General features: G+C 36.6%; 39 protein-coding genes, 1 other RNA gene and 2 pseudogenes. 31 read left to right on the forward strand and 11 right to left on the reverse strand.

Translation table 11 applies throughout. From position 1 onward, the window contains the following. Positions 1 to 45: 45 nt before the first annotated feature. Positions 46 to 708, reverse strand: a complete 663-nt coding sequence (locus tag B2008_RS02050; protein ID WP_281827909.1) for a M23 family metallopeptidase — start codon at positions 706 to 708, stop codon at positions 46 to 48. After that, a complete protein-coding gene (locus B2008_RS02055) occupies positions 708 to 1,148 on the reverse strand; it encodes an 8-oxo-dGTP diphosphatase (protein ID WP_281827910.1) in 441 nt (146 codons plus the stop codon). The genes B2008_RS02050 and B2008_RS02055 overlap by 1 nt, the downstream gene beginning before the upstream one ends. Before the next feature lie 141 nt (positions 1,149 to 1,289). On the opposite strand from B2008_RS02055, the gene B2008_RS02060 reads away from it, so the two are divergent. The 9 genes from B2008_RS02060 to B2008_RS02100 all read left to right on the forward strand — a co-directional run bounded on the left by B2008_RS02060 (position 1,290) and on the right by B2008_RS02100 (position 8,790). Continuing rightward, positions 1,290 to 1,973, forward strand: a complete 684-nt coding sequence (locus B2008_RS02060) for a tRNA (adenine(22)-N(1))-methyltransferase (protein ID WP_281827912.1) — start codon at positions 1,290 to 1,292, stop codon at positions 1,971 to 1,973. Then, the gene (locus B2008_RS02065; RefSeq protein ID WP_281827914.1) at positions 1,966 to 2,763 is read left to right on the forward strand and encodes a Nif3-like dinuclear metal center hexameric protein; all 798 of its coding nucleotides are present in this window, start codon (positions 1,966 to 1,968) and stop codon (positions 2,761 to 2,763) included. The genes B2008_RS02060 and B2008_RS02065 overlap by 8 nt, the downstream gene beginning before the upstream one ends. Before the next feature lie 12 nt (positions 2,764 to 2,775). Further along, the gene (gene pepT / locus B2008_RS02070) at positions 2,776 to 4,017 is read left to right on the forward strand and encodes a peptidase T (RefSeq protein WP_281827916.1); all 1,242 of its coding nucleotides are present in this window, start codon (positions 2,776 to 2,778) and stop codon (positions 4,015 to 4,017) included. A 305-nt stretch (positions 4,018 to 4,322) separates the two neighbouring features. Then, positions 4,323 to 4,706 carry a GntR family transcriptional regulator gene (locus B2008_RS02075; RefSeq protein WP_281827918.1) on the forward strand — a complete coding sequence of 128 codons (384 nt, stop codon included), beginning with the start codon at positions 4,323 to 4,325 and terminating at the stop codon, positions 4,704 to 4,706. Then, positions 4,684 to 5,388 carry an ATP-binding cassette domain-containing protein gene (locus tag B2008_RS02080; protein WP_281827920.1) on the forward strand — a complete coding sequence of 235 codons (705 nt, stop codon included), beginning with the start codon at positions 4,684 to 4,686 and terminating at the stop codon, positions 5,386 to 5,388. Before B2008_RS02075 ends, B2008_RS02080 begins: the two co-directional genes overlap by 23 nt. A gap of 2 nt (positions 5,389 to 5,390) precedes the next feature. Then, positions 5,391 to 6,239 (forward strand): hypothetical protein, encoded by an 849-nt coding sequence (locus tag B2008_RS02085; protein ID WP_006351183.1) that lies wholly within the window; start codon positions 5,391 to 5,393, stop codon positions 6,237 to 6,239. Between the two features lie 18 nt (positions 6,240 to 6,257). Next, positions 6,258 to 6,767 carry a hypothetical protein gene (locus B2008_RS02090; protein ID WP_281827923.1) on the forward strand — a complete coding sequence of 170 codons (510 nt, stop codon included), beginning with the start codon at positions 6,258 to 6,260 and terminating at the stop codon, positions 6,765 to 6,767. A gap of 2 nt (positions 6,768 to 6,769) precedes the next feature. Next, positions 6,770 to 7,111 (forward strand): hypothetical protein, encoded by a 342-nt coding sequence (locus B2008_RS02095; protein WP_281827925.1) that lies wholly within the window; start codon positions 6,770 to 6,772, stop codon positions 7,109 to 7,111. Between the two features lie 77 nt (positions 7,112 to 7,188). Next, entirely contained in the window at positions 7,189 to 8,790 is a 1,602-nt protein-coding gene (locus tag B2008_RS02100) for an Nramp family divalent metal transporter (RefSeq protein ID WP_281827971.1), read from the forward strand. A 43-nt stretch (positions 8,791 to 8,833) separates the two neighbouring features. On the opposite strand, the gene B2008_RS02105 is transcribed toward B2008_RS02100, so the two are convergent. Next, on the reverse strand, positions 8,834 to 9,022 hold the full coding sequence (locus B2008_RS02105; RefSeq protein WP_281827927.1) for an LBP_cg2779 family protein: 189 nt from the start codon (positions 9,020 to 9,022) through the stop codon (positions 8,834 to 8,836). A gap of 60 nt (positions 9,023 to 9,082) precedes the next feature. After that, positions 9,083 to 9,661, reverse strand: a complete 579-nt coding sequence (gene lepB / locus B2008_RS02110) for a signal peptidase I (protein WP_281827929.1) — start codon at positions 9,659 to 9,661, stop codon at positions 9,083 to 9,085. An 84-nt stretch (positions 9,662 to 9,745) separates the two neighbouring features. Here lepB and B2008_RS02115 point away from each other — a divergent pair, with 84 nt between their 5' ends. The 4 genes and pseudogenes from B2008_RS02115 to B2008_RS02130 all read left to right on the forward strand — a co-directional run bounded on the left by B2008_RS02115 (position 9,746) and on the right by B2008_RS02130 (position 13,632). After that, complete coding sequence (locus tag B2008_RS02115) at positions 9,746 to 10,492, forward strand: SAM-dependent methyltransferase (protein WP_281827931.1); 747 nt, start codon at positions 9,746 to 9,748, stop codon at positions 10,490 to 10,492. A gap of 59 nt (positions 10,493 to 10,551) precedes the next feature. Continuing rightward, on the forward strand, positions 10,552 to 11,457 hold the full coding sequence (locus B2008_RS02120; protein ID WP_281827933.1) for a hypothetical protein: 906 nt from the start codon (positions 10,552 to 10,554) through the stop codon (positions 11,455 to 11,457). After that, a complete protein-coding gene (locus B2008_RS02125) occupies positions 11,450 to 12,844 on the forward strand; it encodes an RsmB/NOP family class I SAM-dependent RNA methyltransferase (RefSeq protein ID WP_281827935.1) in 1,395 nt (464 codons plus the stop codon). The genes B2008_RS02120 and B2008_RS02125 overlap by 8 nt, the downstream gene beginning before the upstream one ends. Before the next feature lies 1 nt (position 12,845). Further along, positions 12,846 to 13,632: pseudogene (locus tag B2008_RS02130) on the forward strand (Cof-type HAD-IIB family hydrolase). Positions 13,633 to 13,678: 46 nt separating this feature from the next. On the opposite strand, the gene fni reads toward B2008_RS02130, so the two are convergent. From fni to mvk, 4 genes are read right to left on the reverse strand one after another with little or no spacing between them, the layout of a single operon-like run. Beyond that, complete coding sequence (gene fni, locus B2008_RS02135; protein ID WP_281827937.1) at positions 13,679 to 14,695, reverse strand: type 2 isopentenyl-diphosphate Delta-isomerase; 1,017 nt, start codon at positions 14,693 to 14,695, stop codon at positions 13,679 to 13,681. 11 nt (positions 14,696 to 14,706) lie between these two features. Further along, complete coding sequence (locus B2008_RS02140) at positions 14,707 to 15,789, reverse strand: phosphomevalonate kinase (RefSeq protein WP_281827938.1); 1,083 nt, start codon at positions 15,787 to 15,789, stop codon at positions 14,707 to 14,709. Positions 15,790 to 15,832: 43 nt separating this feature from the next. Then, positions 15,833 to 16,795: a diphosphomevalonate decarboxylase gene (mvaD, locus tag B2008_RS02145; RefSeq protein WP_281827939.1), complete on the reverse strand. Its 963-nt coding sequence runs from the start codon at positions 16,793 to 16,795 to the stop codon at positions 15,833 to 15,835. 3 nt (positions 16,796 to 16,798) lie between these two features. Continuing rightward, the gene (gene mvk / locus B2008_RS02150) at positions 16,799 to 17,710 is read right to left on the reverse strand and encodes a mevalonate kinase (RefSeq protein WP_281827941.1); all 912 of its coding nucleotides are present in this window, start codon (positions 17,708 to 17,710) and stop codon (positions 16,799 to 16,801) included. A gap of 81 nt (positions 17,711 to 17,791) precedes the next feature. Here mvk and B2008_RS02155 point away from each other — a divergent pair, with 81 nt between their 5' ends. From B2008_RS02155 to nth, 7 genes are all read left to right on the forward strand, one after another. Continuing rightward, complete coding sequence (locus tag B2008_RS02155; protein WP_281827942.1) at positions 17,792 to 21,277, forward strand: PD-(D/E)XK nuclease family protein; 3,486 nt, start codon at positions 17,792 to 17,794, stop codon at positions 21,275 to 21,277. Beyond that, entirely contained in the window at positions 21,277 to 24,876 is a 3,600-nt protein-coding gene (addA, locus tag B2008_RS02160; RefSeq protein WP_281827944.1) for a helicase-exonuclease AddAB subunit AddA, read from the forward strand. The genes B2008_RS02155 and addA overlap by 1 nt, the downstream gene beginning before the upstream one ends. A 36-nt stretch (positions 24,877 to 24,912) precedes the next feature. After that, a complete protein-coding gene (locus tag B2008_RS02165) occupies positions 24,913 to 27,711 on the forward strand; it encodes a helicase C-terminal domain-containing protein (RefSeq protein ID WP_281827946.1) in 2,799 nt (932 codons plus the stop codon). Next, positions 27,692 to 28,189, forward strand: coding sequence for a hypothetical protein (locus B2008_RS02170; RefSeq protein ID WP_281827948.1), 498 nt, complete (start codon positions 27,692 to 27,694; stop codon positions 28,187 to 28,189). The genes B2008_RS02165 and B2008_RS02170 overlap by 20 nt, the downstream gene beginning before the upstream one ends. Before the next feature lie 51 nt (positions 28,190 to 28,240). Further along, positions 28,241 to 29,539, forward strand: coding sequence for an asparagine--tRNA ligase (gene asnS, locus B2008_RS02175; protein WP_281827950.1), 1,299 nt, complete (start codon positions 28,241 to 28,243; stop codon positions 29,537 to 29,539). Between the two features lie 71 nt (positions 29,540 to 29,610). Continuing rightward, positions 29,611 to 30,255, forward strand: a complete 645-nt coding sequence (locus tag B2008_RS02180) for a DnaD domain protein (RefSeq protein ID WP_006351164.1) — start codon at positions 29,611 to 29,613, stop codon at positions 30,253 to 30,255. After that, positions 30,256 to 30,888, forward strand: a complete 633-nt coding sequence (gene nth, locus B2008_RS02185) for an endonuclease III (RefSeq protein ID WP_281827952.1) — start codon at positions 30,256 to 30,258, stop codon at positions 30,886 to 30,888. A gap of 43 nt (positions 30,889 to 30,931) precedes the next feature. Here nth and B2008_RS02190 read toward each other — a convergent pair whose 3' ends face one another. Continuing rightward, positions 30,932 to 33,247 carry a PBP1A family penicillin-binding protein gene (locus B2008_RS02190; RefSeq protein WP_281827954.1) on the reverse strand — a complete coding sequence of 772 codons (2,316 nt, stop codon included), beginning with the start codon at positions 33,245 to 33,247 and terminating at the stop codon, positions 30,932 to 30,934. Next, a complete protein-coding gene (recU, locus tag B2008_RS02195; RefSeq protein ID WP_281827956.1) occupies positions 33,237 to 33,869 on the reverse strand; it encodes a Holliday junction resolvase RecU in 633 nt (210 codons plus the stop codon). Before recU ends, B2008_RS02190 begins: the two co-directional genes overlap by 11 nt. Positions 33,870 to 33,938: 69 nt before the next feature. Here recU and B2008_RS02200 point away from each other — a divergent pair, with 69 nt between their 5' ends. From B2008_RS02200 to B2008_RS02225, 6 genes are all read left to right on the forward strand, one after another. Further along, positions 33,939 to 34,508, forward strand: a complete 570-nt coding sequence (locus B2008_RS02200; RefSeq protein WP_281827957.1) for a DUF1273 domain-containing protein — start codon at positions 33,939 to 33,941, stop codon at positions 34,506 to 34,508. A gap of 90 nt (positions 34,509 to 34,598) precedes the next feature. Next, the gene (locus tag B2008_RS02205; protein WP_281827959.1) at positions 34,599 to 35,012 is read left to right on the forward strand and encodes a DivIVA domain-containing protein; all 414 of its coding nucleotides are present in this window, start codon (positions 34,599 to 34,601) and stop codon (positions 35,010 to 35,012) included. Between the two features lie 44 nt (positions 35,013 to 35,056). Further along, an RNA gene (gene rnpB / locus B2008_RS02210) (RNase P RNA component class B) lies at positions 35,057 to 35,419 on the forward strand. 76 nt (positions 35,420 to 35,495) lie between these two features. Further along, positions 35,496 to 36,629: a THUMP domain-containing class I SAM-dependent RNA methyltransferase gene (locus B2008_RS02215; protein WP_281827960.1), complete on the forward strand. Its 1,134-nt coding sequence runs from the start codon at positions 35,496 to 35,498 to the stop codon at positions 36,627 to 36,629. Further along, on the forward strand, positions 36,616 to 37,848 hold the full coding sequence (locus tag B2008_RS02220; protein ID WP_281827962.1) for a metallophosphoesterase: 1,233 nt from the start codon (positions 36,616 to 36,618) through the stop codon (positions 37,846 to 37,848). The genes B2008_RS02215 and B2008_RS02220 overlap by 14 nt, the downstream gene beginning before the upstream one ends. A 17-nt stretch (positions 37,849 to 37,865) precedes the next feature. Then, positions 37,866 to 38,210 (forward strand): acyltransferase, encoded by a 345-nt coding sequence (locus tag B2008_RS02225; protein WP_281827963.1) that lies wholly within the window; start codon positions 37,866 to 37,868, stop codon positions 38,208 to 38,210. A gap of 18 nt (positions 38,211 to 38,228) precedes the next feature. Here the strand turns inward: B2008_RS02225 and B2008_RS02230 are convergent, their stop codons facing one another. Continuing rightward, complete coding sequence (locus B2008_RS02230; RefSeq protein ID WP_281827965.1) at positions 38,229 to 39,152, reverse strand: DegV family protein; 924 nt, start codon at positions 39,150 to 39,152, stop codon at positions 38,229 to 38,231. Positions 39,153 to 39,337: 185 nt separating this feature from the next. Here B2008_RS02230 and B2008_RS02235 point away from each other — a divergent pair, with 185 nt between their 5' ends. The 5 genes and pseudogenes from B2008_RS02235 to B2008_RS02250 all read left to right on the forward strand — a co-directional run bounded on the left by B2008_RS02235 (position 39,338) and on the right by B2008_RS02250 (position 46,642). Beyond that, entirely contained in the window at positions 39,338 to 41,014 is a 1,677-nt protein-coding gene (locus B2008_RS02235) for a formate--tetrahydrofolate ligase (RefSeq protein ID WP_281827967.1), read from the forward strand. Positions 41,015 to 41,021: 7 nt separating this feature from the next. Then, positions 41,022 to 41,462 (forward strand): annotated as a pseudogene (gene lspA, locus B2008_RS08320) (signal peptidase II); the annotation flags it as partial. Positions 41,463 to 41,477: 15 nt separating this feature from the next. Further along, positions 41,478 to 42,386: an RluA family pseudouridine synthase gene (locus B2008_RS02240; protein ID WP_414671991.1), complete on the forward strand. Its 909-nt coding sequence runs from the start codon at positions 41,478 to 41,480 to the stop codon at positions 42,384 to 42,386. Between the two features lie 4 nt (positions 42,387 to 42,390). Next, positions 42,391 to 43,446, forward strand: coding sequence for a carbamoyl phosphate synthase small subunit (locus tag B2008_RS02245; protein ID WP_281827968.1), 1,056 nt, complete (start codon positions 42,391 to 42,393; stop codon positions 43,444 to 43,446). Positions 43,447 to 43,450: 4 nt separating this feature from the next. Then, positions 43,451 to 46,642 carry a carbamoyl phosphate synthase large subunit gene (locus B2008_RS02250; protein ID WP_281827970.1) on the forward strand — a complete coding sequence of 1,064 codons (3,192 nt, stop codon included), beginning with the start codon at positions 43,451 to 43,453 and terminating at the stop codon, positions 46,640 to 46,642. The last annotated feature ends 185 nt before the right edge of the window (positions 46,643 to 46,827 follow it).

A 46,827-nucleotide genomic window follows, 5' to 3' on the forward strand; every position in this document is an offset into this window, starting at 1 on the left:
ACTTTTAGGTCTCATTTCAGTTAAGGCATAGCTATGATGCTTTTCTTATTGATAATGTTTGCCCGCTTTAGCTAAATCATCGTTAATAATCTTCATTGGATTTAGCCAAGTGCCATTATTTTTCCACCAATTGCCACATGGATCTCCATGTTTATCAATGTAATGTTTATCAGTCTTAGTAATTCCTAAGTGAATATGCGATCCGGTAAGTTTGCCGATTTTTTGTCCTAATTTAACATGCTGACCTTTTTTGACGTAAATATCGTAGTTATTTAAGAAACCTTCCTGATAAATTTCTACATATCCATCTTTACTGATGATCCAAACGTAAAGTCCCATCCCTGCGCGATAATGAACGCGGTGAACAGTACCCGCATGTACCGCAAGAACAGCCTTATGTCCTACTTCAGAAAAACCAAAATCATAACCATCATGAAAATAGCTTTTTGGACTTGTTCGTCTTAAGACATCGGTTTCACCATATTTTTGTCCGCTCTTAAATTTGATTTTCTTTTCATATAAACGTTTAAAGGGATAACCCCAGGTTGGGACATATTTTTTCTTTTTCTTGGTTACACTTTTTTTCTTAACTTGGCTAGTATGATGGACCGGATTAAAGAAACTATTTGACCGCCACAGGGGCTGCGCAGCAAAAATAACGATTGCAATAATTCCAATTGCTAGCAAGATGCGCGAGATCTTTTCCATTAGAACAATTCATCTCGTTTTCCGTCAAGAATGTGTTCACTGATTTCAGAATCGAAGTAAACAGGCAAATCACGATCAAAATTATAAGCTAATTTGTGTTGCATCAATTCTTGCTTTGTCATCCATTTTAAGCTTCCTTCATTAGAAGCTTTTACTGTCCCTGAAAATTGATCACAAATATAGAAGAATACTAAATAACGGTGATCGTCATGATCGTAGAATTGCTTTACGCCAACCATTTTTGGATTTTTAATTGTTAAACCCGTTTCTTCTTTTAATTCTCGGACGACAGAATCATGAAAAGATTCATGGCTTTCAACATGACCGCCAGGAAAGGTGAGGCCTGGCCACACGGGATCATTGCGATCTAAAACTAATATTTTGTCTTTATTTTTAACCATACACATGTTGGTTAAAGTAACAGGTTCTGTTCTACTCATAATTACCAGCTTTCTGAATTAATTGTAACAAAAGCGCTTGGCAAATTTTAGCATTATTCTTATTTTTCTTATTAAAAGTGAGGCCGTGAAAATGATATAATTTGCATAAAACAAATAAAAATTAATTAAATTAGAGGAATTATGAATTTACGTCTAAAAAGCTTAGCGAACATGGTTGATCCTGGAAGCCGAGTGGCTGATATTGGGACGGATCATGCTTATTTACCAATTGAATTAGTTAAAACTGGAAAAATTAACTATGCCATTGCCAGTGACATTGGACAAGGACCAATAAAAAATGCCCAAGAGGATATTAGGAAAGCCGGTTTTGAAAATCAGATTGAAACTAGGCTGGGTAATGGGTTGGATACTGTTTCAGCAGCTGATCAAATTGATACAGTGGTAATTGCCGGGATGGGTGGCAAACTCATGACGGAGATATTAAATACTGCTTGGTTGCGCAATTTGAAGTTTCCAACATTGGTTCTTGAAGCTAATATTGGTGAACCTGAAGTCAGAGGCTGGGTTATGATTCACGGCTATCAAATTGTCCAAGAACGGCTAATAGCGGAAGCTGGTCATACTTATGAATTGATTAAAGCAAAAAAAATTAATCAAATTGTGCCATTAACCGAAAAAGAATTATTATTTGGTCCATTGATTTTAAAGGCGAAAGAACCAATTTTTAAGCAAAAATGGCAAAGACAATTATCATATTATCAGCAACTGCTGGTCAGTTTAAATAAAGCTAAAAACAAAAATGTTGAACGAATTAATCATATTAATCATTTAACTGAGTTAATTAAGGAGGAATTAGATGACTAAAGTTAAAGATATCGTTGCCCGCTTACGTCAAGATTTTCCCGAAGAGATAGCTAGTCAGGGTGATCCCGTCGGAATGCAGATTGGATCAATGGAGGCTCCTGTAACCAAAGTTATGACTACTTTAGATGTCCGGCCACAAGTGGTTGAAGAAGCAGCTGATAAAGGCGTTGATTTTATCGTCAGTCACCATCCAGTAATGTTTAGGCCAGCAAGAAATTTGGATTTTGCAGACCCTCAGAATGCAATGTATGGCAATATTATCAAGAACGGTATTACCGTTTATTCAATTCATACCAACTCCGATAAGGCGCAAGACGGATCTGCCGATTGGCAAGCTGAAGAACTCGGTTTAAAAAATATCGAACCATTTGCGCCTGATGAAGACGGAATCGCAATTGGACGTAAAGGTGAACTCCCTAAAGAAATGACAGCTAAGGAATTTGCTTATTATGTAAAGGAAAAAATGAATATCAAAATGGCTCGGCTCATTACTGCTAGTGATGATAAAAAGGTGAAAACAGTAGCCTTTATTTGTGGTGATGGCGGCAAATTTTGGCACCGTGCTGTTGATGAAGGCTTAGATGCCTTTATTACCGGGGATGTTTATTACCACGTTGGTCACGATATGATCTCTTCTGGTTTAACCGTAGTAGACCCAGGACATTACACCGAAAAACTGTTTAAATACAAGGTCTATGATCGTTTGAAAAAGTGGAATCAAGAGAACAACTGGCAGGTTGGCGTTGAACTTTCTGAAGTATCAACCAACCCGTTTGAAGATTTATTTTAAAAGGAGATAATTATGGAATATCCAAACTTGCTGCCAAGATTTTTAAAATATGTTAAGGTCAATTCACGCTCTGACGAACATGCTGATCGTTTTCCATCAACTGAAAGAGAAGAGAACTTTCAAAAGAATGTTGTGATGAAAGACCTTGAAAAATTAGGTTTAAGCGATATTCATTACAACCAGAAGGCTGGCTGCGTGATTGCAGAAATCCCATCAAATGTTGATTATGATGTGCCTGTTATGGGATTTTTAGCACACTGTGATACTGCTGATTTTGAATCAGAAAATGTCAAACCACAGATTCATGAAAACTATGATGGCGAAAGCAAAATTCAATTAGGCGATTCTGAATTTTACCTTGATCCAGAAGTCTTTCCAAATTTGAAGAAATACAAAGGACAAACAATTATTACTGCTTCAGGTGATACTTTGCTTGGTGGGGATGACAAATGTGGAATTTCTGAATTAATGACCTTCGCCGAATATTTAATGAAACATCCTGAAATTAAACACGGTAAGATTCGTTTGGCCTTCACACCGGATGAAGAAATCGGTACTGGAGCAGAACATTTTGATGTAAAGGACTTTGGTGCTGATTTTGCTTTCACGGTCGATGGTGAAGCACCGGGCAAACTTGATTGGGGCACATTCTCAGCTGCACAATTTAGTTTGGATATTCAAGGCGTTAACGTTCACCCAGCTGTAGCTAAGGGCCAGATGATCAATGCGGTTCAAGTAGCAATTGATTTTCATAACCAGCTTCCTGAACATGATCGTCCTGAAAACACCGAAGGCAGAGAAGGCTTTTATCACTTATTAGATTTAAAGGGCACTGTTGATAATGCGCATATGGATTACATCATCCGTGACTTTGAACGTGAAGGCCTTGAAAAGCGCAAGAATTTGGTCAAAGAAATCGTTAAAAAGATGAACGATGAATTTGGCACAGAACGCATCAAGCTAAAGATGAATGATCAGTATTACAATATGGCCGATGAGTTGAAAAAACATATGGATATCGTAGATTTGGCTCGTGATGCATACAAGGCTGAAGGATTGGAAATTAACGAAGATCCAGTACGTGGCGGTACAGATGGTTCACAGTTAACTTATATGGGTCTGACATGTCCAAATATTTTTGCAGGTGAAGAAAACATGCATGGTCGATATGAATACACTGTCTTGGAGTCAATGTACAAGACAGTTGATGTTATGCTGAAAATGGCTGAATTAAATGCTGAACGTGCAAAATAATGAAACATTTTTAGTGAAAAAGCAGCTTTTGCAAGCAATATTGCTTGTCAGCTGAAAAGACTATTATGTCAGGCTAAAACAGCTGATTTGAGTTTGCTTAAAAGTTATGCACTGAAATTGTAATAGTAAAATAAACCACCAACAAATACTTTAATAGCAGTGTTTGCTGGTGGCTTTTATTTTTGAATTATAAAAAATCACACTTGTGGAACATTTGGCTAAGCTTAAGGACTTGCAAAGACAAAATATTTTTTGTACTATAATAGTGTGATAGATATATAATACAGTAAGAAAGAGGTGAGAATATGGAATTTAAGGATAACATCCCAATTTACTTACAAATTGAACAGTATTTGTACCGCCAAATTGCAATGGAAAAACTTAAAGCCGGCGAAAAAATTCCATCAGTGCGAAAACTGGCCGTTGAGTTGACTGTCAATGTTAATACGGTTCAACGCGCTTTGCAGCAAATGAATGATCAAGGCATTCTTTATACGAAACGTGGTGAAGGAAATTTCGTCACGGAAGATACGGATTTATTGAAACAGACTAAGCAGTCACTGATAGATGGCCAGTTAGAACAATTCGTGCAAAACATGATGCGTTTAGGACTTAAAAAAGAGGAATTAGTACCAGCATTAAGTAAATACTTGGAGGGGGATAAAAATGAAAGACCTACTAACAATTAAGGATTTAAGTTATAAAAAGAATCAAAAATTAATTTTGCGAGATGTTAATTTAAGTTTAAAACCTGGAAAAATTGTGGCCCTGCTCGGAGAAAATGGGGCAGGCAAAACTACTTTGATGCGAATTATTGCCGGCGTAGCCAAGAATTATAAGGGAAGTGTTACCTTAAAAGACACTAATGATGTGGCAAAAAGAAAGTCATTTTTGTCATTTACCGATGGCTTGACTGGTTTCTCAGAATCAACCAAAATTGGCGATGTCGTAAACTTCTACGTTAATATCTTTAATGATTTTGAGGAGAACGAATTTGATGAACTGCGCAAATTTATGAAATTGGATCCTGATATGAAGTTAAGTCAATTATCGCGCGGGATGCGAGAGAAACTTATTATTGCTTTAAATTTTGCCAGGCAAGCAGACTTATATCTTTTGGATGAACCATTCGCAGGGATTGACCCAATGGCTCGTAAGCGAATCATCAACTCGATTATTCTTTGGAAGAGCGAACAGTCAACTATTTTAATTTCGGATCACTTTGTAGATCAAATCGCTGCCTTGCTTGATGAAGTTGTCGTAATCAAGAATAATACCGTTTTCGCTCATAAAACGGCTGATGAGATTCGTGAAGAACATAAGAGTATTGAGGAATACTATGAAGGTTTATACGAAGGCGAGGATGAGTAATTATGACTAAGTTTTGGACTTTATTCAGAGAATTATTTAAACAAAAGAGCAAGCCAGCCTATATAGTATTTTTAATTCAAGTTGCAGTGGCTTTAGTAACTTTGTTTATTACGGCAACTACGACGCCTAACTTTAAAAGTGCACAAATGTTTGGCAACAAAATTCCTTGGCTTCCAGCTTGGATTTTAATGTATATTGTGATTTTTCTGATGTACAGTTTCATAGCCGACTTTGCTTACTTGCTTTTAACTGCTTGGAAAAATGAAAAGATTAACTGCAGTCAAACTTGGCGTTTGGTGCCAATGAGTGATGGTAAGATCTATCTCTGCAACACTTTGAGTTCATTTTGTAGTTTCATTTACTTAGTTATTATGCAATCAATTGTTGGTTTAATTGGCTGTTTGATTGCTTATGCCTCAAGTAATGGAATTAGAAAAGCAATTGCTTATGCTCTGCATCAGGAGGCCGTTGTTGATCATTGGGCTGACGTTAATATTGGTGATTTCTTAGTCTTAATTTTATTCATGATTTTGCTGGGTCTTTTCTGGTATGTCATTATTTCATTCTTGCATTTCACTAGTCGCGCCATCGTCGACTTTTTGCCAATGATGTCAAACAAATTTATTGTTTTCGTCATTAGAGCAATCGTATTGATTGTCATCGTTTACTTGGTGATCTGGGCAATGAACATGTTCGGTGAAATTTACAGCAATCCATGGTTCTTCAAAGATAGTTCATTTGCATCCAGCTTTATGCCAGAGACTATTGAATTGTTGATTTTTGATCTGATCTTTGGTGCTGCCAACTATGCCTTGATTGATAAATTCGTTGAAGCAAAGCAAAATAATTAGAAAAGTAGGGGGATAGATATGACTACTTTTAAACAAGCTTGCACGGAGTTGTTCCATCGCAGAAACCGATATGTAAAATTCTTTTTGTCTGTGCAAGCTTTAGTTGTGATTTTTTACTCACTTTTCATTATCGTCTCTCATAACAAATACAGCCTACTGGGATATGAGCATTTCACAGGCTGGCTGATCCCATACGCCATTGTCATTCAAATAACAATGATCTTTGATCTTGTCTTTTTAGGATGGGTTATCTTCAAAAATGAAAAATGGCAATTCAGTCAAACTTGGCGGCTAATTCCAATTTCTGATAACAAATTGTTTTTAGCTAATATTACTAGCACTCTTTTGAACTGTATCGTGATTTCTATTTCACAAATTTTAGTACTTTCTTTACTTAATGGTGCCACGTCATTTGGCACTTCCAATAGTTTCTCAACACAGAATTTTTGGAAGGGCGTAACAGCTTTTTGGATTAACAGCGGTGACCCAAAAGGATTGGAGATGTGTCTCAATCTGGTGGCGTGTTAATTATGACTTTTGTTTCTTTCGTTAATTTTTCTTCTCAAACTATCGCTGATGTTTTGCCATCACATAATAAAAAACTAATTCGCTGGCTATCTACGGTAATTATAGTTGTCGCCGGAGTATACTTAGCAAATTTAATTAATGGTGTAATTAATGCATATTGGGAAAGAGCAGAAAGACGTTTTATGGCAGTCCCAAGTCAAATGACTGAGGCTAATACTATTTATTTAAACGTGATTCAATTTATATATCCATTTGTCATCATGCTTTTTGCTGCAATTGTTTTAGGAGCTCTTGATCTCTGGCTTTATAACAAATATGTTGAGTCTAAAGCTAACAATAATTAACGGATAGATCATTTTCTTTTCACAAAGAGAATGATCTTTTTTATATGAAAAGTCTACAATAGAATACAGAAACATTCATTTGTTCTAGGAAGGTCTTATTAACGAAGCAAAAAGGAAAACATTATTTAATTAGATATGCGAATGGAAAATCACTGTCAGAAATTAATGGCACTATTGAAATTCCCAAAAAGCGTACCTTTTGGCGCATGCTGTGGGCCTATACCGGCCCTGGTGCACTTGTGGCTGTTGGCTATATGGATCCGGGTAATTGGGCAACTTCAATTACCGGCGGTCAAAGTTTTCAATATATTCTAATGTCGACGATTCTAATTTCAAGTTTGATGGCCATGCTTCTTCAATACATGGCTGCCAAATTAGGAATCGTTACGCAAATGGATTTGGCACAGGCAATTCGACTGCGTACAGGAAAAGCTCTCGGCATCGTCTTATGGCTAATGACTGAATTGGCAATTATGGCAACTGACATTGCTGAAGTTATTGGTGCCGCGATTGCGCTAAATCTTTTATTTGATATTCCTTTGGTACCGGCTGTTTTTATTACGGTACTTGATGTCTTATTGTTGCTGCTATTAGCTAGAATTGGCTTTAGAAAAATCGAAGCAGTTGTTTCCTGTTTGATCTTGGTTATTTTGCTCGTTTTTGTATATGAGGTTTTGCTGTCCAATCCTGATTGGAGCAAGGCATTTGTCGGTTTATTTCCAAGCGCAAAAATTATTCAAACGCATCCCGTAGTCGGCGGTATTTCGCCCTTAACTGGAACGCTAGGGATTATTGGTGCAACCGTTATGCCGCATAATCTGTATCTTCACTCTGCGATTTCACAGACGAGAAAAATTGATCACCATAATTTGCAGCTCATTCGCGATGCCGTAAAATATACAGCTCTGGATTCAAATATCCAATTATCTTTGGCTTTTTTAGTAAATGCCTTACTTCTCATTATGGGAGCTGCTGTCTTCAAGAGTGGAGCTGTTCGCGATTCTTCATTTTTTGGTCTTTATCAGGCTTTGGACAATGCCAAAATGCTGAGCGATCCGTTGCTGGTTCATGTTGCACGAACTGGTATCCTTTCGACGCTGTTTGCCGTTGCTCTCTTGGCTTCTGGACAGAATTCAACTATCACCGGTACACTTGCAGGGCAGGTCATTATGGAAGGCTATATTCACTTAAAAATGCCACTCTGGGCAAGAAGATTAGTCACCCGTCTGTTATCAGTTATTCCGGTGCTCCTATGTGTTTCATTTACAGTGAATGATTCCGTAACGCAACAACACTTTGCATTAAATATGCTGATGGAAAATTCACAGGTTTTCTTAGCCTTCGCGTTGCCATTCTCAGTTTTACCACTGCTGATAATGACTAATAATAAAGCTGAAATGGGCGAGTTTAAAAATAAGCCCTTATGGCATTATCTTGGTTGGGCTTGTGCACTAGTTTTAACTTTCTTAAATTTATACAATTTACCAAGTCAATTTGTCAGTTTTAAATTTGCTTCCAAAGAAGTGTCAACGATTATTGCTTACATTGTAATTGTTGTGATCGCTGCATTGCTGTTATGGACCTGTATTGAAATTTATATTGGTGATCGTAAAGTAAAAATTCATCACTCTGGCTTTGATGCAGAAGAGAAAGAATTAAAAGAAGAAGGACAAAAATAGACAAAAAAATTCCCAAGGCATTTGCCTTGGGAACTTTTTTTACTTAAGCATTAGCTGACATGTAATCATATAACTGGTTGACTTCTTCATCGGTAAATTCGCCATCGCCGGTCTTCATTGCGTGAACTTTCTCAACTGAAAGGTGACTAGCAAAAGCCAAATCAGTATCATTTATATGATGCTTAACTTGGTAATCAATAATTGCATCAGATAATTCTTCTTGTTCGTTCATAATGATTCTCCTTACAGTTCAATTTTAACATAAAGTGAAAGATCACATTGAATAATGTTTTTAGAAAATTTTCAACTGATTAAGTGGCCAATATCTCAGTTTAACTTCGCCAACGATTGCACTGCGCTTTACAAAGCCAAAATAGCGTGAATCTTTAGAAACATTTCGATGATCACCCATGACAAAATAGCAGTTTTTAGGAACTCGTTTTTTCAAAGTAAAGTTATTTGTATAAAGCGTGCCATTCTTATTAGCGGCTTTCTTTAGACTATTATTTAAATATGCTTCAGAAACCTGTTTACCATTAATATAGAGTTTATCATTTTTGCTGGTAACCATATCTCCGGGGAGGCCAATTATCCGCTTAATATATAAAGCGTTTTTTTCGTCCGGAGCTTTTAAAATGACAATATCATTCCGCTTCAATGTAAAATGTCTAACCGCGATCACTCGATCATTACTTTCAAATGTTGGCTGCATTGATGGTCCCGAAACAGTTTCATTAGACAGAACGAAACTAAAAATCAGATAATAAATGCCTATCAAAACAGCCATCATGATAATAATTTCAAGAACAAAGCGTCCTAAGCTTTCATTGTCATTGCTATTTTGTTTAAGATCTTTAGCATTTTTTGCCATTTAATCTCTCCTTTTATATACTCTTACTATTATAACTGATTTAAATATGATTGAATGGTAAAATCATTATTAAGGAATTCGATCATGACAAATTATTTAGAAAAATTAAACCACTTAGACAGGCAATTAAATAGTCCGACGGTTCACCAACAGGTAGAAGAGGTTAATCAAATTATTGTCACTGTCTCTGCGAAAAAGATATTGGCTCAGGCTCCTCAAAAATTAGGATTAGAACCTGATGAATTTGAAAATATTTTAGATTCCGTGGGAGAAGTAAAACGCGAGCAATTGACTATAATCAACCATTTATTAAATGGACTGCGGCAATATTTATCGCTGCAATATGGGATATGGAGTTTGCCCAATCTGAAAACTGCCCATTTGATAAAAGAAAAATTGCACGCCAAAACGGCACTGGAAATTATGGCTGGCAATGCTTATTGGTCAAAAGCATTAAACAGTGTAGGTGTTAAAACCACTGCTACGGATAATTTGGAATGGGCAAAGACCTCAAATACTGGCAGCCAAATTTTTGAAAAGGTTGAAGATTTGGACGCTGTCCGCGCAATTAAAAAATATCCCAAAACAGATGTGATTATTTGTTCCTGGTCGCCTAATTTTGGTCAAAGCGATTTAGCGGTAGTAAAGACCTGGAAAAACTGCAGCGATGCTCATTTGCTTTTTATTGGCGAAAAAGATGGAGCAACTAATTCACCAGAATTTTGGCAAAAGATGAATTTTATTAACGATCAGAATTTGAAAACAATAAATCGTTCATTTGTCAGCTATGATTTTATTGATGAAAAAATATACGAGATAAAAAGAATATGAATTGGGAAAAAATATCATTTATTTTAATCGTTTTTCTAACCTTTTTGGGAGCAGGCTTTATGTTGTCCAATGTTCAATCTCGTGAAGCAGATCAGTTGCTTGAAGCTCACGGGATGGATAATAATACGCGCTATTTTTACACGAACAAAAATGAAAAAATAAGCGCTTTTCTAAAGTACCTCAAAAAGAAATATCCTAAAGAGCATATTCAACTTCATTTGGATAATCGAATTGATAAGCAGCAAATTTTGGTTTGGTCAAATCATTCTTTGCGGTCTTTACCAACGCAAAGTGGATGCTACTTTCAGGCTGATGACTTTGAAGGTCAAGTCCCTTTTGCAGTTTTGGGTCCAGATACCAAGAAAAATGTGATTGAGCGACAAGGTAATCGCTATATTCTCTATCATAAACGCTATTATTCAGTAATTGGCGAGTTTAAGAATTATCATCAAAGTCAGCAAACGCAATATTATTTGACAACTGGCGTTAATCAGCCAACAGCTAATGCAAACTTAAAGAATTATCGTATTGTCATTGATGCAACGCATTTATCGGCTGTTAAAAAGATTGCTAAACAGTATAATGGAAAAATTACAATGCCCACTTTTGTTAAAAAGCACCAATTATATCGCTTCTCAGTTATCAGAGAAATCATTTTGATTATTTTGCTATGGCTGGTGGCAATGGGTGCCAATTTGTTAATTGCATTAATGCAGCACAAGCAGGTAAAACTAACACATTTGAAAGGCAGTCTGTATAAAAACTGGCTGGTTAATCGCGAACTGCGGCTCATTTTAATTGAAAGTTTGCTAGCAATTGTTGCCTATATTCTGCTTCGATATTTAGGCTTCTTTAGCAAAGTAAATCACTTGATTCTACTTTTGTTCTTAAATTGGCTGGCTGCAATTTTTGCATATGTATTCACTGGGTTATTCTTGCATTGGAAGGAGCATCGTCGTGCTTAACTTACCTGATTCATTTATTGAAAAATATCAAAAACTGCTAGGAAAAGAAAAGGCAGCTGCTCTCTTTGAAAGTATGAATCAAGAAACGAAGAAGGCTTACCGAATTAATTCATTGAAAGCTCATCAAAAAGTTTCTTATTCAAATGCACAGGCAGTTCCTTTTATTCCCAATGCTTATTATGGTGAAGTCAAAGGTGAAGACCCCGAATGGGTGAGTGGGACAGTTTATTCTCAGGATCCAGCAGCAATGTTTCCTGCTTATTTAGCACAAATCGAGCTGGGACAAAAAGTCTTGGATTTGTGTGCTGCACCTGGCGGGAAAACAACGGCATTAGGTGAAGCATTGCAAAATTCCGGTTTATTGGTCGCAAATGAAATCTCCAGCGTTAGAGTAAAAGCATTACGTGAAAATCTTGAACGTTGGGGCATTAGCAATGCCTTAATCACAAATGATGATTCTTTTGCTTTGGCTAAAGTTTTTCCTGAATTTTTTGACGTTATTTTAGTGGATGCACCATGCAGCGGGGAGGGGATGTTTCGTAAAAATCCAGATGCAGTTTCTTATTGGTCACCTGACTATGTTTTAACTTGCCGAAAAAGACAACAAGAAATTCTGACCGAAGCGGTTAAAATGCTTAGACCAGGAGGTAAACTAGTTTATTCAACTTGTACTTTTTCACCTGAAGAAGATGAAGAAATCGTTGCTTGGTTAGTAAAGACCTTTCAAATGACGATTGAACCAACGCAGGTTGAATCAGAAAAAATAAGTCACGGACAAGCCAGATTTGTTGATGACAATTTACCGGAGCTCGATCGTACTCTTCGGTTTTGGCCACAAGATGACCTAGGTGAAGGACAGTTTGCTGCAGTTTTGCGTATGCCTGGTGAGAGTTCACCAATTGATTCAAAAAAAGAAAAGAAAAAGAAGAAGAAAAAACGTTCCGCTCTTTTAAACAAAGATGAACGCGACTGGGTTGAAAAGGTCCTCAGCAATTTCAACCTGCCAGACTTTTTAACTGATTGGCCATTGAAGGCTCTCGTCAGTCATGATCATGTGTTCATTCCAGCTTATAAGCAGAGTACTAAAGGGCTCAAGGTTATCAATAATGGCGTTGAATTAGGTTTACTGAAAAAGAAACGGTTTGAGCCGGGTCATCAGCTAGCTGAAGTATTGGCACAAGTTGACCAAACACAGGTTGTCGAACTGCAAAGCAATGAAGAATACCGGAAATATTTGCATGGTGAGACACTACGCGTAAAGTCAGAATTGCGTGGCTTCGTATTAGTTGCCTATCATGACTTTATTTTTAGTTTTGGTAAAATCACGGGAAATGGCGTGCTAAAGAATTTTTATCCTAAAGGCTTAAGAACAATGAAAGGTGAATAAGATGATTAAACTAATTGCAACCGACATGGATGGAACATGGCTTAATGATCATCAGGATTATGATCGTGAACTATATCAAAAAGAATTGACTTTAATGCAAGAAAGAGATGTTAAATTTGTCATTGCTAGTGGCAATCAATTCGAAAATTTGCGAACACGATTTCCTAAGACTGCTGATGACTTGTATTATGTTGCTGAAAATGGAGCATTAGTAGCTAAAGGCAGACAAGTTCTGCATGTTGAATCATTGAGCGATCAAGAAGTCAGAAAATGTTCAAAATAGCTAGCAGTTATTCTTATCCTGTTGTTGTAGCTGGCTTAGCGAGTGCATATATTCGTGAGCAGGATGGTACAAAATATTACAACGAAATGAAGAAATATTTTGAAAAATTGACCGTTGTAAAATCTTTATCCGAAATCAAAGATAAGATTTTCAAAATTTCTTTAACTGTTCCAGTAGATGTGATGCCTGAATTATTGGCTAAATTGGTAAAAAATATCCTGAACTTACGATTGTTTCTGGAACTGCAGATTCAATTGATATGCAACAAAAAGGCATGAATAAGGCAAAAGGGTTAGAGTATTTAGCGCAGCGATTAGGAATAAAGCCAAATGAGATGATTGCTTTTGGTGACAGTGGCAATGATGTAGGGATGCTTGAATACGTTGGTCATAGCTACGTTACTAGATATGCTTTGCCTGAAGCAAAAAGAGCTTCTGATCAAATTATTGGTTCAAATAATGAGAGCGCAGTTCAAAAAGAAATTTTGAAGTTATTGCAAAATTAAAAGAGTGCTAGTCAATAGCACTCTTTTTGTAATATCGAATTTTATGTTAAATTATTTGATCAATTTGATTTTTTAAAGGTAAATCATAATAGCGTTTGAGGGAAGACAAGGAATTTACATCATTTTTGCCAAATACCGCTAGCAAGATGGCTAATTCCTTTTTCCATTCTTGTATTTCTTCAATTAAGCCTTCTGTATCATGCTGCATTAACTGTTGCAAAAAGGTATTGGCAATGCCAACTAATTTTCCTCCTAAAGCAAGTCCCTTTAAAACATCCAGAGGATTGCGTACACCGCCAGAAACAAAAAAGTCCAATTGCATTTTTTCCGCAATTAAGCTGGTAATAACGGTTGGCAATCCTAAAGATGACAAATAGGACAGATTGTATTGATTACGGCTATTTTCGATTTGGGCAAAATTTGTACCACCCATTCCGCCAATATCGAAAAGATCAAAACCAGCATCTTTTAATTTTTTCAAGGAAGCTTGATCAAAGCCAAACCCAACCTCCTTAATGATAATTGGAACGGTAACTGCTTGTCTAATTTCAAGCATATTATTTAGCCAGCAAAAGTCGCGTTCGCCTTCAGGCATTGCTGCTTCCTGGACTACATTCAAATGAATCTGCAGAGCGTCAGCTTGCAATTCTTGAACGATTTTCGCAGCGTCCCATGCTGGGGTGAGGGGATTGACATTGGCAAATAAAAGACCATCTGGATCCTGCTCACGTGCAACCGTAAAGCTGGACAATTGCTCATTTTCTTTAACCAAGATACTGGCTGACCCTAGAGCCAAAGCAATATTTTCTTTGGCAGCAACGCTGCCTAATTGCCGATTTATTTTTTTGGATTTCTCAGAACCACCTGTCATTGCTTCAATGAAAAAGGGGGCAGAAACTTCTTTGCCCAAGAAACTGGTTCTAATTGAAGCTTGATCAACTTTGCTTTCTGGTAAAGTTGGACGAAGCAGGTGCATTTGATCAAAACTATTTTCTTTTTGTTTATTAAAAAACATCTGGGCCAATGCCAGATGTTCTTCTTTTCTTTCGGATCTTTTTGACATATTAACCTCAATTAATGAGAAAGAATAATGTTGTGAACATGGAAATTCAATGGCAAAATGCCATTCTTGCGCCAATTATTTTCTAAGGCATCAACGTCGCTGCCTTTATCGGTGATAACAATACCGCAATCGCCATTGCCTGCGCCTGAAGTCTTAGCCGCACCACCATATTTTTCTGCAATATTAATCAATTTCGTCAATCTAGGAATTTCAATTGCAATATGGTTAACGTGTGCGAAGTGCTGCAAAATTGCACGATTAACCCGAATTTGCTGCTTGATTAAATCAATATTGTTTTCTTCAAAGCCTTGAACCATTTTCAAAACACATTCTCTTGAGGCTTGCAAAAACTTTTTATATTCAGCAGGGGCATCCATTTTTCTTGCATTGGTTTCATCAACTAAACGTGATGTCGAAGCTGGCTTCTGACTCCAGCCAATCATCAATTTCATCCCTTCAGGAGGGGTTAAGAGCTCAATTTTAAGTCCTGGCCAAGCTTCTTTTACCACTTTAGATAAAGATTTATGGGCTAATTCATTCTTCAGCCACTTTTTATCAAAAGTTTGGTAAGCTACCCAGCCACCATAAACACTAGCAGCAATGTCACCGGCAGAGCCGTTGCCTTGAACAGAGTAGTGGGAAATAGCTGATAGTTTGTAAACCAGTTCATTATTAAGTTTAACGCCATAGAAACGCAAAATAGATTTCACAGTGGCAACCGTAAGGGCTGCACTTGAACCTAAGCCATACTTCTTACCATCTGCAGAATCAAGATCGGAATTAACGTGTAGGTCATAAACATTCATCTTGATATTTTGCTCTAGACAATAACGCTCAGTAAAGGAAATTGCAGATAAGATGTATTCAAAAGGATTGTCTCGATTGTCAATGACCATTCTCGAGCCTTGACGAATCCAATGAATTGAATCTTGAGAATACTGTTTAGAGTGAATTAAACCGGTACCTGTTTTACTTTTAGAAATGCTTACACGTACAAATTGATTGACAGCTACTAAAAGAGCAGGGCAGTCTTGTTCCAATACGGCATATTCACCAGCTATATACAATTTTCCAGGTGCTTTTTCTGTTATCAAAGAAGTTAATCCTCTAATCTATTTTTATCTAATCTCAGGCAGCTCAATCTAAAATTGAAACTCCTGGACCAAAACTTGCATTAATTATCTTAACATTACTAAATTCCGACAAAAAGAGTTTTTTTATTTCTTTTATATTTTTTAAAGGTGTAAGAATTTTAACATTTGGTCCCGCATCGATTGTGTAGTAGCATTCAATCCCTTGCTGGCGCAATTCTTCAACTAATTTAATTGCTTTGATCGTGTTAGGTTCAAAATAAGTAAATTCTGGTTGAGCAGTCAAATTAATGGCATGCATTTCATTCGCATTTAATTCTGCCAGCGAACCTAATTTAGTAAAATCGTTATTTTTAATAGCAGCGATCATATCATTTAATTCTGCATCATTACGGGCAAGCCATGGCTGAAAAAAGGGTGAATTCTGTGCGGCTTGCATGCCTTTAGTAGAAGATAATTTTTTAGGTTTTTGATCAAGCTCAACCGCTAGAAGATGCAGATCCATCGCTGGCTGTTCGTCTAAAGGATATGCATAAGAACTTTTGTCATCATGACCTTTTTGCCAAATCGCAAAGCCACCGTAGATTGACCGACTTGCCGAACCTGAACCTATTCGGGCGAGGCGAGATAACATTTTGCGATCAACATCTAAGTCATAATATGCGCAAAAACTAGCAGCTAGAGCCGCAAAAGCAGAACTAGAAGAGGCTAATCCAGCGGCAGTAGGAACATGGTTAATAGATGAAACTTTTAGCACATCATAAGGCAGCCCAAAACGATCTTGAAGTTTGTGAAGATACTTGAACACTCTTTGAGCCGACTGATCAGATTGTTTTTGATTGTTTAAATAAAATTCGTTTTGCTGACCGGTCTCAAGACTGGTTTCTGAATAAAAAGCATCTAGTGTCATTGATAGACTAGACATAAGAGGCAAACGCAATTTCGCGTTCTTTTTGCCCCAATATTTGATAAGTGCAATATTTGTATGTGCACGGGCAGTTTTTTTCATAATCTAAATTTCCTCAACCCAATAGTGATCAATCAAATCCTTGCTTGCTTGCGCAATTTTTTCGGCAGTTTCTGAATTAGGACACAAAGCAATAACAATTCCGCCTAGACCTCCACCGGAAAGTTTAAATCCTAGACATCCTTTTTGATGTGCAATTTGGTTAAGCTGATCTATTCTGTCAGTAGACAGGCCCAATGATGATAAAATCGTTTGTGCTTCATCAAAGATTTTGCCCACTTGTTCTTGATTTTGTTTTATCCAAGCCTTTTTGGTTTGGTCAGCTAGTACGCCCAAACGTTCAATGCCTTTATTTGCTTGGATAGAATTTTCCATTTCTTGGCGCACTTTAGTAACGGCTTCTTTAGTATTTCCTAATTGTCCTGTGTCCATAATCAGCAAAGTAGAATTTAACTTTGCCATTAGTTTTTTAGGACCGGCTTGTTTGTTGAAGAAAACCAGATAATCTGAATGAACAGTAGCCGCATCAAGTCCCGAAGCCTTGCCGTGGTTGATCATTTCAGCATGATTGGTGATAGCCATAATCTCGTTTTCCGTCATTTGCAAATTGAAAAACTGGTTCATAGCTTTAGTTGTGCCCAGGGCAACGGTAGCGCTGGATCCTAAACCACGTTCCATTGGAATCTCACCAGTGTAAGTGATTTTTAATTTTGCATCGGGTTGACCAGCTTTTTTTAAAATTGTTTTTACTACATACTTGAGGCCGTTATATTCATCCGGCGCTTCAAAATAGGGACCATGGTAGCGAGCTGTGTCCATCCACATTTGCGAACCATCTTCGACAGTTGTGCGAATATTCAATGCTTTGATTGGAAGTGCCAGTGCGTCATAGCCGTAAACGACCGAGTGTTCACCAATTAAAATAACTTTTCCATGTGCTAAATAAGAGCTTTTCATTATCTTCTTAGTCTCCAAGTTTGATTTTTAATGAAGAAAATATTTCCTGTGCTAAAATAATAAGCAAGGAGTTGCGAACAAATGATCAAAATTTTAACAGGTCGTCAAACCGATCCATTACAAGAAAAAATTCTGGAAGAAGCAATTAACAATTATCAAAAGCATCCAGAATATGAAACTTTCATCATCGTTCCTAATCATATCAAGTTTACCACAGAAGTTAAGGCGATTAAAAAACTTGCAGCAAGTCAGCATAAAACTGAAACCACAGTTAAAAACTTGCAAGTTTTATCATTTTCACGTCTTGCTTGGTACTTCTTAAAAGATGCTGAAGTTGGTCTGCCAACTCAACTTGATGATGCTGCAGCAGCTATGCTTTTAAGCAAAATCATTCAGGACAAGCAAAATGACTTAATGCTTATTAAAGAAGACAAGCCAAATTCAGGAACGGTAAAACAACTTTACGATACTATTTTACAGGTTCACGATGGAAATCTCGACTTAGATGATTTCAGTGACGAAAATTTAAATGAAGAAACACGTAAAAAACTGCATGATTTAAGAATTATCTATGATGCTTTTATTGAAAAGACAGCTGGAAGATTTTCAACCAAAAACGAAGCGCAGTTGCAGCTGAATCAAGTTTTAGCTAAGAATCAAAATTTAAAGACAGCTAGCTTTTACTTTACTGATTTCTCACATTTTTCTTTACAGGAACAATTGACAATCAAATTGCTCTTCAGAAAAGCTAAAAACGTTTCTTTAGCCTTCAAAACTCAACTCGGAGATATTAATCCCAAGGCTGAAGAAGGCGATTATGATTATGTCATTCAGCAAACGATTCATAAGCTTGCATCTTTTTTGGATGAAAGAAGGATCTCTTATCAAACAGAGGCTTATCCGCTTCAACCTAAGCAAAGCGGTCGCGAGATTTTGAATGGCATTTGGACACAAACTATTCCAGCAAATGATGAATTAAAACAGGTTCAGCTTGTGCGTGCGGATTCACGTTATGCAGAAGCCTACTTTGTTGCGCGTACGATTTACCAGCAAGTTGCATTAAATAATTATCGTTACCGCGATTTTTTGATTTTGGCACCAAATCTTCATGAATATGAAACTTATTTAACGCCTATTCTACGGCAAAATCAGATTCCTTATTTTGATGACTTGCAGCAAGAGATGAAATATCATCCGCTTGTGGTTTTAATTGAAAATTTAGCTAAACTAGATGAGCGTCTTTCTACGCAAAACATTTTGACCATTCTGAAAACAAGACTTTTAATTCCTTCCTGGTATCAAGATGAAGCTAGCTATTTGCACGATGTTGATGAACTAGAAAACTTCGTTTTGGCTCATGGGATAAATTATGATCTTTGGAAAAAGAGCTTTTCGGATTTTGTCAAGGCTGAGGTAATTCGCCTGGATAAGCAACCTGAAGAGATCGGTCGAATTGATAAATTGCGCAGCTATATTATTGATAAAGTTACGCAGCTGTTTACTGATTTAAATGCAGAAAATAATAAAGAGGGCAGTCGAAAGGCAATTACTATTTTCTTCAATTTCTTAGCTGACAACGGCGCAATTTCACAGTTGGAAAAGTGGCGTTCTGAGGCAAATGATAAAGGCGATTTGCAACAAGCAGAGCAGCCAGAGCAATTGTGGAGTTTGCTTATGCAGCTTTTGCGCGATTATCTTTTAATTAGCCCAGATCATTTTGATCAGGACGAATTCTTTAAGATGCTGATCAGCGGCTTTAAAGAGGCCAACTTTTCACAAATTCCATCAACTTTGGATGCCGTGAATATTTCTGAAATCGGAATGGTTCAAAACAATGGCTATAAGCAGGTTTTTATCATCGGTGCTACCAGCTGCAACCTGCCAAAAATTCAAAAAACACCAGGATTTTTGAGTTCGGAGAACTTAGCGCAAATGGCCGCCGATTTTGATGAGGATTCATACCTGGAAGATCGCCAGGATTTAAACAATTTGGATCAAAATTATCAGTTTGGTCTAGCTCTTGCTTTAGCCGAAGACCGCGTATATCTTTCTTATCCGGTATTGAATGCTGCCAATGAGGAATTGAAGCCATCGCTTTTTTATGAGCGTTTAAAGCAAGATAATGCCCCAGAAATGAGCCAGCATGATCTGCCAGATAATCTGCAGGAATTGCTGTCATTTATTACTAATCCCGAGGCTAGTTTGGGATATTTGACATATCTAAAATCAATTTCAAATAGTAAAGCCATTGAGCAACTATTGGATTTGGCAAAGCAAAAGCTTCCACAAAAAACAAATGCCGTTTTGAAAGCAAGCATTTACGATAATCAGCCTGTCAATATTGGAGAAGGACTAGCACAAGAATTATATGGACAAAATTTGAATGCCTCTGTATCACAGTTAGAGACATTTTATGAAAATTCATATGAATATTTCTTAAACTACGGCTTACGTTTGCGGAAACGGTTTGAAAATGAACTTGACGTTATTCAAGCCGGAAACTATTTCCATGAAACTTTTGACAGATTAGTAAAAGAATTGAATCGTAAAAAACTCGATTTAGGCAATATTGATCAGTCTGAACTGGAAAAATTATTAAATGAAGCTCGTCTTCAGATGCAGCAAGAAGGACAATATGCTCAGCTAATGAATGATCCTTTTAACAAGTACTTATTTACTTGCTTGGATCGAACTACTTCAAAAGTTGCAAGAAACTGGCGCAAGTCCCTCATTCAAACACCATTAAGGGCAAAATATTCTGAACTTAGTTTTGGATTAGGAGAAAAAGTTAACGGTTTATCCTTGCCACTCTCTGATTTGTCAGGGCAGCATAAAGCTCAATTGCGCGGAAAAATGGATCGAGTAGATTTAGCTCCTGTCAGTGGTAAAAATCAGGTTCTAGCTCAAATAATTGATTACAAATCATCTGCTAAAAAATTTGATCTTAGTCTTTTCTACAGTGGTATTAGTTTGCAGATGGTGTCATACCTAGATGTTTTAAGCAAGAACCAGCAATTTTTTGCTGGTGAAGAAAAGCTCTCCCTTTTAGGTGCTTTCTATCAGACAGCGACCCAGCAGCTAGAACGACTAAACAGTTCAAATCTGATCGGCAGTGATTTGACAATTAAAACTAATGCTTTAGACAGCAAGCCTAAGTTAATGTATACCGGATTAATTTCAAATGATCCCGAAATCTTGACGGAGGCACAACCACTTTTGTCAAAGAGCCAACCAGTTTCTGAGCTTTATACTGATTTAAGAATTAAAAGAAATGGCGACTTTCATTTGCCTGCTAACCGCAACTTTAGCGAAGAAGAAATCAATTTGCTCTTACAGTATGATGAATGCTTAATTAAGCAGGCATCCCAACAGATTCTATCTGGAAAAATAAAACTAAATCCATATAAATATGGAAAAAGCAGCAATGCTTTAACTTACTCTGATTATCGTGATATTTTCTTCTTTGATGCCATGTTGCGACAAAACCAGTATCACGAAATTACTAAAATCGACAAAAAAGACTTATTGAGCAAGATTAGAGAAACACTAGGAAAGGATGCAGATTAATGCCTTTTACTAAGGAACAGCAACAAGCTATCGATGATCGTGGCAAGGATATTTTGGTATCCGCTTCTGCAGGTTCAGGGAAAACCACGGTTTTGGTTCAACGGGTATTAGATGAAATTTTAAGTGGTACTGATGTTGATCAGTTGCTGATTGTTACTTTTACCAAAGCCGCCGCTGAAGAGATGAAGGAACGAATCAAAAATGCATTGACGCAGGCCTTGCAATCTAGCAATCAAAAAAGATACTTGCGCCGCCAATTGAATAAAATCGATACGGCCAATATTTCAACCATCGATGCTTTTTGTTTGGAAGTAATTCATCGTTTTTATTATGTTATCAATCTTGATCCCAGCTTCAGCACCTTGACTGATGAAACACAGGCAGCTTTGCTTAGAGAACGAGCTCTAAAAGATATTGAAAGCAGTTTTTTGACAGCAGAAGACAATCAAGATTTCATTGATTTCTACAATAATTTTGCTGGTGATCGGGATGCAGAAGCTGCGCATGATCTTTTGCTCGATCTGTATAACTTTGCAATGACAAAACCCAATTATATTGATTGGTTGAGGAGTTTGCCTGATTCTTATGCAATTGAAGACTGCATTGTTAAAAGTGATTTATGGCAAGAGCAAATTAAACCTTACCTGCAAGAAAACATCAAAGGTTTGGTTGAGAAAATTGAGCGAATTCTGACGGATCCGGCTATGCAAAGTAAGGAATTGCAAAAAGTAAATCAAAATTTCAGTTTATTCCTTCAAAAAGTCAAGCTCTTCTCAAAGGGACTAAACGATGATTTAGACTATAACGAATTAAGAGAACGACTGCGCAGCTGTATTTTTGAATTAAAACCACGAAAATCAAGCAATTGGGATGAAGATTTGCAAGAATTTTATCAAACCACGCAGGATTTGAAGGCAGAAGCAAAAAATCAAATTTTTGATATTTTTACAGCTTTCTTTGCGAGCGATGAAGATGAACAAATTAAAGTTATGCATCACGGCCAGAAAATCATGAAAACGATCGTCAAGGCAGAAGAGGCTTTGATTAAGCATTTTGGTGAGCTTAAGGCAGCTGAGAACTTGCTTGATTATAGTGATATGGAACAGTTTGCATATCAAATTCTTTCTTCAGACACTTCCAATGCTTCTTTGGCACGCGATTTTTATCGTGACAAGTTTAAAGAAATTTTAGTTGATGAATATCAGGACATTAACCCGCTGCAGGAAAACATAATTCAGACTATTAAAGACAAGGATAAAAACACTGTCTTCATGGTAGGGGATGTAAAGCAGTCTATTTACGGTTTTAGACAGGCTGAACCTAGTCTGTTTTTAAAAAAATATCACGATTTTGGTCAAAAAAGTGATTCTTCACAAGAGCGAATTTTGTTGTCCGATAATTTCCGCTCGACAAGACCTGTCACCAAAATAGTCAATCATTTATTTAAACCGCTTTTAAGTCGAAATTTTGGCGGAATTGACTACAAATCTGAAGGCCAGTTGGTATTTGGGGCCAATTATTATCCAGCTCATTTGGATCAAGCCAGTGAAGTAATTTTTCATGAAAAGAGCAGTGCTAATAGCGATGATGATCAAGACATTGATTTTTCAGAAATTCAGATGGTAATTAACCGGATTAAACATTTTGAAAAAGAAAAACTGCAAGTCTTCGATTCACATATGGGAAAATTGCGACCTTTCCGCTATAGCGATATCGCTATTTTAACCAGAAGTCGTAGTGATAATCTGCAAATCATGCAGGAATTTGCTAAAAATGATCTGCCACTTTTTGTAACTGACGCCCAAAACTATTTCCAAACTTTTGAACTAACGATTATGATGAATTATCTCAAAATAATCGACAATCCGGACCAGGATATTCCTTTGGTAACAGTTTTGCGTTCCCCTTTGTTTGGTTTTGATGAAAAAGATTTAGCAAAAATCAGAATCAAAAACAAGCAGACCAGTTTTTACAGTGCACTTTTAGCTTATGTTGCAAGTAATGATTCATTAAGCCAGCGAATTAAAGACTTCTTAAATAAATTGGATAGTTTGCGTGATTTTGCTGCAACGCACCGAATTTCAGAATTGATCTGGAGTATTTATGAGCGAACCAATCTATTGGAAATTATGACGGCTCTGCCTAATGGACAACAGCGCCGAGTAAATTTGGAAGCTTTGTATGAGCGAGCTAATTCTTATGAAAGTGCCGGTTTCAAGGGCTTGTATCAATTTATTAACTTCATCAACCGCATGCGCCGCTCACAAAAGGACTTGGCACAACCACTTCTTACTAAGAAAGCTGGTAATGCAGTAAGATTAATGACAATTCATGGCTCGAAGGGACTAGAATTTCCGATTGTTTTTTATGTTGGAATGGAACACCATTATCAGATGCGTGATTTAACTCGCAATTATGTTATTACTGGAAGTTCTTTGGGATTAACAATCAAAGAAAGCAAATATCGTCTGGACTCATTGGTTAAAGCAATCGATAACGTCAATAAAAAACAGCAGCTCCTTGAAGAAGAGGCTAGAATTCTTTATGTCGCTTTGACGCGGGCTAAGCAAAAACTAGTTATGGTAGGAGATATTGCCAATTTTGATAAAAAAGTACAGAGCTGGAAAAATAAACTTAATCTCAAGGATAAATTGTCATTAGCTGATAAGCTTTCATCAAATAGTGCTCTTAGCTTCATTGGACCAGCGCTTGCTTTTGATCGTCATATTGCACAAAAAATGAACGATATCAGTCCTGCAATTGATCAGACTGAGGATCTGATTTATATCAAATACGATGATCAATTGAAGCCAGTTCCAAATGAACAAGAAGACAAAACTAATAATGACGAATATGATTTATTAAATGAGACAACCAAAAAACTGTTTGATTTTACTTATCCTTTCAATGATGCCAGCAAAACGACAGCTTATCAAGCTGTTTCCGAAATTAAGAAAGCATTCAACGATCCACTTGATACTGATTTGGAGAATAGTCATCTAATTGCATCTACCAATCGCTATTTGCAGCCGATCGATGATAAGCCTAATTTCCTTTTTGAGACTAAATTTACAGGAGCTGAAATAGGTACTGCAACTCACCTTATTCTGCAGTATTATGATTACTGTGATCGCCAGGAGGGTCAGCTGGCTGATGAAATTAAAACTTTAATCACCCAGAAAAAACTCAATCCGGATATTGTACCAAGTATTCATCAAGACCAAATTAATTGGTTTGTAAACAGTGATTTTGCTCAAGAATTTTGGAAACATCCCGATCGACTAAAACGAGAAGTAGATTTTTCAAGCTTATTGTCCGCTAAAACATTATTTAAGGATTTTTCCGATCCGAATGCCAAAATACTGGTTCACGGTACTATTGACGGTTATTATGAAGATCACGATGGCATTATTCTATTTGACTATAAAACTGACCACGTTGATCAGACGCATCTTGAACGGGCTATTGCAGCAATTAAAGCAAAGTATGCAGGGCAATTAAGACTATATGAAAAAGCGCTGACAGAATTCAGTGGCAAAAATGTTAAGAGTAAGTATTTAATTTTGTTAGATGCTAAAAAAGTTGTAAAAGTAGATTAAAATAAAACTGAATTACACAATGAAAGGAGGGCAAAGATGGCTAATATCTTCGCAAAAGATACTTTTGCGGTAGTAGATTTGGAGACAACAGGAACGCAGAGAGAAAATAATAATCATATCATTCAGTTTGGCTGTGCGATTATTAAAAATATGAAAGTCGTTAAGACTTACTCCTTTATGATCAATCCCCATCGCAAAATTCCTTTATCAGTGCAGAATTTAACGCGGATTCATAATGAAGACGTCGAAAAGGCTCCCGACTTTTCACACTATGCCGAGAAAATTATTGCTATATTGGAGGATACAGTTTTTGTTGCTCATAACGTTAATTTCGATCTGCCTTTTTTGAATTACGAGTTAATGCAGCATGGATATCCAGCCTTAACCAATAAAGCAATTGATACTGTTGAACTTGCAAAAATAGCTTTTCCAACTTTACCATCATACAAGTTAAGTGATTTAACTTCGCGTTTAGCTATTAAGCATTTGAACCCACATAAGGCTGACTCAGATGCATATGGAACAGCGATCTTATTAATTGATATCATTCACCGCTTGGAAAAACTGCCACAGGCTACCTTAAATACTTTAGGTTCTTTATCGTCTGAGTTGGTGAGAGATACATCATGGGTCTTGAATAAAATTGCTGACTACTATCGCAAGCAAAAACGACCACTTGCCAAAGAATTTATTCAAGTCAGAAATATAATTTTACAAAAACAGATTGACCCATCTGAACGTTTTGCAGGTGAAAATAATAAGTTCCCTCAGGACAATAAAACTAAGAAAGAAATGTTCAAGGGAAAACTGAATTATCGCAAAGCACAGGTGGATTTAATCAATCACTTGCATCAATTTATTAAAGATCCTAATGAACGAGCAATGATGGTGGAAGCACCTAATGGCACGGGAAAGACATTTTCGTATCTTTTCAGTTACGCATATGAATTATATTCAGGCAGAAAATTAGTAATTGCTGCACCTACAAAAGTATTGCAGGATCAAGTTATTGATCGTGAAATTCCGCAAATGCTTGAAATCACCAAATTGGATTTGAAAGCGGAAGTAGTAAAATCGAGCAGTCATTATATTGATTTGGATGGCTTTGTACAGAGTTTATTTAAAGGAACTCCTAATAAGCCTACCTTAGTGTTGCAAATGCAAATTCTAGTTTGGCTTACCGAAACCAAAACTGGGGATTTGGATGAGCTGCAATTGACTAATTACAACGCTCCTTTATTTACGCAGATTTCTCATCCAGGGGATGCTAGAGTTGGCAGTCGTTTTGCTGAAGTAGATTTTTGGAATTTGGCCCGCGAGCGGCAAGAAGAGGCGGATATTTTAGTAACTAACCATGCTTATTTGGCCAATCATTACATGGACACAATTTGGGGGCAGAATCCATATTTAGTAATTGATGAAGCTCACCGCTTTAAAGAAAATGCTATCTCCTCACGAAATGATTCTTTGCAGTTTGAATCTTTATGGGGCGTTTTAAGTCACTTGCGCAATTTGCTTTATTACGCGGAGGACAGTGTACAAAATCAGTTTTCTGAAGACGTTGAATTAAACTTTTTGTTGAAAAAACTTGATCCTGAGATTTTAGCGTTAATTTATCAAATTAATGATTTACAAAAAGCGCTCTACGAACAAAAAGATTTGGCAATCAGTCAATCTTTGCTTCCGAACGGAAATTTGCAGCTAAGTTTTCAAGGCAAGACTTTGTTTCCTGATGATGGAGCTTTTCGGTCTCAACTTCCAGCCTTCCAGCAAAAGCTTGAACAGGTCAGACAAGAAACCAATCAGATTTTGTTTCAGCTTTATCAAGAACAAACAAGCTTGCTTGCTAACGAAGAAAGTCTTTTAAGTGAAATAACTGAGCAAATTGATCGATTGGATGACTACAGCGAAAAAAGCTATCAGCTTGCTGATTTGATCAATAATAAGGATAATTTGCAAGAAGAGGGCTTTATCCTGGTTGCCACTAACCCAGAAGATCCATTAAGTTCCAATTTGAAGTGGTTAATGCTGGATGCAGATAAAGAATTAAAGCAAATTTACAATCGTTTTGATCATCTGCTTTTTGTCAGTGCTACTTTGACTGTTGATCATGACTTTTCTTATGCAATTGGACAGTTATCAGTTGAAAAACTGATGCCAATTACTTATATTGGAAAAAGCACCTTTAATTTAAATAAACATTTAGAAGTTTTAGCGGTTAAAGACATGCCAAAGCCGAATAGTGAAGAATATGAAAAAGCAATTGAAGAAATTATTACGTCTGATTTGCTTCAAAAGAATCACGTTCTAATTTTAATGACGAATTTGGACACCATCCGTGAGACTTTTTCTAAAATCGTCAACAATCCGAAACTAAAGGACTTTGAAATCTTAGCTCAAGGCATAACCGGTTCAAATAATCGAATTGCTAAACGTTTTAGTATTGCTAAAAAGGCAATTATTATTGGTGCGGACAGTTTTTGGGAAGGAATAGACTTTCATGACTGTGGCGTTGCTCTCGTCATTGCTGCAAAATTGCCATTTGAATCTCCTGATCAGCCTGAAGTTTGCTTAAGACAAAAACGCTTAGAGAACCTTGGAGTTAATGTCTTTGAAGAAGACAGCTTGCCGCGTGCGGTTGTTCGCTTGCGACAAGGAATTGGGAGATTAATACGTGGTGAAAAAGATCATGGTCAGTTCGTAATTTTAGATTCACGACTATGGACTGAAAACTACGGTCAAGAATTTATTAAGGCAATTCCAGTCAAAACTGAGCAAATTACAAGAAAAGAATTGAAGACAAAGCTAGATAATTATGATCAGAGACGACACTAGACAAACAATTAAGTTTATTATTTGGGTTATTGTAATCGCAATTTTGTTATATATTGCCAGCATTTTCGTATTTTTCAGAGCGGGCAGTATTGGCAGAGGCAATGATCGACAGATTGCTCAAATTGCTAGACAAAAAACGGCAATAACTAACGTACAGACTTACTATCATTTAGATCGTGGCGTTAGCAGCTATGCTTTAAAAGGAACTGATAGCAAAGGGAAGACTTACTATTTTGTTTATTTGCCTAAAACCAAGAAGGCTTATCTCTACCAAGCAAGCAAAGGTACCAGTCAAAGCAAAATCAAAAGTACTTTCACTGCTGCACATAAAGGAGCTACAATTAAAGGCATTAATTTAGGCTGGTATCAAAATAATCCAGTTTGGGAAGTTGCCTATCAAAATAGCAAAGGCAATCTCGGCTACACGCTTTATGATTTTAAGACAGGAAAAGCAATAAACGAAGTCGATAATCTGTAAGTTTATGATATGATATAACAGTAAAAAGATAAAAAGGTGGATAGGAATTTTATGACAGAATTGATTTCAATTAAAGATTGTTCTAAACATGTTGATGAAGAAGTCAAAATGCATGTTTGGTTAACAGACAAACGCTCAAGTGGTAAGATCATCTTCTTGCAATTGCGTGATGGTACCGCATTTTTCCAAGGTGTTGTTCGTAATAATGATGTTTCTGATGAAATTTTTGAAGCAGCTAAAACTTTACGTCAAGAAGCAAGTTTTTATATTACAGGAACAGTTCACAAAGATGAACGTTCACACTTTGATTTCGAAATTCAAATTTCAGATTTGAAGATTGTAAGCAACAATGAAGGTTACCCAATTGGTAACAAGGAACATGGTATTGACTTTTTGCTTGATCACCGTCATTTATGGTTAAGATCAAAGAAGCCATTTGCAATTATGCAAATTAGAAATACTATGTTCAAGGCTACTGTTGACTTCTTTGAAAAAGAAGGTTTCATCAAGTTTGATGCACCTATTTTCATGCATTCAGCTCCAGAAGGTACTACTCAATTATTCCACGTTAATTACTTTGATCGTGACGCTTACTTGTCACAATCAGGTCAACTTTATGGTGAAGCTGGTGCCATGGCTTATGGTAAAATCTTTACTTTTGGGCCAACATTTAGAGCAGAAGAATCAAAGGGTCGTCGTCACATGACTGAATTTTGGATGATGGAACCTGAAATGGCTTGGATGCACCAAGATGAATCATTAGACCTCCAAGAAAGATACTTGGCTTATATGGTTAAGCAAGTTTTGGATAACAATGAATACGAGCTTCGCATTTTAGGTCGTGATCCTGAAAAACTTCGTTCAACCACCGAAGGCAATTTTGTACGTCTTCCATATGATGATGCAGTTAAAATGCTTCAAGACGCTGGACGAGACTTTAAGTGGGGCGATGACTTTGGTGCTCCAGATGAAGGTTACATTTCTGAGCAATACGATCGTCCAGTCTTTATTGTCAACTATCCAACCTCAATTAAGCCATTCTACATGAAGAAAAACCCAGAAAATCCAAAGGAATACTTATGTGCTGATGTAATTGCACCTGAAGGCTACGGTGAAATCTTTGGTGGTTCTGAGCGTGAAGGAAACTACGAAATTTTAAAGCAACAAATTGAAGATGCTGGACTTAATCTTGAAGACTATCAATGGTATCTTGATTTACGTAAATTCGGCGGTGTTCCTCACTCAGGCTTTGGTATGGGCTTTGAAAGAACAATTGCTTGGGTTTGTCACCTTGATCACATTCGTGAAGCAATTCCATTTCCAAGATTGATCAATAGAATGCAACCATAAAAAAACAAATAATAATTTAAAAAGTTGGACTAATATTAATTAGTTCAACTTTTTTTAAAGGGGAAATTTTTATGCATTTTAATGATTACCGAAACTTAGGCTTTACTACTTTACCTAACGGCTTAATCGCATATTATCCGCAACTTCATATTTCTGATGCAGAATTACTGCTAATAATTCAATTGGAAGCCTTTGCTCAACATGGCGAACAATTTCCATCAAATGAAAAAATAGCGGCCAATACAAATCTCTCAGTTAGTGAAGTAGCCAACCTAATTCAACAATTGATTGACCAAAATTATTTGGCAATTGAACAAACTACGGATTCTCAAAACAGGATAGCAGACAATTATAGTCTAAAACCCTTATATGATAAATTGGATGAATATCTTAACGAGCATGTTTTGGTAAAAGATCAACGTCAACAAAATAGTACTAAGATCAGCGATAGTTTGGAAAATAATCCGTTAAATCGAATCGCACGTCAGTTTGAAATTGAATTTGGTCGATATCTTAGTCCGATTGAGCGTGAAGAAATTGCTTCTTGGTTGAATGTTGATCATTATTCGCCTGAGATCATCAATTTAGCTCTTAGAGAGGCTGTTTTATCACAAGCGTATAGTTTGAAGTACGTTGATCGAATCCTCTTAAATTGGCAAAGACACAATTTAAAAACAAGTTCAGAAGTTAAACAATTTTTGCAAAGGAATCGTTAAATGAAAGAAAAGTTATTAAGCGATCAGGAAGCCCTAGCTGTTTTAAAAAGAATTGCCAGTTTATACCCGGGCGCAAAAAGCGAATTGCAATGGGATAGTAAATTTCATTTGCTATGTGCCGTTTTAATGAGTGCACAGACGACTGATAAGATGGTAAATCGTGTTATGCCACAATTTAGTGAAGATTTTCCAACACCGCAAGCACTGGCAAAGGCTCCAATCGCGAAAATTGAACACGATATTGAGAAGATTGGATTATATCATTCAAAAGCTAAACATTTAAAGGCGACAGCGCAAATTTTGGTTGATAAATATGATAGTCAAATTCCGGCTGATAAAAAGAAATTAATGCAATTGCCGGGAGTAGGAGAGAAAACTGCCAATGTCGTTCTAGCCGAAGGATTCGGAGTTCCGGCAATTGCGGTTGATACGCACGTTTCGAGAATATCGAAAAAATTTCATATTGTTCCTGCAAAGGCTACCCCGCATGAAGTTGAAAAAAGATTGGAAGAGCTTTTGCCAAAAGAAGAATGGATTCATACTCATCACGCGATGATTCGTTTTGGCAGATATACAATGCCGGCTCGTGCAAAAAATCCTGATCCATATTCTTATTTACCACCAGAAAAATAGAGCAAAGAAAAACAAGTTTGGAAAAACCAAACTTGTTTTTTGTTTAACGATTATCTCGATTGTTATTATTGTTATCGGTATTTTCTTCTTTCTTTCGACTCGATTGAGAACTCGAACTAGAAGATGCTGAGCTTGAATTATTCTGTGATGAACGTTCAGCACTGCTTGACTGAGTTGTACTGCCATTTTCAGAACTGCTGCTTTGCTGGCTTTGACTGTCTTGAGCATTTGATGAAGACTGTTCATTCGTATTCGATTCTTCATCTTCTTCGTCATAACTTGAAGAGTTATCAGTTAATCCAGCAGGAGCATGACCCTTAACAAATAATTGCCATTCACCTGACTGCCCGGCAGAAGCAACTTCAGGTGGATTAGAGTTTTTAACAATTTTAGCTCTAATAACTGATGAAGGCTTTACCCAATCAGTATTTGCCTTATTCTGCATCAGATATTTCATCATGCTCTTATAAATCAATTGAGCCGATTGCTGACCAGCACCTGAAATAGTTCCGTCCTTTAAATTGTCATAGCCTGTCCAAACACCCATGACGTAACTCTTAGTATAACCAACAAACCAAGAATCCTTTGGTGTTGACGAGTAACTAGGGTACTTAGCGAGTTCAGTCTCAGAATACTTAACAGTACCAGTTTTACCAGCCTGGTAGAGACCTGAAATTTTTGCAGATGTACCTGATCCTTTCTTAATAACACCTTTAAGCATATCGGTAATCATATAAGCAGTTGAACGCTTCATAACCCGTACACCGCTTGAATCATAATTTCTGGTTAAACCATCTGGAGTTTCAATCTTAGATACAAATTGTGGTTTATGATAAATACCTTCAGTAGCAAAGGCGCTGTAAGCTCCAGCCATTTGCAAACTAGAGGCGTTAGCACCGATCGCAACTGACAGACCTGAACTTGCTGGAACATTAATGCCCATTCTCTTCGCAAAGACAGATGCACGCTTCACACCAACTTTAGCCAATGTTTTAACAGCCGGCACGTTACGTGATTGTTCCAAAGCATACCGCATTGTCATTGCACCCATATACTTATTATCCCAGTCATAAAGCTGAATATTAGTACCAGGATATACGTACTTGGTATCTTCCAGAATTTTTGCAGTTGACCAATTCAAATATTCAATAGCAGGAGCATAATCCAAAACCGGCTTAATCGAAGAACCAGTTGATCTTCCTGTTTGAACGGCACGGTCAAGTCCTAATTGAACTGATGGCAAATGGCGACCACCTAGAATTGCGATAACGTGACCATTTGTTGGATCAACGACAGTGGCACCAATTTGCATTGCGTTGTTGGTAAATGGAATTGAACCATTGTTGGCTAATTCATACAATTTGTTCTGTGCTTTTTGATTGATGTTAACTGTAATCTTTAAGTTATCGTTATAAGGATCAAAGCCCTTTTTCTTAACTTCAGAAATAACTTCCTTAATATATGGATCATCAATCTTGCGCAACTTAGATTCGCTGCTTGATTTATGCTTTACCAAGCCCTTAGTTATGCTTTCATTAACGGCTTTCGTATATTGCGATTTGGTAATTTTATTGTTATTAAGCATAGCCTTTAACACAATATCGCGCCGATACTTGGCCTTGGCAGGATAGAGGTACGGATCATAAGCAACTGGAGCGTTAGGCATCCCAGCTATTAAAGCAGTTTGGGCTAAATCAAGTTGACTAAGCGACTTGTTGTAATAGTAATTTGCCGCGGTGCCCATTCCATAATTACCGTAATTCATGTATACCTTATTAATATAGAATTCCAGAATTTGATCTTTGCTGAACTCGCGTTGAACTTTCATCGCAAGCCATGCTTCTTGAGCCTTACGCTTTAAAGTTCTTTGCGAAGCTGCAGTTGAAAAGACGGTCAATTTTACTAATTGCTGAGTAATCGTAGAACCACCTGCCGCAATACTATTGCTTTTTGCATTAGTTACCATTGAGCCGATAATTCTGACTGGATCAACTCCAAGCTTATCTGAGTAAAATCGCTTATCTTCGACAGAAACAACAGCATCTTTTAGTTGTTGCGGAATCTTACTGTTTTTAACATAAATTCTTTTTTCTGAGCCAAGAGATAGCAAAAATTTACCATCTGTTGTATAAAGACTCGAAGTACCGCCGCTTTGCAACTGGTCTTGACTAATATTTGGAGCATCTTTTGCATAATATGCAAATAATCCAATACCGGATACAACTACCAATAAGATCAACAAGAAAATCCATTTGATAATTTGTACCCATATGCGGTTGTTTTTCCGCTTCTTATTGTTAGCTCTGCGAGATTCTCGTGACGCGTTTGCGCGGCTAGAGCCATTACTTCTACTTGTCATTGTTCACTTTCCTAACTGAAATAAAATGATCAACAGCCATTAGGTATGGTAGAGTAGGACGAAAGCCAGATTTGATTTCAATTGAATGATCTTCAATTTCTTTTAAAGTCATTGAGCTCTTATCTTTGGACCACCACGCTTTAATGACGAAACTAGCAGGCGTAACAAAATAACGCTGCAAGCTTGTGAATCCAATAATTGTAAAGCAAATTCCATCTTGTTTCAAACATTCAGCTAAATGAAAAATTTGGTGTTCATGGAAGTTTTTCAAAGGGAAATTGGTCTTATTTCTTGTTTCTTTTGCTTCAAAATCAAGGTAATATCCTTGATACACACCATTATAATCAGTAGTTGAGGCTTGTCTAAAATAAGCTTCACGAATTACGGCCTTTGACCGTTTCGGGTAATCTACCTTGACAATTTGAATAGGAGTAGGCTTTTTATGAACTACTGCAATTTCTTCTTCAAGGTAGTACTTATTCGATTCATTGATTTGCTGTTCCAGCGTCATCCCACGATCAGAAAAATTTACACCTTTTTTATGATGATAGGCACGACTTAATTTTGGTTTATTTGCTGGTTTTCTAAAAGCGGCCATGCTACCGCTAGGATATTTGACCATTGACTTCACTCCTGTTAGCATTATAGCAATAAAGAGATGGTTTTTGAATAAAAGGAAGCTTCTTGTATTATGCAACGTTTGTGGGTAACTGGATATCGTAGCTATGAATTAAATGTTTTTGGTGATAAGGACCCCAAAATTACGGTAATTAAATATGCTTTAAGCAATTACTTCAAAGCAAGATTAGATGACGGAGAATTAGATTGGATCATTACCGGTGCTAATCTTGGTGTTGAACAATGGGCAACACAGGCCGGAATCGAACTTAGAAAGGATTATCCAGTAAGAGTTTCGATCATGACGCCATATGAGGAGTTTGCAAACCACTGGAACGAAAACAATCAAGCTGCTTTTTTAAATTTGAAAAACCAAGTTGATTTTTTTGCATCAACTTCTAATACTCCCTATCAAAGTCCCATGCAACTGCGAAACTATCAAAATTTTATGTTGCGTCACACTGATCGGGCTTTAATGATTTATGATGAAGAACATCCAGGAAAACCAAAATACGATTTTAATAGTATAAGAAGGTATCAAAAAGATCATGAATATCAACTTGATTTAATTGATTTTTATGATTTGCAAGATGCAGCTGAGGAATATCAGGAGAATCACGAAAGCAATAATTTTAATCAATAAAGTTTAAAGTTTTACTAAAGTGCTTTTAGTTATTTAATGCTTTCTTGCTTTTTGCTAAAATAAAAGAGAATGAAAGGGAGTTGTCAGTCGATGGCAAATTTAAACGATATCAAATTATCATCAGAAGATATTTTAAAGAAACAATTTAGAAATAAAGTAAAAGGCTATGATCCAGATGAAGTTGATGCTTATCTTGATCAAATCATCTCAGATTACGAAACTTTTTCTTCTATTATTGAAGATTTATACGGACAAATCGGTAAGTTGCAACGCGAATTGATGGAAGCAAAAGAAACACAAAAGCATGTTCAAACTTCTGTTGCTGTTACTGAACCTGAAGATGTCAGAACATACACACCAACCAATCATCACAGCAATACCAGCTTTGAAGAAATTGATACGCAAGGTGAAATCTCAACGAATATGGCTATCATTCAAAGAATTTCTACCCTAGAACGCAAAGTTTACAATTTGGAACAACGAGTATACGGATTACAAAAGTAAGCTTGCAAAAATAGTATATTTTGTTATAATTAATTGACAGTGTGAATTTTGAGCAGTCGCGGTTAGCTTTATGCTAGCTGAGGAAAGTCCACGCACGCACGAGCTGCGATGCTCGTAGTGATCGTATTCAGCCTAATAAGCTGGAGGATTTTTAATCACGGCGGAAAAAATGCTAAATCTGCGGACATGCATAAGTATCCTGAAAAGTGCCACAGTGACGAAGCAAAATCGGAAACGGTTTTGGTGGAACGAGGTAAACCCTGCGAGCGTGTAACCCAAATTTGGTGGGGGCGTCTCGATCTAAGAAATTGAACTAAAGGTCGGATTATTGCTTAAAGCAATAAAGATAGATGGCTGCTGAAGGTAATCTCGCCAAGGATTGCTGGAACAAAACGTGGCTTATAGAAATTCACACGGCAGAGTTGAGCTTCTTTTTTGGGGTTCAACTCTTTTTTTAATCAAAAAGAAACGAAAGAGCATTGTATGAAAGAATATCAACTTTATGCAACAATGGGTGCTGGTTTTGAAAGTGTTGTTGCTAAAGAACTAAATAATTTAGGTTATCAAACGCAAACTGAAAATGGACGCGTTTTTTTCAAGGGAACGCAAGCTGATATCGTCAAAACCAATCTGTGGCTTCGCTCAGCAGACAGAATCAAAATTCTGCTTAAAGAATTTAAAGCTTTAGATTTTGACACTTTGTATAACGAAGTCTACGACTATGACTGGGCAGAGTTATTACCAGTTGATGCTAAATTTCCGGTCCAAGGAAGGGCAGTTAAATCTAAGCTTCATTCAGAGCCGGACGTTCAGTCAATTGTAAAAAAAGCAATTGTTGATAAAATGACGTCTGAATATCATCGTCGTGGTTTTCTTCCCGAAAGTGGCAACGAATATCCGCTAGATGTTCATATTTATAATAATAAGGCACGGATTTCATTAGATACAACTGGTGCTAGTTTATTTAAACGCGGCTATCGAATTGAACATGGTGGTGCACCTTTGAAGGAAAACTTCGCTGCAGGCTTGCTTCTTTTAACGCCATATAATGGAACTCATCCATTGATTGATCCAATGACCGGTTCTGGAACTCTGGCAATTGAAGCAGCTTTAATTGCCAAGAATGTAGCTCCTGGTACTTGGCGTAAATTCGCTTTTGATGGCTTTGACTGGTTTGATCCACAATTGCATAAAGATGCAGTTGAAGAAGCAAAAAGTCAAGTAAAAGAGTTAGAGGCACCAATTTGGGCTAGCGATATCGACCAATCTATTTTGGAAGTTGCAAAGCTTAATGCTCACAATGCAGGAGTATTGCAAGATATTCGCTTTAAGCAGGTAGCAGTCAAAGATTTTGCGACTGATTTGGAGAACGGAATTATTATTGCAAACCCTCCTTATGGTAAAAGATTGAAAGATCGTAAATCAGCTGAAGTTTTATATCAGCAGATGGGTGAGGTTTTTAAACCTTTATCCAGCTTCAGTCAATATTATTTGACAGCAGATCCTAACTTTGAAAAATGCTTCGGCAAGAAAGCAACGAAGAAGCGTAAGTTGTTCAACGGTAACTTAAGAGTAGATTTCTATCAATACTGGGCTAATAAAAATGATCACAAATGATCTCAATACAGAAATTTGGGTAATCTCTGATACACATTTAATCGCTGATGTTTTGCATGATAATGGTCAAGCCTTTTCCAGAATGCAAAAGACAAGCCAAGGAAAAGATTTATATTATCAAGAAACAGTGCTTAAGTCTTTTGTCAAAATGGCTAACGAAAAGCAGCCTGCGGCAATCGTTGTTACTGGCGACGTTACATTTAATGGCGAAAGAAATTCTGCTGAAAGGTTTGCTCAAATTTTCAAAGGATTAACTAAAACAAAATTATTAGTTGTACCTGGCAATCATGATATTTTTGATGGCTGGGCAAGAGAATTCCGTGGCAAAAAGCAATTTTATGCAGGTCAAATCAGTCCGATGTTTTGGAAGTCTATTTTTGATAAAAGCTATTGGGCCTCTGAAGATGAAGATAGCAATTCTTTAGCTTATAGCGTCCAGCTTAATCCTAATTACTTGCTTGTTTTGGCTGATTCAAACTATTATGGCAAAGAAGAAACGACAACTGCGCCTTTTACAAGGGGTGCTATCAATAAAGATGAATTGAAATGGTTGGAAAAGCAATTTAAGAAGGCTTCCCAGCAGCATTTGCGGCCAATTTTATTCATGCATCACAATTTGTATGCTCATAATCCTGTAGTCAACCAAAATTATGTTTTGGATAATGCTGCAGAAGTTAGAAGATTGTGCGCTCGCTATAATGTTAAGTTGGCTTTTTCCGGTCATATTCATGCTCAAAATATCTTGGGACCGCAAGAAATGACACCAACTACAGAAGTAGTTACTTCGAGTTTTTGCTCAACTGATCAAGGATATGGCGTAGTTCGTCTTCACCAAAAACACATTACTTATGTTCGAAAATCATTTGATATGCGCAAATATCTTGATGATCATGAGAGTCAGGACTACACATTGATGCATTTTCATGATTATCTAAAAAATCTTCAGCTTGGTACTTTAGCAGCAAATTTGATGCAAACCGACTTGAAGAAGAACAGGGATTCACTGGATCTTATTCGTAAAATGGGACGTTTGTTTGCAGAAATGAATTATAATTTTTACACTGGTCAGAATCACTTAAAGAACAGTCAATTAGCTAAAATTCATGCTTCTGAAGCTTATAAAACTTTAATCAATGAACATCCTGAATATGAGCTGTATCTCAAGACGCTGTATGATACTTCTAGTCATAGTAATTTACAGGTAAAAATTCGCTATTAATGTAATGAGGGATCTAAGTGAAAAAACATTTTATTCAACTTGGAAGAATCGGGTTAATTTATTATTGCTGGTTATTTATCATTCTATTTATAGGCTTAGTTTTTGCCTATGAAGGCACAGAAAAGGTTAATTGGATTTCAATTATTATTACGGTTGTTTTCTTTTTAATCTTGGGCTATATCTTATGTAATTCCTATTATGAAAAAGATTTGCTTAAATTGCCTTATCGTTCAAAAATAAAACAACCAATTTCAGTGATTACGGTTTGGACTTGGAAGGCTATGCGAATTGAAAAAATCAAAGTAAACAAAATGCAAATAATTTATCTTTTTAGAATTAAGCGAAAGAAAAAGCGAGGCTAAACACCTCGCTTTTTTTAATTAATCTTGAACTTCTTTTGAATTGATCTCAGCAATCGGCTTGCCGTTTTCATCAAAATAACTATCAACATCGCGACACCAAATTAACGCCATTGTGTGTTGACCAACATGGACTCCAACTACTGGACCAATAATTGCTGTATTAAATTTAATTTCTGGAAATTTTTCACGGTAGTCAGCAAGCCATTCTTTTTCCCGCGCTGGATCAAGTGAATCAAAGACAGTGCACTGAATTGGATATGGCATTTCAGACGTTAATTTTGCAAAATCATTTTGAACATGTTTATAAGCACGTTTGTATTGTCTTTCCTTAGCAATTGCTGAGATCTTGCCTTTGCCTTGAACGTCCATTGATAAAATAGGTTTAATATGCAGAAGAGTTCCCATAAAACTGGATGCGTTTGATAAACGTCCCGTTCTCTTCAAGTGATTCAAATTATCAACCATGAAGCGGATATCCATTGTTTTACGCAAGTCTTCAAGATCATGCATTATCAGATCAGGACTTGCACCGGCTTGCACCAATTTTCCAGCTAATAAAGCAGCATCAGCTTCACCAGCACAAGTAATTTTTGGATTAAACAAATGAATTTTGATTCTTTTTTCTTCTTTGGCAATATTGACTAAAGAACTATAAAAACTAGATAAGCCGCTTGAAATAGGAATAATAAAAACATCCGTATAGCCCTCATCAACATAACGATCCAAATATTTTTGAACCTCACCGGTTGAAGGTTGAGAGGTAGTTGGTAACGTTTCAGCATGTTCAAGTTTTTGATAAAACTCCTCATAGCCGATATCAATTAAGTCCTTATAAGTTTTATCACCCCAAATAATTGGGATAGGAATGACATCAATGTGGTATTTTTCTTGATCCTCTTTTGATAAATATGCGGAACTATCTGTTAAGACAGCAATTTTCATAATTGGTCCCTCCATTAATTTTCTCTGTATCTATTTTAATGTATTAAGACTTAATAAGTAAAATTTTGGTATAATTAAATTATAATTTTTTAGAAATGAGGGGCCTAAATTCTAAAACGCTAAATCAATTTCAACAATTTTAAAAATAATCAAATAGAATATATTAGAAAAAGAGGTATGCAAATATGAAATCAGATATTCAAATTGCACAAAATTCTCACGCATTAGATATTACAGAAATTGCCAAGAAGGTTGGTTTAACAGAAAGCGATTTGGAACTTTATGGTCGCGATAAAGCAAAAATAAACTGGACTGCAATTAATCGCAACAAGAAAAACAGTCATCTGGGCAAATTGATCTTGGTTACTTCTATTTCACCAACTCCAGCTGGTGAAGGGAAGTCAACAATCACAATTGGATTAGGTGATGCCATCAATAATCAGCTCCATAAAAAAGCGATGATTGCCTTAAGAGAGCCATCAATGGGGCCTGTTTTTGGACTAAAGGGTGGTGCTACCGGTGGTGGAATGGCCCAAATCATTCCGATGGAAGATATTAATCTTCATTTTACTGGCGACATGCATGCTTTAACCAGTGCAATCGATACTTTAGCAGCTCTAGTTGACAACTATATTTATCAAGACAACAGTTTAAATATTGATCCCGAAAAGATCCTGATCAAACGCGGTTTAGATGTTAATGATCGTGCTTTGCGGAAAGTAACTGTAGGACAAGGGTCAAAATTTAATGGAATTGAACATACTGCAAGTTTTGCAATTACTGTTGCCAATGAATTGATGGCTATTCTTTGTCTAGCAAATGATATTGATGATTTAAAGGCAAGAATTGGTGATATTCTCGTCGCTTATACAACAGATGACAAGCCAGTTTATGTTAAAGATTTAGGCTTCCAAGGCGCTATCGCTGCTCTTTTATCTAATGCATTAAAGCCAAACTTAGTTCAAACAATCGAACATACTCCGGCCTTAGTTCATGGCGGACCTTTTGCTAATATTGCTCACGGGGCTAATTCAGTTATGGCTACCAACCTTGCGTTGCACCTTAGTGATTACACGCTTACTGAAGCTGGCTTTGGCAGTGATTTGGGCGGTCAAAAATTTATGGACTTTGTTTCCAAGCACTTGGACAAGAAACCTGATGCAAGTGTCGTCGTTGCAACTGTTCGTGCATTAAAATACCAGGCCGAAGGCTCAACAGACAATTTGGGCCAAGAAAACTTGGAAGCATTGAGAAAAGGATTCAAAAACTTGGAACGTCATATGAACAACATGCGTAGTTATAACGTTCCGGTAATTGTTTTAATTAATCGTTTCGATACAGATACACAGGTCGAACTGGATTTGCTGAAGCAATTAATTCAAGAACAAGGCATTCAAGCGGAAGTTGTTAATTATCATGATGTTGGTTCAAAGGGTGGCGTTGAAGCCGCTCAAGCCGTAGTTGATCTTGCAAACTCTGGCAAGGCAGATTTAAAGACAACTTATAATGACAATGATGACGTCAAAACAAAAATTAAAAAGGTTGCCCAAAAAATTTATCATGCCAGCCAAGTAGAATACAGTGAAAAGGCTGAACAAGAGATTAGTCACCTCAAACAATTAGGTAAAGAAAAACTACCTGTAATTATTGCCAAGACACAGTATTCATTTACCGATAATAAGAAGTTGTTAGGCGCACCTGAAGATTTCACCCTTCATGTGAAGGGAATCAGTCTTAAAAATGGTGCAAGATTTATCGTTGTCACAACTGGACACGTTCTTGATATGCCAGGCTTGCCAAAACATCCGGCAGCTCTTGACATTGACGTTGACAATAACGGAAAAATTAGTGGGTTATTCTAAAAAATTCATGCAGTTTCTATATTTACTTATTTCATTATTTATCGTTCTTGCCGATCAAGGCTTAAAGTTTTATATTGCAACCAACTTTCATTTAGGTGAAGTTCAACAAGTTATTCCGGGGATCTTATCCTTTACATATTTACAAAACAATGGAGCAGCCTGGAATGTTCTTCCTGGTCAAATGTGGCTGTTCTATGCAATAAGTATTGTTGCTATTGGCGTTTGTTTATACTTTTTATTTAACAAAAAATATAAAAATGTTTGGTTTGATGTTGGCATTGCATTAGTTCTTGGCGGGATTATTGGTAATTTTATCGATCGTTTGCATTTGAAATACGTAGTTGATATGCTGCAACTGGATTTTATTCATTTCAATATCTTTAATATTGCTGATTCTGCAATCACAGTAGGTGTGATCTTAATTTTCATTTACTTAGTATTTTTGACGAAAAAGAAAATAAGCATGACTAAAAAATACGAATTAAGTGTAGAGAACGAAAAAGGCCGGCTAGACAAATACCTAGCAGATAAAATTGATGATCTTTCTCGTACTAGAGTGAAAGAATTAATTGATGACGGTTTGATTCTCGTCAACCAGAAAGTTGAAAAAGCTTCATATAAAGTAAAAGATGGCGATGCAATTGAAGTAACTGTGCCAGCGGTTAAGCCGCTAGACGTTATTCCTGAAAATATCCCACTTGATATTATTTATGAAGATAATGATGTGATTGTTGTCAATAAACCTCAAGGAATGGTGGTCCATCCAGCCGCTGGACATCCCGATCATACATTAGTCAATGCTTTGCTTTATCATACAAAGGATCTGGCTTCTAGTCCTGAAGGTTTTAGACCTGGGATTGTTCACCGAATTGATAAAGATACTTCTGGCTTATTGATGATTGCAAAAAATAGCCAAGCCCGTGAATCTTTAGAAGACCAATTGGCTCATAAGACTAATAAACGTTTATACCTGGCAATAGTCCATGGCAATTTTGCAGAAGCAGAAGGTACCATCGATGCTCCAATTGCGCGCAATCCTCATGATCGCAAAAAGATGGGAGTTGTCGCCGGTGGTAAGCATGCGGTAACTCATTTTAAAGTAATTGAACAATTTAAAGGTTACAGCTTAATCCAATGCAAGCTAGAAACTGGCCGTACTCATCAAATCAGAGTTCATTTATCCTACATAGGTCATCCAGTTGCTGGTGATCCTTTATATGGACCACGAAAGACTTTGAAGGGAAATGGACAGTTTTTGCATGCACAGATTCTTGGCTTTAAGCATCCCAAAACAGGAAAATGGCTTGAATTTAAAGTAGATCCGCCTAAAATATTTCAAGAAACCTTAAATAAACTTAGAAGAAACAAGTGATTTAATGAAACGCTACTTAATTCTAGAAGATGGCAGTTCATTCTCAGGTGAGGGGATTGGTGCTAACATCATTTCAACTGGTGAATTAGCAATTCAAACTGCCAATTTTGGTTATCAGGAAGCTTTGACTGATCCGACTAATGCCGGAAAAATTTTGGTCTTTACTTCACCAATGATTGGAAATAGCGGAATCAATGCAATCGACTATGAAAGTATTGACCCCACTGTTAAAGGAATTATCGCTAACGATGTAGCATTGAATATTTCCGATAGCGAAAATTTCCAAGATCTAGATTTATTTTTAAAAGAAAAAAATATTCCGGCAATTTTTAATGTTGATACTCGCGCCTTGGTTCACCGTTTAATGCGTGAAGAAACAATTAAGGCTTCTATCATGGATACAGATGATGAGCATGCTTTTGATCAAATTAAAGCCTTGGTTTTGCCCAAAAACAAATCAGCTTCTGTTTCGACAAAAAATGCTTATGCAGCACCCAATGTTGGAAAGACGGTTGCAGTTTTAGACTTAGGATTAAAGCACTCGATGTTGCGTGAATTATCTTTAAGACAAGTAAATGTAACTGTATTACCATACAATGCAACTCCGCTTGATATTGAAAATCTGAGACCAGATGGCATTATTATTTCCAACGGTCCTGGTCAGCCGGACGAAATTTTAAAAGCAATAAAACCTGCACTAGACCATTTCTACCAAAAATGTCCGATTCTTGCTATTGGTCTGGGCTTTTTGGCTTTAAGCGATTATTTAAAGCTGGAATTGGTTAACTTGCCACAAGAGTTTGATGGTATCAATTATCCCGTAATTGAACAGAATTCAAACACAATTTGGCAAACGGCCATGGATATAAATCAGTTAGTTTTGCCTGATAGTGTTCAGCTAAATATGAATCAAGAATTTTTTGATCTTCATACTGAACTGTTAGCTGGATTTACAATGGAAAAAGAAAAGGTCATTGCAACTGCCTTTAATCCAGAAGGAGCACCAGGCAGTTTAGATGCAATTGGAATTTTTGACCATTTTTTAAAAATGATGGAGTAAAAATATGCCTTTAGAGAATGATTTGGATAAAGTTTTAATCATTGGTTCAGGTCCAACTTTAATTGGCAGTGTTGCCGAAATGGACTTGCTAGCCTGCGACGCAATTAATGCTCTAGTTGAAGAGAAAATTCAAGTAGTTCTGGTAAATCCTAATCCAGCGACAGTTTCAACTGATAAAAGAGAAGGCGTGACAGTTTACCTAGAACCTATGACGCTAGATTTCCTTAAACGAATCTTGCGGATGGAAGAACCTGACGCAATCATGACTGCCTATGGTTCAACTACTGGTTTGAAGGTCGCACATAAATTAATTCAAGATGGTATTTTGCAACAAATGCATATTAAATTGCTGACCTTAAATCCAAGAACTCTTTCGTTAGGCAATCAGCAAAAAAGAACGGAACTGCTAAACAAATTAAAAATTAACGTCAATCAATCCTGGCAACTGGCTAATTTATTGACTGATGATTTTTTATCTCATATCGATCAAATTAAAGAAATTGTTTCATTTCCAGTTTTAGTTACAAAATATCATCGATATGTACATAACGAACACTTAGGCTTCAAGACTTTAGATGATTTAATTAATTACTTCAAAAAAGAAAGCCAAAGCGAAACTTTTTCTTGGAAGCACTATCGTTTAACCGAAGACTTGTCTACCTGGGAAGAGGTTATTGTCAATGTCATTCGCGACCGTGACGGTAACATTGTCTTCAGTAATTTCGCTGGATCAATTGAACCAGTTGGTATTAATTCAGGTGATTCGGCTGTTGTCATGCCTGTTTTAACTTTAAATAATGATCAGATTCAGGAACTGCGCAGCACGAGTAAAAAGATTGCAGACAATCTTAACTTATTGGGAATTATGAGCATCCATTTTGCAATTCGCCATCATGGTACTAAAATTGAATATAAAGTCCTAACCATTAAGCCTCGTTTAACAAGAAGTGCTGTTTGGATTCAAAGAGCTGGCTTATATAGTGTTGGTTACATCGTAGCCAAGGTAGCGATTGGCTACAATTTGAATGAGATAACTGACCCTGTTTCTGGCTTAAATGCTTCAATTGAGCCAACTTTAGATGCAGTCTCCGTAAAAATGCCATATTGGTCACTGTCAGAATCTGGTTATAACCATTATCTTTTAGGCAATCGGATGCAAGCCAGTGGCGAAGCAATGGGAATTGGGCAAAACTTTGAAGCTGCTTTTTTAAAGGCAATTTCTTCTACAATTGATATTGATTTAGCCTGGAAAACGTTTATTCATGAATATCGAAAAGATGAACAGACAATTTTGCAGGATTTATTGCATCCTGATGAGTTGCATTTGATCAGACTTTTAGCAGCCATTGCAAAGGGCATGTCTTATAGTGATCTGCAAGATGTAGTATACCTGCATCCCGTTTATTACCAAAAATTGCAAAACATTATTTTGATTGCGCAAAAAGTTCACGATGCAGAAAAACTAAACGTCGATCTTTTAATCGAAGCAAAAAGACGAGGATTTTCAAATCACTTATTAGCACTTTTGCGCAATACAAAAATAGATGAAATAGAGCAGAAATTGCAGCAATTCAATCTTAAACCAGCTTATCTTCAGATTGATGGCTCAGCTGGTATCTACAAACCAAATATTCAAAGCTATTACAGCGCCTATGATGTTCAAAACGAAGTACAACCATTATCTTCTAAAAAGAAAGTTTTAATCATTGGCATGCTGCCATTGCAGGTTTCAGTAACTAGTGAATTTGACTATATGCTTTCACATGCTACTGAGACTTTACATAATATTGGTTATGAAACCGTTCTGCTATCTAACAATGATGAATCAGTAGCTGAGCGCTTTAAGAACGTTGACCGTATTTATTTTGATCCAATCACTGTCGAGAATATTGTAAAAGTGGCCCACAAAGAGGGAATTAAAGATGTTTTATTGCAATTTTCTGGTAAGAAGGTTAGTTCTTTAAGTCAAAAACTGATCGAAAGCGGTTTGAATATCCTTGGCCGCTCAAACGGCAATCTACATGATAAAATTAAGAATCTTTTGCAAAAACCAGTTACTGGACTTAAAAGAGTGCCATCTTTGACTACTCATGACCAAAAAGAAGTCGTCAAATTCGTAAATAACTATGGCTTCCCAATTTTGATCGGAGGATTCAGTAAAGAAATCAAGCAAAAATCAAAATCAGCTGTTGTTTACGATGTTCCTGCTGTTAAAAAGTATCTAGATGAAAATCAGTTAGATCAAATTACTGTTTCAAGGTTTATCGAAGGCAATAAATATGAAGTAACTGCGATCTCTGATGGCCAACAAACTACTATTCCTGGAATAATTGAACATTTGGAACAAACAGGATCACATGCCTCAGATTCAATCGCCGTTTTTAAAGCACAAAACTTAAAAACGGATGGTCAAATAAGGCTAGCACATTATTCGATTAACTTAATTAATCAGTTATCAACTAGGGGAATTTATAACTTACACTTCCTAATGGTGAATGGTGAATTATACTTATTGCAAATTAAGCCTTATGCTGGTCACAATGTTGCTTTCTTGTCCAAGTCACTAGGTAAGGATTTAGCTGCTTGTGCTACTCAAGTAATCGCTGGTAAGAATTTGGCTGATCTTGGCTATCACGAAGAATTATGGACGACTAATGATTTTATTCACGTAAAGATGCCTATCTTTTCTTACATCAATTACAACAGCGATAATACTTTTGATTCAAAAATGAAGTCATCTGGCTCAGTTATGGGACGAGATACTCAGCTTGCCAAAGCACTGTATAAGGGATATGAAGCCAGTGATTTACATATTCCAAGTTATGGAACAATCTTCATCTCTGTTCGTGACGAAGATAAGGAAAGAGTAACCAATTTAGCTCGCCGATTTGATCGACTTGGGTTTAAACTGGTGGCCACTGAAGGTACTGCAACAATGTTTGCGGAAGCGGGAATCACTACTGGGATTGTTGACAAGGTACACAAGAATCCTAAGAATTTGCTTGATAAAATTCGGCAACATAAAATTGTAATGGTCGTTAATGTTACTAATTTATCTGATGCCGCCAGTGCTGATGCAATTAGAATCAGGGATCAAGCTTTATACACTCACATCCCAGTTTTTTCAAGCATAGAAACAGCCGAATTAATTTTAGATGTTCTAGAATCTTTGGCTTTAACTACTCAACCAATTTAACAAATCAAAAAAGACATTCGGCTTTTTCCGAATGTTTTTTTTTCTACTCTAAGTCAAGTCATATTAATGATTTGGCTTATTTATTTTCTTTAATATTGATGCGAATATAGTGAAATTGTTAAATGAAATAAAAAAGCAAAGATCAGAAAGTATGACAAATAAGGCCTATGATGCTTGTTGTTTTT

It is taken from the genome of Lactobacillus sp. UBA5813, from assembly GCF_002417895.1.
Classification (GTDB): domain Bacteria; phylum Bacillota; class Bacilli; order Lactobacillales; family Lactobacillaceae; genus Lactobacillus; species Lactobacillus amylolyticus.

Bases quoted from the DNA above. Each gene is read 5' to 3' on its own strand.
- recU (WP_281827956.1), bottom strand. From the start codon at position 33,869: ATGGTCAAATATCCTAGCGGTAGCATGGCCGCTTTTAGAAAACCAGCA.
- addA (WP_281827944.1), top strand. From the start codon at position 21,277: ATGCCTTTTACTAAGGAACAGCAACAAGCTATCGATGATCGTGGCAAG.
- B2008_RS02080 (WP_281827920.1), top strand. From the start codon at position 4,684: ATGAAAGACCTACTAACAATTAAGGATTTAAGTTATAAAAAGAATCAA.
- B2008_RS02200 (WP_281827957.1), top strand. From the start codon at position 33,939: ATGCAACGTTTGTGGGTAACTGGATATCGTAGCTATGAATTAAATGTT.
- B2008_RS02245 (WP_281827968.1), top strand. From the start codon at position 42,391: ATGAAACGCTACTTAATTCTAGAAGATGGCAGTTCATTCTCAGGTGAG.
- nth (WP_281827952.1), top strand. From the start codon at position 30,256: ATGAAAGAAAAGTTATTAAGCGATCAGGAAGCCCTAGCTGTTTTAAAA.
- B2008_RS02155 (WP_281827942.1), top strand. From the start codon at position 17,792: ATGATCAAAATTTTAACAGGTCGTCAAACCGATCCATTACAAGAAAAA.
- B2008_RS02090 (WP_281827923.1), top strand. From the start codon at position 6,258: ATGACTACTTTTAAACAAGCTTGCACGGAGTTGTTCCATCGCAGAAAC.
- B2008_RS02075 (WP_281827918.1), top strand. From the start codon at position 4,323: ATGGAATTTAAGGATAACATCCCAATTTACTTACAAATTGAACAGTAT.
- B2008_RS02105 (WP_281827927.1), bottom strand. From the start codon at position 9,022: ATGAACGAACAAGAAGAATTATCTGATGCAATTATTGATTACCAAGTT.
- fni (WP_281827937.1), bottom strand. From the start codon at position 14,695: ATGTCAAAAAGATCCGAAAGAAAAGAAGAACATCTGGCATTGGCCCAG.
- B2008_RS02205 (WP_281827959.1), top strand. From the start codon at position 34,599: ATGGCAAATTTAAACGATATCAAATTATCATCAGAAGATATTTTAAAG.
- pepT (WP_281827916.1), top strand. From the start codon at position 2,776: ATGGAATATCCAAACTTGCTGCCAAGATTTTTAAAATATGTTAAGGTC.
- B2008_RS02240 (WP_414671991.1), top strand. From the start codon at position 41,478: ATGACTAAAAAATACGAATTAAGTGTAGAGAACGAAAAAGGCCGGCTA.
- B2008_RS02095 (WP_281827925.1), top strand. From the start codon at position 6,770: ATGACTTTTGTTTCTTTCGTTAATTTTTCTTCTCAAACTATCGCTGAT.
- B2008_RS02220 (WP_281827962.1), top strand. From the start codon at position 36,616: ATGATCACAAATGATCTCAATACAGAAATTTGGGTAATCTCTGATACA.
- B2008_RS02215 (WP_281827960.1), top strand. From the start codon at position 35,496: ATGAAAGAATATCAACTTTATGCAACAATGGGTGCTGGTTTTGAAAGT.
- B2008_RS02115 (WP_281827931.1), top strand. From the start codon at position 9,746: ATGACAAATTATTTAGAAAAATTAAACCACTTAGACAGGCAATTAAAT.
- B2008_RS02250 (WP_281827970.1), top strand. From the start codon at position 43,451: ATGCCTTTAGAGAATGATTTGGATAAAGTTTTAATCATTGGTTCAGGT.
- B2008_RS02065 (WP_281827914.1), top strand. From the start codon at position 1,966: ATGACTAAAGTTAAAGATATCGTTGCCCGCTTACGTCAAGATTTTCCC.
- B2008_RS02050 (WP_281827909.1), bottom strand. From the start codon at position 708: ATGGAAAAGATCTCGCGCATCTTGCTAGCAATTGGAATTATTGCAATC.
- B2008_RS02190 (WP_281827954.1), bottom strand. From the start codon at position 33,247: ATGACAAGTAGAAGTAATGGCTCTAGCCGCGCAAACGCGTCACGAGAA.
- B2008_RS02170 (WP_281827948.1), top strand. From the start codon at position 27,692: ATGATCAGAGACGACACTAGACAAACAATTAAGTTTATTATTTGGGTT.
- B2008_RS02060 (WP_281827912.1), top strand. From the start codon at position 1,290: ATGAATTTACGTCTAAAAAGCTTAGCGAACATGGTTGATCCTGGAAGC.
- B2008_RS02120 (WP_281827933.1), top strand. From the start codon at position 10,552: ATGTTGTCCAATGTTCAATCTCGTGAAGCAGATCAGTTGCTTGAAGCT.
- mvaD (WP_281827939.1), bottom strand. From the start codon at position 16,795: ATGAAAAAAACTGCCCGTGCACATACAAATATTGCACTTATCAAATAT.
- B2008_RS02165 (WP_281827946.1), top strand. From the start codon at position 24,913: ATGGCTAATATCTTCGCAAAAGATACTTTTGCGGTAGTAGATTTGGAG.
- lepB (WP_281827929.1), bottom strand. From the start codon at position 9,661: ATGGCAAAAAATGCTAAAGATCTTAAACAAAATAGCAATGACAATGAA.
- B2008_RS02085 (WP_006351183.1), top strand. From the start codon at position 5,391: ATGACTAAGTTTTGGACTTTATTCAGAGAATTATTTAAACAAAAGAGC.
- B2008_RS02230 (WP_281827965.1), bottom strand. From the start codon at position 39,152: ATGAAAATTGCTGTCTTAACAGATAGTTCCGCATATTTATCAAAAGAG.
- B2008_RS02055 (WP_281827910.1), bottom strand. From the start codon at position 1,148: ATGAGTAGAACAGAACCTGTTACTTTAACCAACATGTGTATGGTTAAA.
- mvk (WP_281827941.1), bottom strand. From the start codon at position 17,710: ATGAAAAGCTCTTATTTAGCACATGGAAAAGTTATTTTAATTGGTGAA.
- B2008_RS02235 (WP_281827967.1), top strand. From the start codon at position 39,338: ATGAAATCAGATATTCAAATTGCACAAAATTCTCACGCATTAGATATT.
- asnS (WP_281827950.1), top strand. From the start codon at position 28,241: ATGACAGAATTGATTTCAATTAAAGATTGTTCTAAACATGTTGATGAA.
- B2008_RS02180 (WP_006351164.1), top strand. From the start codon at position 29,611: ATGCATTTTAATGATTACCGAAACTTAGGCTTTACTACTTTACCTAAC.